This window comes from Rothia nasimurium (assembly GCF_928381705.1).
In the GTDB taxonomy this organism is placed as follows: domain Bacteria; phylum Actinomycetota; class Actinomycetes; order Actinomycetales; family Micrococcaceae; genus Rothia; species Rothia nasimurium_G.
The window spans coordinates 170,732-228,402 of the sequence record NZ_CAKMSR010000001.1; the positions used below are offsets into that span (position 1 = coordinate 170,732).

Below are 57,671 nucleotides of genomic sequence, written 5' to 3' on the forward strand. Positions count from 1 at the left end.
AGGGTTTCCTCAGCCTTCTGTACGCCCTCTTCATATGAGGTCACGATATTGTTAGCAGCCGATCGCGATTGAGCTGCGGTGAGGTTAGTGTTAGCTTCAATTTCACGAGCCAGAGCATCCTCGTCGATCTGCTCAGTGATTGATGCAATACGATCTTCAATGTTTGCACGAACATCCTCTGCAACAACAGAAGAATCTTCACCGTCTACAATGATTCGCTGAGCAGCTACCTGCAGGTCAGCAACGGTTTCATCAACTTGGGCCTGGAGATAGTCGGGGTGCAGCTGCTCAATGGAGCTATTAGCAAGCGCCTGACGCACATCAGCAGAGACACCCTCGGCATCAACATCAATTCGGTCGGTATTGATATTCGAAACAGCCTGAGCCGCCGCCGATGACGCACTTGAAACAGCACCGCCAGCCGCACCAAGCATGTTACCCAGCGCCCCAAATGCAGAAGATACTGCGCTCACAGCTAGAACCACAATGGCAATAACACCCAGTGCCCACGTAAGGAACCCGTGAATCAAGCCCGCCTTGTTAGCGGTCAAACCAGCAATAAAGCCCGCCACACCAAGAGAAACAGCCAAAGAAAAAATAGTCCAGATTATCAGACCAGTTCCGACACCTTCCGTTGGGTTTTCAGCAGTCAGGTCGGTACCTCCAAGCCCCACCGCAGTTCCCACAAGAGAGAAGAGTGCAGAGAGAGCGATGAAGGTAACTAGACCAGCAAAGATGCTTCGCCATGAGATGTTACTACCTGCCTCAAGACGGGCATCTTGGGCAATAATCTGGCGGAGAGAGCCGCGTGCGATACCCCGAGGCGCGTTAGCGCCTGACTCAACAACCCCTACATTTTCGGTCATAATTTTTCCTTTAGATACATGATCAACTAATCAAGAATTTTAAGTATGAGACACAATATCACTCTAGAAGATAGTGCATACCCTCTATTTATAGCACGTACACTTTCATTCATGAGCTACCGACAACCCCAATAATCAAGGTTTAGGTGACGCAGCATCACTACCGCCATGCTCAAAATCACGAAAATTTTTACTAGTCAAGTAGCGATTTCAACAGCATATCGATAAGTAAACTTTGCGTCACCACCATGAAAAATGGGATTCATTTCATAAGTAGGCTTGACTGCTAGGAGATATCTCTGAGGCACGAACAGTCAGAACCAGAATGCTAAAATATAGGGTTAGACCCGCATCGGCCAAGCGAAACTCTTTCACCATGCCTACGACCAGTTCTCAACCTTCACCTTCACGCACCTTCCCCAGTTGCGCCCAGATTCGCCGCTGGCGCCGCTACCTGGCTGAAGAAATCTCAGAAGCTCGTATCTATGCCGCCCTGGCAGAGCGTGCCGAAGGAAAAGAAGCAGAGATTCTCCGGGAGGTTGCTCAGGCTGAGGAGCGCCACCAAAATCACTGGCGGGAACTGTTAGGCGAGCACGCTTACCCCGAACCCAAGCCGTCTATCTCCGCCAGATTCCTGCAACTTCTTGCTAAGAACTTTGGGTCAGTTTTTGTGCTCGCCCTAGCCCAGCGTGCCGAGGGCCGCTCACCTTATGCGGAGGACCCCGACGCCACTGAAGCCATGGCCGCCGATGAAGCAATTCACGAAGAGATTATTCGAGCACTGTCTACCTCTGGCCGTGAAAAACTCTCGGGCAACTTCCGCGCCGCCGTCTTTGGCGCAAATGATGGTCTAGTATCGAATGCTGCTCTCATCATGGGCGTGGGGGCTTCTGGCGTCAGCAGCTCTATGGTGCTTCTTTCAGGCGTCGCAGGCCTACTGGCTGGCGCCCTCTCCATGGCCGCCGGCGAGTTCGTTTCTGTGCGCTCCCAGCGTGAACTCCTGGACGCTTCTCGCCCAACCCAGGTCACCCTCAACGTTGCCCACCAGCTCGATATTAACCAGAATGAACTAGAACTGATTTACAAGGCTCGAGGCATGAGCGAGGAAGCTGCCCGCCACCGTGCCATGGAGCGCTTCGGCTATTTCACCTGCGACTGCGATCCCTCACTCTCCTTCCGCAATGATATTGAGGGCGAAGAGGTTGAGGACGCCCACGGCGCACTCGGCAGCGATGTGGGGGCTGCGGCCTCCAGTTTCTGCTTCTTTGCATCCGGCGCATTGATCCCGATTCTTCCCTATATTTTTGGCATGTCGGGCGGTGCAGCCATGCTGGTTGCCATGCTGCTAGTGGGCTTTGCGCTGATGGTCACCGGTGGCGTGGTGGGTCTTCTTTCGGGAGCCTCCCCCTTCAAGCGCGGCCTGCGCCAGCTAGCGATCGGTTACGGGGCGGCCCTAGCTACTTATCTACTAGGGTTGGCATTCAATACAGTGGTTCTCTAGATAGACACACAACCATCTGCCCAGAAACACCTGTCAGGACATGGCAAGTTATTAAACCCTGCATGTCAGAAATACCTAGACTTGCAGGGTTTTACCGCGCATATTTCACAGAAGGTTTACCATGTCACATCATCAAAAAGTTCTCTAACCCAACCGCAGAACCTTGGTGAAGGGGGCAGCCTGGGCAGCGCCTGCCGTTATCTCCAGCGCCACTATCCCCGCTTATGCGGCCTCACACGGTGCATTACAACTACCCGATTTAGCGGTGGGGCCGAATACGACTGGGGGTACGCGGCAAGAAGGTGCCACAAGCACAACCCAGACCTTGACTCTGGGTGGCCAATTCTTCATCACGGATTTACCAGCCAATATCACCGTCACCAGTATTAAATACGAGGTCTGGACCTCTAACTGCATAGACCAGAAATCTTCTGGACCCGGTATTTTCTGGATTGGTAACACCTCCGCCCAGTACTCTTCTTGCGCAGTTAGAAACACATCAACGAGCCAAATCCCCTGGACCACCGACGTCACGAAAACCCATTTGGCACCTAGGACTAAACGAATGACCGTTGATGCCACCCCAGGGTTACCAACCCTTACGCACCCTTTGTACTTATAGTGCAAAGCACTCAAAACTTGGTGAACCATACTTACCCTTCGGGCGCAACTGAACAATCTTGGAACCTCATTATGACCTGGGACCCCAGCACGGGCGCTAATACTGATGGTCACTATTCAACTTCTTCTACATCCTCTGATTGCCGCAATTTCACCACAGGACCATCAGGGCGCTTCCCCATTGTGTACAGCGGTGCAGTTCCCCCAGCCAGCTCCAATAACGTGAATAGCACTTACAAAGGTGAAACCCTGATTACGATTACCCTCTCAAACGGCCAGACACTCACCCACCGTTCTATATCGGGATCATAGGCCTCCCTTGAACCCATATACAAAGGGCGCCCACCGCTATTTGGTGGGGCGCCCTTATTACACAGAGTCCAGCGATAACCTCTAGACGACACCCCCCCAAGAGGGGACGAAGGCGTTGTAATAAGCACTTACTGATATCCGGCACCCCAACACATGCTCCAGAGATGGTCACCCCCGCACACAGCCACACCCCAAAAAGCATTTTCTAGCACCTGACGCCTTAATCACATGGATTCCCCCAGTTAAACTGTCTCGGGAATCAGCACATTTCTGCTAATATGTTTTCAACCTAGGTTTTTAGGATATTTTAGTAGCCTTAGTGAACTCTTTGGCTTTTCCATATCTTCAAACCCTCTAACGGCTTTATCTCCCAGTGTGCATGCTGGAGTCACTCGCCAAAATGGTCTCGCATTGATCACTTAACCTCACCCTTTAGCAAAGGAAACCAATGAACAACGTTTCACGTCGCAACCTAGCCAAGGGTGTTGCCTGGGCAGCTCCCGTCGTTATCTCCACCGCTGCTATTCCTGCTTACGCAGCTAGCCCTTCCGATGTCTGTTCTAGCACCTCACCTGCTACCAGCATCACCTGGGCTAATTTCGTTCGACACACCCCCGTCTCAGCACAGGGCAGCACCAGGCACTCAGGTTCAGTTCCTACTAACGACAGCAAGGCGGTCCTCACCATTACCCATGTCTCATCGACTGGCCCGTCCCTTTCAAACTCTCAGAACCTCATCACCAAGAAAAACACAGCAAGCACCGTTACTTGGTCTAGCTATTCAGGCTTGTCAGATTATCTTTTCTTCCAGAGCCTCCAGAGTCGCACCAATGGGTACACTGGCGGTAACCAGCGCTCCACTATCACCATGAGTTTCTCAGCTCCCGTGAAAGGTTTCTCTTTCACCATTGGAGACGTGGATCAGGGCACCAGCGGGTCCGGTGGCCCCTGGCAAGATGTCTTTACTGTAAGTTCTTCTCTTAATGGTGTCGCGACCTCTGCTCCTATCGCCTCAGGCGGAGCCACCATCTCAGCTAACGCCACCACCACAACTTTCACAGCTAATCGAAACTCACTGGATCCCAGATCATCTGCTGGCAACGTGACTCTGAGCTTCCCCAAGCCCGTCGATACCATTACCCTTACCTGGGCTAACGGCAGCAATCGTACCGGCGCTCAGAACTTCGTTATCGGTGGCCCTACCACGCTGAACGTCTGCTAACCGGCACTTCATCTAACTAGTCTGTCTGCCCGGCAGAATAGGGGCCCTGACCAGCAAGCTGGTCAGGGCCCCTTCCTGCATATCTCTTGGCCGGTTCACCATCAGAAATACGAAGTCCGGGTGTGTGGCATTACCTCGCAGATAAACAAGGACGCCGGTGGTCACGCACCTGCGTGACCACCGGCGTCCTACCGGCTAGGGGAACTAGCTTACTTGTTAGCGAAAATCTCGCGCATCAGCTGGGCAGCCTCTGACGGAGTCTTACCAACCTTGACGCCAGCGGCTTCCAGGGCTTCCTTCTTGGCCTGGGCAGTGCCAGATGAACCGGATACAATCGCACCGGCATGGCCCATGGTCTTACCCTCGGGGGCGGTAAAGCCGGCAACGTAGCCAACAACGGGCTTGGTGACGTTAGCCTTGATAAACTCAGCAGCGCGCTCTTCAGCGTCACCACCAATCTCACCAATCATCACGATAGCCTCGGTCTCGGGATCAGCCTCGAAAGCTTCGAGAGCATCAATATGGGTGGTGCCGATGATGGGGTCACCGCCGATACCGATAGCGGTGGTGAAGCCGATATCGCGCAGCTCAAACATCATCTGGTAGGTCAGGGTACCTGACTTGGAGACCAAACCAATCTTGCCCTTACCGGTGATATTGGCGGGGGTAATACCGACCAGGGATTCGCCGGGGGTGATGATGCCGGGGCAGTTGGGGCCGATGATGCGGGTAATCTGCTTGCCGTCAGCGCCAACCTTGCTCTTAGCGTAGGCCCAGAACTCAGCGGTATCACCGACGGGCACGCCCTCGGTAATAACGACGACCAGGGGCACCTCAGCGTCGATTGCTTCGATAACAGCGTCCTTGGTGAAGGCCGGGGGGACGAAGACGATGGAGACATCTGCGCCGGTCTCCTTGACGGCTTCAGCAACGGAGCCGTAGACGTTCAGCTCAACGTCGTTACCAGCTGCGTCCTTGTGGGAAACGGTGGTGCCAGCCTTGCGGGCATTCACGCCGCCCACAATCTGGGTGCCAGCTGCGAGCATGCGGGCGGTATGCTTGGTACCTTCACCGCCGGTGATGCCCTGAACGATGACCTTGGAGTCCTTGTTCAAAAAGATAGACATTGTAAAAACCTTCTAGTAATAATCAGCGGTGATTTATGCGGTGTGGGCCAGCTCGGCTGCCTTGTCTGCGCCAGAGTCCATGGTCTCTGCCTGGTGGACCAGGGGATGGTTGGCTTCGGTGAGAATGCGGCGGCCCTCATCAACGTTGTTACCGTCCAGGCGGACGACCAGGGGCTTGGTTGCCTTATCACCCAGGATCTCCAGAGCCTTGACGATGCCGTTAGCCACAGCGTCGCAGGAGGTGATACCACCGAAGACGTTGACGAAAACAGACTTGACCTGCTTGTCGTTGAGGATGATATCCAGGCCAGCTGCCATCACCTCAGCGGACGCACCGCCACCAATATCGAGGAAGTTAGCGGGCTTGACATTACCGTGGTTTTCACCGGCGTAGGCAACGACGTCCAGGGTAGACATGACCAGACCCGCGCCGTTACCGATGATGCCAACCTCACCATCCAGCTTGACGTAGTTGAGGTCGTTTTCCTTAGCCTTAGCTTCGAGGGGGTTCTCGGCTGACTTATCAACCAGGGACTCGTACTCGGGCTGACGGAACTCAGCGTTATCGTCCAGGGAAACCTTGCCGTCCAGGGCCAAAATCTTACCGTCGCCGGTCTTGACCAGCGGGTTGACCTCAACCAGGGTGGCGTCTTCCTTCTTGTAGACCTCGCCCAGCTTGACCAGCACCGCAGCGACGTCCTCACGCACGTCCTCAGCGAAGCCAGCAGCCTCAACAATTTCGGTAGCCTTCTCGGCGGTGATACCGTCCATGGGGTTGACCTCAACCTTGGCCAGGGCCTCGGGGCGCTCGGCAGCCAGGGTCTCGATGTCCATGCCACCCTCAACGGAGCACATAGCCAGGTAGGAGCGGTTAGCGCGGTCAAGCAGCATGGAGAAGTAGTACTCTTCAGCGATGTCTGCGCCCTGGGCAATCATCACGCGGTGGACGGTGTGGCCCTTGATGTCCATGCCCAGAATCTGCTGGGCGTACTCGTAAGCCTCATCAGCGGTCTTGGCGACCTTCACGCCACCGGCCTTACCGCGTCCGCCCACCTTAACCTGGGCCTTGACTACGGTGACGCCACCGATCTTCTCAGCTGCTGCCTTTGCTTCTTCAGGGGTGGTAGCTACGATGCCCTGGAGCACGGGGACGCCGTGCTTCTCAAAGAGATCGCGTGCCTGGTATTCAAACAGGTCCACAGGGATTCCTTCTTCGTCGAAGTCATGCCAGAAAGCGGTGCTCCCGGCGTTTACATGTACGAAGTTCGGTGCCCGCCCCATTGCGAGAGCTGGAGCACACAAAGCTTCTCCACAAAGAAACTTTAGCGTACTTGCCTATAGGGGTGCGAACTTATTTCCCTCTGAATGAAACAAACCTGTCAGTTACGACCGGCGCTCCCCGACCGGGCCTATTTGGCCTTCTCGCAGGCATCCAAAATATTGACCAGGAAGGGGGCTGTATCGGAGGCACGAGGCACCATCAGGTACTCCAGCTCATCGATACGCCAGAGCATAATACGAGCCTCAGCCACGGTGCAGGACAGGGCCTTGCCCGGGGCGAAGAAGTCCGGCGGGAAGTCGAAGTGCACGACCTCGTCGATGACGTCCGCCGCGGCAACCCCGCTCAGGTTCAGCACGGTGCGATTGACCGATACATCGAGCACCAGCCCCTCATCGCGCCCCAGGGCCGCGGTGAGCGCGCGCCCCAGTTTTACGGCGTCCACCCTGGTCACCACCAGGTACACGCCCTCTTCAACGTAGAGGCAGGCCACGACCTGGCGGGTACCGTACAGCAGATGCAGGGCGGTCGCATCGCCCGTTACCTGACCGCGAGTAGTCGGTAAGGCAGCGCCCAGCACCTTCTCAATGCGGCGGGCAGCATCGGTCGAGGGGTCAATTTCAATACGAAAAAGGAAAAGATCAGAAATCTCCTGAAGCTGCACGCGGGTGTCGGTCACCTCATCCATTGCCTCCACAAATTCTTCGGCGATAGAGGGAAGGTTAGAGTCGTGATCCATGGTCATCCTTGAGTGAATCGGGCAGAAAAGAGCCCGGCACCACGGGCGGTACCGGGCTTCTTATATCTTAGTCGGTCTTTTTAGTCAGCGGCGCGTAGCGCAGCAGGAGTCGTTTCTCTTCTTTGGCAAAGCGCACCTTGGCGACGGTTTTATCGCCGGCCCCTTCAACCGCGGTCACGCGGCCCTCACCAAAGCTGGTGTGCTCAACGCGGTCGCCAACCGCGAGCGCCGGAATTTCCTTGTTCTGCTGCACGCGGGAGACCTGCCGGGCTGCTGCCTTGAGTCCGTAGGTGGAAGACCCGTTGACTTCGCTGGTGGACGGTTCGGTAGGACGCCGCCGCTCGGCCGGTTCGTCAAAGCGGCTGGAGTAGGTGGAGGACCCGTACGAAGAACCGTACCCGCTCACAGAGCTGCCGCCGCGGTTGCCTGCCCAGCCGCCGCGTCCGCCCGCGTAAACACCCCCGTAGCCGCTACCGGAATAGCCGCCAAAGGATGAACCGGTGCGCTTCCAGTCAATGAGTTCTTCGGGGATCTCTTCGAGGAAAGGCGACGGCGGGTTGAACTGGCTCTGGCCCCACATGGAGCGGTTCTCAGCGCGGGTGAGGTAGAGGCGTTCCATGGCGCGGGTCAGGCCCACGTAGGCCAGGCGGCGCTCTTCGCTCATCTCTGAATCGTCGGTGAGGGCCCGCTGGTGGGGGAAGAGGCCGTGCTCCATACCGGTCAAGAAGACCACGGGGAATTCTAGGCCCTTAGCGGTGTGCAGGGTCATGAGGGTAATGACGCCCTGGGATCGGGCTTCTGCCACCTCAGCGGCAATCTGGGCGGCGGACGGCCCGCCCTCCTGCTCGGCCTTGGGCTTGTTGGGGATCTGGTCGGCGTCAGCGACCAGGGCGACGTGTTCGAGGAAGTCCTCCAGGGTTGCGCCTGCGTTGTCGATTTCGAACTCGCGCACGGCGTCCACCAGCTCGGAGAGGTTCTCAACGCGGGATTCGTCCTGAATATCCTTGGACTCGCGCAGGGCCGCCAGGTAGCCGGTCTGCTCCAGCACGGCTTCGAGGCAGGTGGCTGCCGACTCCGTGGCAGCTAGCTGGGCGAGATCGTCGATCATCTGGGCAAAAGCGGCCATTTTCTTCACGGCGGCAGCTCCCAGGCCGGGCACTTCACTGCCCTGACGCAGGGCGGCCATGAAGGAGATACCGGTAGCGCGCGCGTGGTCGGCGACCACACTTTCAGACTTAGCCCCGATTCCGCGTTTGGGTTCGTTGAGCACGCGGCGCACGTTGATGTCGTCGTCGGGGTTGACCAGCACGCGCAGGTAGGCCAGGGCGTCCTTGATTTCCTTGCGCTCGTAGAAGCGGGTACCACCGACCACGCGGTAGGGCAGACCCACACGCATGAGCATTTCTTCAAGGGTGCGGGACTGGGCATTGGTGCGGTAGAAGATAGCCACATCGCCGGGGGCGGTACCGTGCTCATCGCGCAGACGGTCAATCTCCTGGGCAATGTAGCGGGCCTCAGCGTGCTCGGACTCTGCCACGTAGCCGGTGATTTTGGCGCCGTCGCCGCTGGCCGTCCAGAGCTTCTTGGGGCGGCGGCCCTTGTTGCGCTCAATCACAGCGTTGGCTGCCGAGAGAATGTTCTGGGTGGAGCGGTAGTTCTGTTCCAGCAGAATGGTGCGGGCAGCCGGGTAGTCTTCTTCAAAGTCGGTGATGTTGCGAATGTCAGCCCCGCGGAAGGCATAAATCGACTGGTCAGAGTCACCCACCACGGTCAGCTCAGCGGGCGGGTAGACGTCGGGGTAGGGGCCGTTATCTGCCGGGCCGGTCTCAGCGCGCAAGGACGCCGCACCCCCCACCAGCTGCCGCACCAGCTGGTACTGGGCGTGGTTGGTGTCCTGGTATTCGTCAACCAGGATATGGCGGAAGCGGCGGCGGTAGTACTCGGCTACCTGAGGGTGGTTCTTCAGAAGGTTGACGGTCTCGAAGATGAGGTCGTCGAAGTCCAGGGAGTTAGCGGCCCGTAGACGCTCGGTGTAGGCCGTATAGACCTTCGAAATCACGCCTTCCCAGGGGTCGGTGGGGCTGGTTTCAGCTGCGAACTGTTTGGCGCTGACCAGTTCGTTCTTGAGGTTAGAGATACGGTTGCCCACGACCTTGGCGGTGAACTTCTTGGTATCGAGATTCATCTGCTTGATAATCAGGGTCAGCAGGCGCTGGGAGTCAGCCGAATCGTAAATGGAGAAGGTTGACTTGAGGCCCAGTGCTTTCGCCTCGCGGCGCAACACCCGCACACAGAAGGAGTGGAAGGTTGAAATCCACATGCTCTGCGCCCGCGGCCCCACCAGGGCGGTGATGCGCTCCCGCATCTCGGCGGCAGCTTTATTGGTGAAGGTAATCGCCAGAATCTGCCCCTGGTGGGCGCGCCCCGTTGCCAGCAGGTAAGCGATACGGTGAGTCAGCACGCGGGTCTTACCCGACCCGGCACCCGCCACAATCAGCAGGGGGCTACCGGCATGCTTTACCGCCTCAGCCTGGTGTTCGTTCAGGCCCGCCACCAGCGTCTCAGGATTGACGCTGGGAGCGGGTCGGACGTCCTCAAACTCAGGCATAAACCCACCCACCTGATAGGCAGGCGGCACAAAATCATCAGCCGGAGGAGCCGCGTCGTAGAAAGGATCAAAGGGAGGTTCGTCAAAGAAGGAATCGCCCTCAGGTTCTGCTGACCGTTTAGGGGCAGGGGCGGGCATAAAATCGTCGTCATCAAACATAAGAGAACCTTCCAGAAATCAACCGTCAACTCCCCATTTTAGGCGAGCGGGCACCTGCCTACACCCGATTGAGCTGACAGATAAGATAGACAGCATGGGTCTTTCAAAAGGTCAGAAGAAACGCCTCTACGGCGAGAACACGCAAGCGCACTCCCCCGCACCGTCAGCAGCCAAGGCGGGGCGGACGTCCGCGCCCCCTCGCAGCCAAGGGGCAGGGCCGCGCGTAGTCACCGACTACAGCCGGGCAGAACTCGCCGCCGAGCCCGAAAAGGGCGGGGGTTCCTATATTTTCTTGGGTGTTGCCTTTGTCGTGACCGTCCTGTTCTTGCTCTACTACTACCTCATGCTGCTACCGGGGGTGTCGGCAGCTGCCGGTGCTACCGCCCCGGAACTCATGCTGCGTTTTGATGCCCAGCACCTGCAGACTGTAGCGGCGGGCCTGGGTGTAGAGGGCTTGCAGGCCTACCAGGTGCTCCACCGTTCTACGGGGCTCATTCTGCCCCTGATTTTTGCTTTCACCTGGTGGAATATGGTGCGAGCATCTAAGTTTGAACTGCTGGTGGGCCGGCTGATGCTGACCCTGCCGGTGGCCTACGCTTTTGTTTTTATTGCCGGTGGTTTTGCCGTTGATTCAGCCCTAGCTGACCCGCTGGGCGGCGCTACGGCGCTTGCTTCTCTTCTCATGACGGCCCGCTGGGCCCTGTTCGTGCTCTGCCTGGTGCAGCTGGGTTACCTGGCGTTGCACCTGGTTAGAAGCAAGATGGACGCCTTCGCCCGCGGCGAGCTGCCCGGGCAGTGATGTTGGGCTAGCGTCCCGCCCGCCCGCGTCCGTCCACCCGCGTCCGCCCCGAAAAGTGCAAGTGCCTGTGCAAAAGTGACAGGCACTTGCACTTTTTAAGCGGCATCTAGTCGCCGCACCCCGTGCCGTAGCAACAGACAAACCACGTGCTGCGGGCGGTGGGTGAGGTCTTCATAGGTGATTCGCAAAACCTTCCAGCCCTCGTTCTCTAACTCGCGCTGCCGGAAGAGATCTTGTTGCCGCTGTTCGTCAAAAGACCGATAAGCCCCGGTGTACTTGATACGGCCGTCGACCTCGAGGATAAGCCTGAGGCGCCGCCACATAAAATCAGGACGATAGCGGCGGCCACTGCTCGTAACCACCCACCGCTGCACAGCGGGCAGCTCAAGATTTTCAAGCACCATCAGAAAATACGCCTGAGATTCTAGCGGTGATTCAAGCTCGGTCGTCAGGCTCCGTGCCAGGATACGAGCTTGCTTCGCGCCGCGGTCGGAGACGGCTAGTAGCGCATCGTGCAGCAGGTACTGGTTGCAAAGGTTCTGGTGGAGAAAATAGTGTGCAACCGTCACCGTGGTGAGCGCCCGCTGGTGACCGATACAGCTCAGGACGGTGTCTATAGGTGAGAGAACCGTAAGGCCCTGGTGTTCCTGTGCCCTATTTATTGCTTCAGCAGGAGTGACGCAGCGGCGAATGCCCTGCTGTTTGCCGCGATCGCGCCAGGAACTCGCGAGGTAGATATGAGAGGGGAGTTCAAGGAGGGGCGCTCCCCAGGCAAGAGCAGCGGACGTGCGTGTAAGGACGGCGTGTGAGCGGGTTTTGCTCACCGCTATGTGGTGTATCAGGGCACGCTCGGTAGGGGTTGCCTGGGCGAGAGTCTGGGTTTTGATGTAGGCTCCCTGTCTGAGACGGACAAGCTCTTTGGACCGCACTGCGTCACTAATTTTGCGACTGGTCAGTCCCTGTAGTCGTAGGTCACCGGTAAGAAGTACTGAGTTATATAGGTGCTGGCTCATGGTGTACAGGGTGACTGAATCAGGGGCGTTGACGCTAGCCCTGTGGACGCAGGGGCCGGTTAGCGCGTCTTAACGCCGCAGGAAAAGTGCATATGCCGTCGACTTATCCACAGGCGTTTGCATTTTTCGGGTGGCGTACAGGTTTTCGTGTAAACTGGTGGAGTTGCGCCCTCGTAGCTCAGGGGATAGAGCACCGCTCTCCTAAAGCGGGTGTCGGACGTTCGAATCGTCTCGGGGGCACAAAAAGAGAGGGTATGCCATACTGCGCGAAGCGCTGGCATACCCTCTTTTTTGTGCCCGGCGTTAAAAATACGGCCCCCAGGCCGGATTTAGCCGGTTTTAGAGCTAGCTTTGCTGATGCCATACTGCGCGAAGCGCTGGCATGCCCTCTCTTTTTGTGCCCGGTTGGAGGCTAGTTGCGGGTTTTCTTTTTGTTGTAGGCTACTCGGGAGGTAATGAGGCCGAGGACGATGCCGATGCCGCCGGTGATGGAGACCCACATAGCGGCGTGCCCGACGAAGAGGGCGATGATGAGGCCGAGGACGATGCCGGGTACGGCGCCGGCTACCATTCCGATGGCCATGTAGGTGAATTCTTGGTCGGATGAACCGGCTGGGCTTTCGAATTGGGGGCTGTTTAACTTCTGCGACATAGTTCCAATCCTAGCTGTGCCTTCTACCGGAGTCGAAAAGAGGGTATAAAAAATGCGCCCCAGCTGGTCGTCTGGTGCGCATATGCAAACGTAATGTTTGCGGGGGATCCATACCGTGTGATGTGTGGTAGGAATTCTTGTGTTCGTTTTTCAGTAGGAAAGTGACCAGCTACTGAGTGAACGTCACCGGCTGGGGCAGTAGTGACTGCCCCATACTGTGTGAGAAGTCTTAGATGCCAGCGGTGTAGTAACCGTCGACGGGCATGAAGCCGCCACCGTCAACAGCGGTCAGCTGGGTGCCCTGTGAGGGGTTGAGAGCTGAAATCATCTGGCCGTTGCCGACGTAGATGCCTACGTGTGCGTAGCCGTTGGTGAAGACGATGTCACCGGGCTGGGGGTTTGAGGTGGGGGTCAGCTCGGTTGCCATGGTGTAGGTGTAGGCGGTCAGGTTGATGCCAGCCTGTGCGTAAACGTAGGAGACGAAGCCTGAGCAGTCCCAAGCCTTGTAGGACTTGCCGCCCCAAACGTAGGAGCCGCCGATGCCGTCGTAGGCAGCTGCCAGAACGGTTTCACGAGCGTTTGAGAGGTCAACGTTGCTGGAAGCTGCAGCGGTTGCGGTTGCCTGGGGAGCGACGGTTGAGGTGGTCTCAACGGTGGTGGTTGAGGTAGCTTCGTAGCCCCAGGTGTTGTAGTTGTAAGAGTGTGAAGCCAGTGAAGGTGCTGAGTGAGCGGGTGCTGATACTTCAGCTACTGCGAATGCGTTTGCGGGTGCAACAGTTGCGGCGAGCATGGCGCCTGATGCTGCAACGATACCTGCGGTACGTACGATGGTTGACTTAGCCATTTTGTTTTCCTCCATTGCCGAACGAGGTGAGCTGTCGGGTTCGAGCATGAAGTTCGCTCGGCCGCAGAGTCTGCGGCTTAACCCCTAGGGTTCTCGGTGGAGAGCCCGAAAGGTGGGTCCCCCGCTTCTGCCGTGATGTTATTTTGTTTGTTTTCCTGTGAACAGTGGCAGAACTAGGCGGTGCTGTTCGTAGGGTGCTGATCCGACCAGCGATGAGCACGAAATAGAACATTACACAGCCTGGGCTGGTTTGTCACGCTTTGGTCACGATTTTGTTGCAAGGCCCCCAGAATGCAAAGCAGGGTGATTGATTTTTTGGCTTTCAGGACGCGTCCAGCTGGGGCTTATGTGGCACATAGAGTTGGTTTTGACAAGGGGATATAAAGGGGTTCTGTCGCGTCTCAAAAACCCCAGCACAACTTCCCACTATCAGGGTTTTGCCAGCATTAATTTAACTGAGAACCCCACCACTTAAGGGTTGTTGGGGCAAAGTCGACCTCTGCAGAGCCTTAAATTCACCCATCAAGCCCTCTACGGCAGATCTAGCAGGCACCCTTCACCCACAAAAACATCACGATTTGATAACAAAAAAGAGCCCCACTGGCTAGTAGAGCTCTAATTTTGTTACCAAATTGTTATCTTTTAACGATAATCGCTTCTGCTACTTCGGCGCTGAGAGTGAGTGATTCGTCCTCGCCGTCCGCGTGAACCAGCACGGAGCCGTCCTTATTACCCAGAATCGACACCGTTGCACCATAGACGATGCCCGCATCACCCAGGCGCTTCAGCAGCTGCACGTCGGTCTGAATAAACTCGGGTAGGCGAGACACGGTAAAGCGGTCATCTTCAGATGAGTCGCGGCCCGCAATCGACATGGTGACGGTGCGTCCGTCGTTCTCCTCGCTCTCGGCACCCAGCTCTTCCAGACCGGGAATCGCGTTGCCGTAGGGGGAGAACTTAGGCTCGTTGAGCAGCTCTAGAAGACGGCGCTCCACGCGTTCACTCATGACGTGTTCCCAGCGGCAGGCCTCTTCGTGGATGTATTCCAGGTCAAGACCAATGACGTCGGCGAGCAGGCGCTCAGCCAGGCGATGCTTGCGCATCACCTCCACTGCCTTCTGGCGCCCCTCTTCGGTGAGCTGAAGGGAACGGTCGCTGGCAACGGTGAGCAGACCGTGGCGCTCCATGCGGGCGACGGTCTGAGAAACGGTGGGGCCGGAGTGCTCAAGGCGCTCTGCAATACGGGCGCGCATGGGAGTGATGCCCTCTTCCTCAAGCTCCAGCACGGTGCGCAGATACATTTCGGTGGTATCAATGAGGTCAGTCATGCCTTCTCGGATCTCCTTGGGCCAGCCCGCACGGTGCGCGGGTTGTTAGGTGCAGTGGTTTTGCCCTTAATTGTATGCGCTACCAGGTCGAGGAAGCGTTTACTCTCTTCAAGAGCTGAAATTGTTGCGCCCGCACCACGCATCTTCGGTTTGCGGCGCCGTCCGCCCCCAGCCCTGCCCCCATCACCCCCACCCGAAGCTATCTCACTATATAAATTTATTCCCCGCATTTTGGGCCGGTGCGGGGTGCTTGAGGGCCGCGGGGCCCGCGCAGGTTGCACAATAGAAACAGCAGGACGCCGGCGGCACCCCCTCCCTCACATCAACGCATAGCCGCCCCGGCACATGTGCTGCTCATGTCTAGGAGATATTCAGTGACCACTTTTCCCGTGATTCCCACCGAGATGCTACCTGCCGACGGCCGTTTCGGTGCTGGCCCCTCTAAGGTACGCCCGGAGCAGGTTGCCGCCGTATCAGCTGCCGCCACTACCCTGCTAGGTACCTCCCACCGCCAGGCCCCGGTCAAGAACCTGGTCGGTGAGATTCGCGAGGGCCTGTGCGCTTTCTACTCTGCCCCCGAGGGCTACGAGGTGATCCTGGGCAACGGCGGCGCCACCGCGTTCTGGGATGCCGCAACCTTCGGCCTGGTTGAGAACAAGGCTCAGCACCTGACCTTCGGTGAGTTTGGCTCTAAGTTTGCTTCAGCCACCAAGGCGGCCCCTTTCCTGGCTGACTCCACCGTTATTTCTTCTGAAGCCGGCACCCGCCCCGAGGCCCGTGCTGAAGAGGGCGTAGACGTTTATGCTTGGCCCCACAACGAAACCTCAACCGGTGTTTTTGCCCCGGTAGCCCGCCCTGCCGGTATCGCCGATGATGCCCTGGTGCTGATTGACGCTACCAGTGCCGCTGGCGGCCTGGATGTTAACGTGGCCGAGTCCGACGTCTACTACTTCTCACCCCAGAAGAACTTTGCCTCCGACGGCGGCCTGTGGCTGGGGCTCTGGTCACCGGCAGCGGTTGAGCGCGCTGAGCGTATCGCCGCTTCTGACCGCTGGATCCCCGATTCCCTGAACCTGGTTACTGCTATTAGCAACTCCCGTCTCAACCAGACCTACAACACCCCGGCTCTGGCCACCATGATTATGCTCAATGAGCAGATTAAGTGGATGAACGAGCAGGGCGGCCTGGCTTTTGCAGCAGCCCGTACCGCTGATTCTGCAGGCCGTGTCTACGCCTGGGCCGAGGCTAGCGAGTACGCCTCTCCCTTTGTGGCTAACCCGGCTGAGCGCTCCAACGTCATCGCTACCGTTGATTTCGATGAGAGCATCGATGCCGCTGCTATTGCTAAGGCCCTGCGCGCTAACGGCATCGTCGATACCGAGCCCTACCGCAAGCTGGGCCGCAACCAGCTGCGTATTGCCACCTTCACCGCTATTGACCCCGAGGATGTCTCGGCTCTGCTTGCCTGCATCGACTACGTGGTCGAAAAGCTCAAGTAGTTTTTAGCTAGGCAAAGATAAGGACGCCGCTCCCCGCTCACCTGCCGTGTGGCAGGAAGCGGGAGGCGGCGTCCTTCTTTTCTTAATCTTTAGCGGGGTTCTTGCAGGTCGATTGCTGCTGTGACCGGGGGCGGCTCCCGGTCAGGGCTCTCAGCGGTTTCAGGGCGCGGACGCAGCACCAGGCGGGTGCGGGCCTGCCTGTCGTAGTGCAAGTGCAGGTGCTTATATTTCATGATCCAGATCAGCCCAATCAGGGCCGCCAGAAAACCGGAGGCAGAGGCAACACCCAGGCCCCAGCGAGCGCCGAAGACGTCGTTGACCAGCCCGACCAGGGGTGAGCCGATAGGGGTACCGCCGATGAATACAGCCATGTACACGCTCATAACCCGCCCTCGCATGGCAGGCTCGGTTGTTACCTGCACGTAGGCGTTTGCTGAGGTGATGATGGTCAGTGCCATGAGCCCGAGCGGAATCAGGGCCAGGGCAAACAGCCAGAGGTTGGGGGCGAGTGCCGCCAGTAGGGTTGCCACGCCGAATCCCAGGCAGGAGGCAAACATGAACCGCATGCGTGGGGTATCCCGCCGGGCAGCTAGCAGGGTGCCTGTCACCGAGCCGATGGCAACAACGGAGTTCAGCAGCCCGAATTCACCCGCGCCCTGCCCGAATTCGGTGGTGGCCATAGCAGCAATATTGAGGGCTGTATTCAGGCCGAAAGTACCAATGAGGAAGGCTGCCACCATCACCACGATGATGTCGGGGCGATGTTTGAGGTAGGTAAGGCCGTCGCGCACCCGGTTGTGAGCGGCGGACGACCGTGGCAACTGCCGTAATTCATTCTCACGGATAGCGATGATTGCCAGAATCATAGCTATAAAGGTCACCGTGTTCAGCAGGAAGACCGGCCCGGTGCCCACCGCAACAACCAGTAGCCCGGCAACCGCCGGCCCGATCATGCGGGCGGCGTTGAAGGACATGGAGTTGAGCGCTACGGCATTAGGCAGGTCTGCGTCTGAGACAAGTTCTGAGACGAAGGTTGACCGTACCGGGGAGTCCAGAGCTGAGACGATGCCCAGGGCTAGCGCGAAGAGGTAGACGTGCCAGATAGCAACATGGCCCGATAGCACCAGGAGGCCCAGCCCGAGGGCCAGCAGGCCCATGATGCTTTGGGTCCACAGGAGAATTTTTCGCCGATCGCCCCTATCGGCAAGTGCCCCGGCATAGGGGGCTAGGAAGAGGGGCGGGGCGAACTGCAAAGCGATGACGATACCCATCTGGGTAGAGTCATGGCTTGAAAGGTCGTTGAAGACCAACCAGTCCTGGGCAGTGCGCTGCATCCAGGTGCCGATGTTAGAGACAAGGGCACCAATAAACCAGAGACGGTAGTTAAAAATCCACAGTGAGCGGAAGGTTTTATTCCTTCCGTTCATGGGCTGGGGTTCTCGTCTCTGAGTGGAGGTCATTCAGCGCTGGCACCGTCCTGGGTATCTTCAGCGGAGTTTTCTTCGGCAGCTTCAGTGCTGTCCTCCTTCTCTGAGGACACGTCACTATAATCTACGTCCTCGTGGTCGTAGTCTTGCTCTTCCTGGTCTTCGGGGAGTAGGCGGTCGGCCCAGGGTACCCAGGCCGGGGCAAGCAGGGCGTCATCGCCGGGCAGGAGGCCAATTTCGCAAACGGTTGCGACCTTCGAGCGGGGAGCGCGTGAGAGGGTGGCAAACCAGAACCAGCCTCGGTAGCCCGGTAGGGTGCATTCAAAGAGGTGGGTGGTCAGGCGCTCTTCTTCACCGCGCAGGTGGTGGACGGGGCCGATGGAGTTTTCGGGTGCGATATCGGCTAGGCCCGCGAGGGCAACATCTTTGGCAGCGGCAAGGACGGCGTCGACCTTGCTGGTACGGCGGCGGCGAGTGGGCTCGCCCAGGGTAGGTTCGGGGGCGGACGCCGGGGCCTGCTCGGCAGTCTCAAGGCCGGGCTGCTCGTAGCTTTCTGCGCTCGAAGCGCCGGGGGCCGTTAGCTCGTCTTTTACCTCTTCAGTCATACTCCTATTAAAGCAGGCCGGTGGGAGGTGTGGTCACCGCTCTTCCTCGCGGCGTAATACCGCTGCTTCTTTAGGTAGGTATAGCTGGCCTTGATAGCGTAGAGGTATGTCTTCTGAACGAACCGAAATTCCAGAGCTGCCCTACGGCGGAGCTATCCGAGCGCTGGGACTTGCCGCAGGCGTCCTCATGCTGATGGGAACCGTCTGCGGCGTCACCATGCTCCTGCTCAAGTGGACTACCGGGCAGGCACCCAATTTTTTGAGCCTAGCTCCCCTACTCACCCTACCCCTGGCTTTTCTAGCCCTCTTAGGTGCCCTCTTCCTTACCCTGCTCCGTCGCCGGGCTAGCTAAAAACCGGCCTTTAGCTGACGGCGTATTTACTGCCTTTTCCCAGCATGACTAAAGCAAACTCAGCAGAACATACAGCTGCACACAGCTAGTGCACAGGTAATAAGCGCACAATTAAAAGCGTGAATACCAAAGAACCTGAAGCAAAACTGCTGGTCGTCGACGACGAACCCAACATTCTAGAGCTCCTCGCAACCTCCCTGCGTTTTGCGGGCTTTGAGGTTGTCACCGCAGCCAACGGCCGTGAGGCTCTTGAGAAGGCTGAAACCGAGTCACCCGATTTGGCCGTACTCGATGTCATGCTGCCCGATATGGACGGCTTCACCGTCACCCGTAAGCTGCGCAGCTCCGGCCGCCTCTTCCCCGTCCTCTTCCTCACCGCTAAGGACGACACCGAAGACAAGGTCACCGGCCTCACCGTAGGCGGCGACGACTACGTCACCAAGCCCTTCAGCCTAGACGAGGTTGTGGCCCGCATCCGCGCCGTCCTGCGCCGTACCCAGCCCCACATCGAAGAAGATTCCCGCCTGCGCGTGGACGATTTGGTGCTGGACGACGATGCCCACGAGGTCTTCCGCGGCGATCGCGAAATCGATCTTTCTCCCACCGAGTTCAAGCTGCTGCGCTACCTGATGCTCAACCCCAACCGTGTACTCTCCAAGGCTCAGATCCTGGATCACGTATGGGAATACGACTTCAACGGCGATGCCTCTATTGTGGAGTCCTACATCTCCTACCTGCGCCGCAAGATTGATAACGACCAGAACCTACCCCCGCTGATTCATACCAAGCGCGGCGTCGGCTACCTGCTTCGTACCGCTAACAAAAACTAAGGGGTTACGAGTTTGCGCTCTCGTCTCTCTGTGCACCGGCTGGGTTCGCTCTCCTTGCGAACCCAGCTCGTGCTTTTAACATCTATGCTGCTGGCCCTGGCTATCTCTGTGATGTCTCTGGTCGCGATTTCAGCGATTCGAGCCAAGATGATGGACCAACTCGATGACGAGATTACTGCCAGCTACAGCTACCTGGTGACCGCGGTCTACGCCGACCAGCAGCTCTCACAGACCCAGGGGACTTTCATTCCCTATGAAGCATATTTGCTAGATAGCGACGGAAATATCGTGAGGCCGGTGGCAACGCTGGCCGACGAGTCGTCCTCCCCCGTCATTTCTGGCCTGACCGCTGATAACGTCAAGCGCTACAACAAGGCTGCGCTGACGGTACGGGCAGCCAGCGGCCACACCGAATGGCGACTAATCGCCTTCCCGGTTGAGGACACCAACCAGACCCTGGTCATCGCCGCCCCCCTGACCCAGATCAACCAGACAGTAGCTATCGTGGGCGGCCTCACCATGCTCTTTGGTGTAGCTACCCTTCTTGCCTCCATCGCGCTGACCTGGGTAATTGTAACCAGGGCCTTTGAGCCTCTCGCCCGCGTGGAGCAGACCGCAGCCCAGATTGCCGCAGGCGACCTCTCCCAGCGTATTGAGAACTACAGCCCCTACAACGAGATTGGCCACCTCACCACCTCTTTGAACACCATGCTCTCGCACATTGAAGAGGCCTTTGACGCCCAAAAGCGGTCAGAGGTGAAGATGAGGCGTTTCGTGGGCGATGCTTCGCACGAGCTTCGCACCCCGCTAGTATCGATTCGGGGTTATTCTGAGCTCTACCGTATGGGCGGCCTGCCCAACGATGAGGCCGTGGCAATGGCTATGGACCGCATCGAATCAGAGTCGAAGCGCATGGGCCAGCTAGTAGAAGACCTCTTAACCCTGGCTCGTCTCGACGAGCGCCGGGTTGCCGAGAACGCCCGGGTAGACCTGCTGAAGCTGGCTACGGACGCCGCTAATGACGCCTTCGCCTCGGCCCCCGACCGCACCATCGAGGTGGTGGGGCTAGAGGGTGCAGAAGCCCTCACATCCCTGGTCTGGGGCGATGAGCAAAGACTGCGCCAGGTCATCGCCAACCTGATGACCAATGCCCTGCGATACACCCCGGCGGGCTCCCCGATTGAAATTGCGGTCGGGTCGGTACCGGGCGTTGATGGCACGTGGACGTCCGTGCTCCAGGTCCGTGACCATGGCCCGGGTATTCACGGGGAGGACGCCGAGCGCGTCTTTGAGCGCTTCTACCGGGCTGATACTTCACGCACCCGTGAGACGGGTGGAACCGGCCTGGGGCTAGCAATCGTCGCTGCGATTGTAGGCCAGCATGACGGAACGGTGCGGGTTGAAGAGACAGAAGGCGGCGGAGCTACCTTCACTATTCGCATTCCCCAGTACAGTGACCACACCGGCCCTATTCCGCTTGCAGCGGGTGAGCAGGCCTAGACCAGGCCTTATTCTGACGCTCTAGAAGTTTGGTCAGGGCCTTCTTGCCCTCGGCAGCTTGCTGCGCCCCTGGTGCAGAGCCGCTGGTGCAGAGCCCCTGTGGATAGCTGCTAGAAGCCGTCATAGAGACGTCATCACTGCACCATATTTTTCTTCTAGAGGTGTGCAAAACCCCGCCCTGGCAGCTCAACTGCCGGGGCGGGGTTTTCCACAGGTGCTCTTTTTCTTCCGGCCAGAGCTAGCTCCCCCGTAGGCTCAAAGGTATCAGGCAGCCTACCCTATCGGCACCTGGTACCCCTCATATCCCCCTGTTCAAAGGAGAGCCCCATGGCCCAGTTCAATGTCGATGCAGACCTCATTGCCAGCAAATCAGCCCAGGCCCACGCCCAGGTAGAGACCATCGTTTCAGAGGTCAATGCCCTCACAGCCTCGCTCCAGGACCTTCAGGGGTCGTGGACGGGCTCGGCGTCCGCTAATTTCCAGGGCGTGCTCGCCCACTGGCGGGCTACCCAGCACCAGGTGGAAGAGTCGATTGCCCAGATTAACGAAGCGCTCTCACGAGCAGGCGTGAACTATTCAGAAACCGAAATGGCGAACGCTGCCATGTTTGTGGGCTAGTCTCTCGTCGCGGTGTCCTGGCGGTAGCGGAGCTTCCAGCTGCCGCCGGCGAGCACCCAGGTGCTTGAGCGGAGCAGGGTTCCTCGTGCCGTAGGTACCTTCGATACCAGCAGGGCAGCGTCCTGCCCCAGGGCAACCGAGGAAAGAATCTCAGGTGTTCCCGTTGCCGCGCAGGCCCGCTCCCGGTAGGCCAGGACGGTTGCCCGATCTGTTACCTGGCCGGTCGGGACGACCCAGGTAAGCTCAGGGTGCATCAGAGCCCCCACAAGCTTTTCTGACCCGTAGATAGAGGGCTTGAGCATCTGCTCTTCGTGAGCCAGGGCCTCGGCTACGGGGTCTAAATCGCTCTCGGAAGCCTGTGGCGCCAGACTCTGTTCCAAGTCCCTACTATACGGCTCAAGACTTGCACTGTTCGCGGAGCTAAGACCACGCTTAGATCCCAAGCCTGGCCCGGTCTCTACCGGAGTGCCGTCGCGGTAGGCTTGGGCTGCCCGGTTGGCCCGTTCATCAGCGGCCTCGTTCAGAGGGTGGCCGGTATGCCCTTTCACCCACTCAAAGGAATAGCTCCGCCCCTGAATAGCCCGGTCGAGGGCCTGCATCAAATCGACGTTGAGCACAGGCTTACCGTCGCTTTTCTTCCAGCCCTTTTTCTTCCACCCGGGCATCCATTTAGTGATGGAGTTGATGGTGTACTGGCTATCGCAGATAACGTGCAGGTGCTCATCTGCCCGGTCTGCGGTTGATTCAAAGAGGTCAAGCACCGCTTTGAGCTCACCCATATTATTGGTACCGTGCTCCCAGCCACCGGCAGCCCAGTTGTCCCTATCGATATACCAGGCCCAGCCAGCGGGCCCGGGGTTACCCAGGGCAGAGCCATCGGCGGCAGCGATGATTTTTTCGGTCATAGTCCTCGAACTTTCAGGTTGCAGGCGCCTTTTATTCTACGCTCCGCCTCACCTGGGGCGTCACCGCTAGAATGGTCATCATGGTTCACCCTTCAGCTTCCGCCGGGTCAGCGAGCGCCCAGCTCACCCTTTTTAGCATGCCCGCAGAGACCCTCCGCACGGGTCACGGGGTGAGTTGGCTGGCTTATGTCGGTATTGAGGAGCAGGTAAGAGCCTCTGAATTCAAGAACCCGGATGAAGCGCTTGCCTTTGCTGCCCAGCACACCCTCATGCGGTGTATGGCGGCCAGCCATTTAGGTGTTAAAGCTACTTCAGCTTCCGAGATACCCGTGGACCGCGCCTGCCTCTTATGCACTAGCGGCCAGCCACACGGTAAGCCCCGTATCGAGGGGGTCAACCTCAGTATGGCAAGAGCCCTAGGGCTGGCGGCAGGGGTAACCGGACCGGCAGGGCTCAGTATAGGGCTCGATCTCATTACTGTGCGCGGCAGCTATTACGATAGCTTCGACCGCATCGCCCTCGCCGACTACGAAAAGCGGGTGGTGGCGTCCTTACCTGCTCCTGAAGCGGCGCTAGCTAGGCACTTGCTCTGGAGCGCCAAAGAAGCGGTGCTCAAAGCCACCGGCTATGGCCTAGCCCTAGAACCCAAGAAAGTCATGCTGGCCCTGCCTCCCCTACCTGCTGCCTTAGAGCAAGCCCAAGGGCTAACGGCTAGGGCGTCAGTGCACCTGCCCGGAGAAACCGAGCCCCGCACCTACTGGATTACCTGGCAGGTACACGAGGGCACCTACCTCTTGGCAGTAGCCAGCAATTGCCCGCACACCTTAACCGTGCATGCGGTTACTACCCCTCTGATGGTGCGCCGAGTGCTAGACCAAGAGGCTAGCTAACGCTACAGGGAATTCAGTTCAAGCCCCAGGGCCCGGGCGAAGGTCCCCAGCTTGGTTGCGGTCTCAGCGTGCTCACCGGCCGGGGTGGAATCCTTCACGATTCCAGCACCCGCGAAAAGGGTGGCCTCTTGCGGGGCGACCTCGGCACAACGCAAGACCAGGTACCAGCTCCCCTGCCCGTGGGCGTCCATGTACCCCACCAGACCGCCGAAGAAGCCCCGGTCGAAAGGCTCTAGCTCTTCAATCAGCCCCCGAGCCACCTCTGTAGGTGTGCCGCAAATAGCCGGGGTAGGGTGGATGGCTCGGGCTGCCTGCAGCGACGAGACACCGGGCAGCAATTGGCCGGTGACCGGCGTACTGAGGTGCCAGAGCTGGGGTGTAGAAATAAGTGAAGGTACGGCGGGCACATCCATCTGCACGGTAAGGGCCTCTAGCCGCTGGCTGATGTCATTGACCACCGTTGCGTGTTCGGCTCTGTCCTTAGCGGACCGCATGAGAGCCTCACCGATTTGGGCATCGTCGGTGCTCCCCGGGGCAGCAGTTCGGGCAGCGGAGCCAGCCAGGGGGACAGTTCGAAACGTGCTCCCCTCCGTCTGAAACACCAGCTCGGGAGAAGCACCCATAAGGTAGTTACCGTTGGGCAGCTGAGCACTAAACACGGTAGCCCGCTGCTGCTGGGCACGCAGGGCATCAAAGAGATGGGGCAGGTTCAGTTCTTGCTCATACTGCACCCGTAGCAGGCGGGCCAGGACGACTTTATCGAGCTGGCCCCGGTTCATCAGCTCAACGGCGTGGGCAACGGCTGCCCGGTACACGTCGCTGTCGATTCCCTCAACCAGGGCAGGAGCCGGCTGGTCCACCGTATCGGCAGTGGGTAGGGGGATATTTTCTCGCACCCAGCGGTCAGGGACAGCAAGCTGGGCCGGAGCGTCCGGGTCAAAAGGTATCAGTCCCACCACCGCAGAGCCCCGGCGCTGGGCCAGGCTCAGGGCATCTGCCTCAGCCACCGGAGTTAGGGCGCCTTCGGCCCGCACCACGGTAGTGCCTTCAGCCAGCATAAAAGGCGAAGGCAAGGCAGGGAACTGAGGCATTTTACTTTCTTTCACACTTATTCGGGGAGCGGAGTTGGGCTTCTTTCACCCTAGTACACAGGCCTGATGAGAACCTAAAAACAGGGTAGGTTAGCGGCGGCGCTTAAGCAGCATAATCGTCTCGTAGTGGCTACTGTGCGGGAACATATCCATTACCTGCCCCTGCACGGGCTCCATCGACGGCATGCTTTTGAGATCTTTGACGAGAGAGCGCAGGTTGCAGCTCGAATAGATCACCTGGTCGATACCGCTGCCCTCGATCCAGTGAGAAAGCTGCGGCCCCAGCCCCCGGCGGGGCGGGTTCACAATCAGCATCTCGGGTACCTGGCCACTGCTGGTGGCGTAGTCGGGCGCATCCTGGGCAATGAAGTGTAAACCCGTTAGACCGCGTTCAGCGACGGTGCGCTGGGCAGAGGCAATAGCCTCGTTACTAATTTCAATACCGGTCACGGTAGCCCCCGTCGGCATGACCGCTGCAGCGTGCAGGGCGAAGCCTCCTACCCCACAGTAGAGGTCCCAGAGGCTGGCCGGTGCTGCTTCGCTAACCCAGGCCTGGGCCTGACGGTATAGGGCAGCTGCGATGGGGGTGTTGGTCTGGAAGAAGCTCTGGGGGCGCAGGTGCAGGGTCATATCGTTGACCTGCATGGGCAGGGTAGTGCGCTCGGTCAGAATAATTTCTTCGCTCCCCTCAACCAGGGCAACGTGTTCGCGCAGCAGGTTGACGCTCACTACCGCAAGCTGGGGTAGCTGTTCGTGAAGCCGGGGCAGTTCTCGTTTGAGCGCTACGATGAGTTTTTTGGAACGCAGAACGAAGCGGACCATCAGTTCGCCGCTATCGGAAGCGGTCACCAGAATGTTTTTCAGTTCCCCTTTGCGTTTCTGAACGTTGTAGGGGGTAAGGTCAGCCCGCTGGATTAGGTCAGCAAGGACGGGTATGGCCCGGCTAATTGCGGGCAGGTAAAGCTGGCAGTCGGTGAGGTCAATGCCCTGCCCCTGCCTGTTGAGAATACCGAGGGTGGGCTGCTGGGAAGTTCCACCGACGACCAGCTTAGCCTTGTTGCGGAAGGCTTGGTCTGCGCTTGCTACAGGTGGGAGCCAGCTGAGGCTCGCCCAGGGTTCGAGCAGGGTCTGGGCGTCATGCTGTTTACCCGCTAACTGATTGGTGTAGGGGGTTTCAAGTAGAGAGCATGAGCGGCAGAGGCCGGCATCGAAGTAGTGGCAACGCATAACTTCACTATTTTACAGCTCCCTGCCACCGGTCGTATAGGCGGAGCTTTGGGCATAGAGAAACCGGCGCCTCGTTGCCGAGACGCCGGTTCCAGGAAAACACAATCACTATTAACTCTTAGCCACCTGCACCAAATGCAAGATCGCGATGGAGAGCCTCAGCGCTCTTCTTCTCGAGCTTGGTCCAGCCGTCGGATGCGTAGGCAACAAGCAACATTGCCAAGAGCCCCACGATGATTGCGTAGAGAACAAGATCGACAATGGTAACCATATGCCTCACACCTTTCAGTTTCGCCTTTGATACTGATGAGTAAAAGTAAGAGAAGACCTCTTTAGTGATTTAAAGCATACCCATAGATAGATGTGAAGTGCAATACTATTATCTAAAATTTTTAGTCATATTTTCAGAGGGGTATAAAAAAGCTCCGCCGCTCCTTGCCAGGGGCAAGAAGCGGCGGAGCTTACAGCACGTGAGGAACCGGGAATGAACCGGTTTTCTCAGGCGGACGTGATTACATCATGCCGCCCATGCCACCCATGTCGGGGGCGGCAGCTGCTGCTGCGGGTTCGGGCTTGTCGGCAACGACGGCCTCGGTGGTCAGGAAGAGACCGGCGATGGAGGCAGCGTTCTGCAGGGCAGAGCGGGTTACCTTCACGGGGTCGTTGATGCCTGCTGCCATGAGGTCTTCGTACTCACCGGTTGCAGCGTTCAGGCCGGTACCTGCGGGCAGGTTGCGGACCTTGTCGACAACGACGCCGGGCTCCAGGCCTGCGTTGAAGGCGATCTGCTTGAGGGGAGCATCGATAGCGACGCGGACGATGTTGGCGCCGGTTGCTTCGTCGCCGGAAAGTTCCAGCTTCTCGAAGGCCTTAACGCCGGCCTGAATCAGGGCTACGCCGCCGCCGGGGACGATGCCCTCTTCAACGGCTGCCTTAGCGTTGCGGACAGCGTCCTCGATGCGGTGCTTGCGTTCCTTGAGTTCGACCTCGGTGGCGGCACCGGCCTTGAGAACTGCAACGCCGCCAGCCAGCTTGGCCAGGCGCTCCTGCAGCTTCTCGCGGTCGTAGTCGGAGTCGGAGTTAGCGATTTCGCCACGGATCTGGGCTACGCGACCCTCGATAGCGTCGGCATCGCCGGCGCCCTCAATGATGGTGGTCTCGTCCTTGGTAACAACAACCTTGCGGGCCTGGCCCAGCAGGTCGATGGTTGCGGTGTCGAGGGAGAGGCCGACCTCTTCGGTGATGACCTGGCCGCCGGTGAGAATAGCGATGTCAGCCAGCTGGGCCTTTCGGCGGTCGCCGAAGCCGGGAGCCTTAACAGCTACAGACTTGATGGAACCACGCATCTTGTTGAGTACCAGCAGAGCCAGGGCTTCGCCCTCGACGTCCTCAGCGACGATCAGCAGGGGCTTGCCGGACTGCATGACCTTTTCGAGGACGGGGACGAGGTCCTTGACGTTAGAAATCTTGGAGCTAACGATCAGGATGTAGGGGTCTTCAAGAACAGCTTCCTGGCGGTCTGCGTCGGTGACGAAGTAGCCGGAGAGGAAGCCCTTGTCGAAGCGCATACCCTCGGTCAGTTCCAGGGTCAGGCCGAAGGTGTTGGACTCTTCGACGGTGATGACGCCTTCCTTGCCGACCTTTTCCATGGCCTGGGCAATCAGCTTACCGATTTCGGGGTCGCCGGCTGAGATAGATGCGGTTGCAGCGATCTCTTCTTCGGTTTCAACTTCCTTCGCTGACTCCAGCAGTTCAGCGGTGACGGCTTCTACAGCCTTTTCGATGCCGCGCTTGAGGGAGAGGGGGTCGGCGCCAGCGGCGACGTTGCGCAGGCCTTCGCGGACGAGAGCCTGAGCCAGGACGGTTGCAGTGGTGGTACCGTCACCGGCGATGTCGTCGGTCTTCTTGGCGACTTCCTTGACCAGCTCTGCGCCGATCTTTTCGTAGGGGTCTTCGAGTTCGATTTCCTTGGCGATGGAAACACCGTCGTTGGTGATGGTGGGTGCGCCCCAGGCCTTCTCCAGTACAACGTTGCGACCGCGGGGGCCGAGGGTTACCTTCACTGCGTCTGCCAGGGTGTTCAGACCCTTTTCAAGACCGCGGCGTGCCTCTTCATCAAAAGCAATCAGCTTTGCCATATGGCTTTCGCTCCTTCTGGAACATTCGGGGTGAGCGCGATTCTTCGGTGCCCGCGACGGACGGCGCAGCCCGGCTTGTACTGCCATGGGGCAGGTGGGTGCGCCTCACCAGAGCATCGCTTCAGGTGTCTTACTCAAGAGCGGTTCGGCAGCTAAACCTAGCACATGATTTAGCAGTCGAAGCCTCTGAGTGCTAATACCAATCTTGGCACTTGAGCCCTAGGGGCGCAAACCTATTGCTCCCACAGCCGACCCTTAATCGCCCACAGCGCACAAGAGGTGCCGGGCAGGTCAGCGGTGGGCGGACGTCCGCTGAGCGTGAGCTAGCGGCCCTAGCCTAGCTGGTAGGTGCCGGTTGCCGAGTCGTAGATGTAGTTACCGGTGGGGTCTAGGTAGAAGGTAGCGGTGGCCGGGTCGTAGCTGTAGCGCTCTATCGAGGTAGGTGTGGGTGAGGTAGAGGGAGAATCGGCTACCCCGGTACCGCTGGTGGCAGAGTCCGTAGCTGATGAGGACGTCCCGGCTAGGCTGGTGGGGTCGAAGTCGGCTCCCAGAACCACGTAGACAAGGCCGGTCTCAGCCTGGTAGTCCTGGGCGATGGTGGGCAGGCCCAGGGTGTCAGCTATTTCGTTAGCTTCTGAGGAGGCCCCGGTGGCGAAGTAGACCATGGATTCAGCGGTGTAGGCTCCCGCCCAGTTAGCGGTAGAGGTAACGGTGTAGCCGATCGCTTCGAGGGCTGCGGTGGCCTGGGCGGCAGCACCGGCCGGGGCGCTGGAGTTGTAGACCTCAACGGTCACGCTGGAGGGGTTAGTGGTGGGCGTAGCTTCAGCGCTCGGGCTTGCCGAAGCGGTAGCGGTGGCGCTACTGGATCCGGACGCCTCGGGGGCAGCGGTACGCGGAGAAATCACGTACATGGTGCCACCCACAATAAGGGCCAGCACGCCGCTGATAATAATTGCCAGTAGACCTGCGCGGGAGGTGGCGTTATCAACAGGGGCACCGCGATAGGCACCTCGGCGGGAGGTGTTTTCGTCGATATCGTCGAACTCATCGCGGGGGTAGCTGTTCACGGGCGTCCTCATGATCGTGCGCGGGGCGGGCTTTTAGTTACTAGGGTACACGCTAGGTACCGGTGAAGCGGGCTCACGCTCCCTACCGACTAAGAGGCTTAGGTTAGGGCATCGCGCTTGAGGCGTAGGCGGCGGGTAAGAGCAGGTTCGGCGGCAATTGCTCTGGGATTGTCGATGAGGGCGTTGAGCTGCTGGTAGTAGGCCACCGGGGTGAGCCCCAGAGTGCGGGTAATAGCCTGTTCTTTGCTGCCCTGGTATTTGAAACGTTTTTTCTCAAGATTGAGAATTGCCGCTTCGTTCTCGGTGAGGCCCTCTTCGGGTTCGGTGGTCTCGCTACTCATCTCTTCACTTTCGGTGGTCTAGTCTTAGTAGGGAGAATACCGCACCGACGCCCAAGGAGTACCGTGCCTGCCCGCCCCCTGCATGAGATTATGGCCCCTGACTGGGCCCAAGCCCTCGCCCCGGTGGAACCCCAGATTCGAGCTATGGGTAACTTTCTGCGGGCAGAGCACGAGGCTGGGCGGGCAACCCTACCCCCGGGGGCCGATATTTTCCGCGCTTTCACCTACCCCATGAACGAGGTGAAGGTGCTGGTGATTGGGCAGGACCCCTACCCTACCCCCGGTCACGCGATGGGTCTGAGTTTTTCGGTGCGCCCCGAGGTGCGCCCGATTCCCCGGTCGCTACAGAACATTTATAAGGAACTCCAAGCCGACACCGGGCTGGTGCCCCCACCCCACGGGGATCTTACGGCGTGGAGCGCTCAGGGGGTTATGCTCATGAACCGGGTTCTTTCGGTAGGGGCAGGCCAGGCAGGCTCGCACCGCAATCTGGGCTGGGAGCAGGTCACGACCGCCGCCATCGAGGCGCTGGCACAGCGGAGCACGCCCCTGGTGGGGCTGCTCTGGGGTGCGGACGCCCGCAAATGCAGGCCCCTTCTCGGCAACTACCCCTGTGTTGAGTCGCCCCATCCGTCACCGCTGTCGGCCTCGCGGGGCTTCTTCGGCTCACGGCCCTTTAGCCGGGTTAATGAGCTCCTGGTGCAGCAGGGGGCGCAACCCGTGGACTGGGCACTCCCCCACTAAAACATAGCCATAGGGGCATATAGCTATGTCACACTAAGTTCCGCGAGCTCCTCGACCGTAAACGCCCTGTCATGTCATCCCACAGGTAAGTGCCGCACACAATCCCCGTGGCCATCAGCAGAACCGTCACCCCGGCGGCGGTGAGGCCCTGGCCCCCGGCAAAGACGTCCTCCCCTCCCAAAACCAGGTAGGAGGAGCGGAAAATAGTAAGACCCGGCAGCATAAACATCATGCCCGGCACATAGTAAATAGAGGCCGGGCTATGCAAAAGATAACCCAAGAAGGCCGAACTTAAGCCCACCAGGGTTGCCCCGGCAAGTATCTGCAGGCGTCCGCCTTCTAACCCCGTTATGGCACCCAACCCGTAGTAGCCTGCCTGCCCCAGCAAAGATACCAGCAGGGTCAGCCAGATAGTCTGGGCAGAGCCTTGCCAAGCAGCTGCCGACATGGCACTCCCCACCGCCATACCGGCTATAGAAACCCACAGGGGTGGCGGGCTAAAAACTGACTGCTGCACGTCCAGGCTGGTGGCATCAAAATAGTTCATGACCGTCACGGCCACCGCGATTCCCGCGATAATCCCGGTGAAATTAGCCCCTGTAATGACAAACTTACCGGCCGCAGTGAGGGGGAAGCCGTGTAGGGCGTCCTGAACCGCTGATACCAGGCGGAAGGTGGGGAGCAGCATCATCAGCCCTGCCGCCACGATATGCGGGGCAGATACGTAAAAGCCCCTGGCATAAAACCAACCCTCGGGGTCAGAAACCAAGAGGGCCAGCACCGTAATCGTTGCAGCGCCCAGGGCCATCATGAAGTAGCTGGGCAGCCTCAACCGCCCCGCCCACACCAGCACAAAGTTCACCACGGTAAACACCGCCAGAGAAGTCACAGCGGCCCGCCAGGAGCCTCCCACGCCCAGAGTAAAAGCCCCTGCCATCAACAGGTTCCATGCCAGCAAAACAGCCGGTGAATAGAGCTTCTTCTGCGCATTGACCTGAGCCAGACGGCGCTCGGCCCGGCCCCGGCTCACACTCCCCTGGGCAATATCGTGTACCAGGCGGTAGAGCTGGTGCAGGGCTAGGTAATTCTCAGAGGTTGACCGCACCACCCGCACCAGGGTCAGCCCCAGCTTCTCAACACCCAATCCACCGGCTTCGGGCAGCTGCCCGCGCTCCGCCGCCTCATCAAATTCAGAGACATAGTTAATCACGATGGACTGGTAGGTGATATCAACCTCTACATCGTGAATACCGTACATAGCGCATACGGTCACGACGGCGGTATCTACGTCCGCAGCGTCAGCCCCGTAATGGAACATGGTCTCGGCCAGACGTAGGGCGAAAGCCAGAATCTCGTGGGTTTCTTCCTTCTGCCGAATCCGCTGCCGGTAGCGGGCTAAGGCCACCTGCGCCACCTGGCGCTGGGCCACACGGGCAAGGCCGCGAATAGGGACGGTCAAGGCTTGCTGGGGCTGGGCAAAAGAACGAAAGCCCCCGTTAGCGGTCACGCTTTTCTTTCTGCTCGCCGCCCTCAAGGGCGGGGCTCAGATAGCGCTGAATGATGTACTGCATGAGGTAGCTCCCCAGCACCACTCCAGAGGCCATGGAAAGAATAATGGCGATAGCCGCTACCATGCCGGGCACACCGGCATCGGAGTTAGCTTCGACCGTAAACAGGTAGAGGCCGCGGAAGACCGAGAGACCGGGGAGCAGGAAGGTCAGGGCAGGAACGTAGAAGATAGAGGCCGGGGCATGCAGGCGATAGGCCAGGAAGGTGCTCATCAGGCCGATTACTAGAGCGGCAAAAGCTGTATTGGCCCTCCCAGCGCCGGCACCAAACATAAGGGTGTAGCCCTGGTAGACCCAGAAGCCGCAGGTTGAAATCAGCAAGATCCACAGCAGGGTTCGCCAGCGGGCGTGGGTGGTCACCGCAAAGGCTAAAGAGGCCAGCATGAAGAAGGTGTAGCTGACGCCCAGCCCCGCCCCCACAAATCGGGTTTCGGTGATATCGAGTTCACTCACGCCGAGTACCGACAGCACCGCTACCGCCGAGGCCAGCCCCACCACGATACCCAGGAAGGACATGCCCGTTGACACGAACTTACCCGCCGCCGTGAGCGGGAAGCCGTTGAGGGCGTCCTGCACCGTCGAGACCAGCCGGGCGGTGGGCAGGAGCATGATGAGCCCGGCCGCCACAATGTGGGGTGCTGAGACGTGAAAGCCCACTTGAGAGAAGATAGATGCCTCATCCGATATATAAATAGCGGCGAAGGTAACCACACCGGCACCCGCTGCCATGTTAAAGAAGCCGGGCATCTTGAGCTTAGAAATCAGGCTGTTAACGAAGTGAATCGCCAGGAATACGATACCGCCCACAGCTCCCGCCGCCAGAGACCCACCCAGGGCCAGGACCAGGGAGAAAGCCGCCACGATGTTGGCCAGCATAATGACCATGGGTGAGTAGGGCTTTTTAGCGGTATTGATTTTGTGTAGGCGACGTTCGGCCCGGTGGCGGGGTAGGCCGCCAGCGGTGATGTCGTTAATGAGCTTGTAGATGTCGTCCAGGGCAGCGTAGTTCTCTGACCAGGAGCGCACCACGCGCATAACCGTGTGGCTAAAGCGTTCTTTACCGGGTGCTGAGTTTTCGGGCTCGCTCAGGTTAATAGCCCGGGTGCGGTCATCGACCTCGTCAATATCGGAGACGTAGTTGATAATCACCGACTGGTTGGTGATATCAATTTCAACATCGTCCAGCCCGTAGGCTGCACACACGGCCACAATCGCCGAGTCCACATCGACGGTATCTGCCCCGTAGTGGAACATGGTCTCAGCCAGACGCAGGGAGAAGTTGAGGACCTCGCGGGCTTCTTCTTTCTCACGCACGTATTCGGCGCGGTGGGCGGCGGCGATATTGAAAGGACGCTGGGCCAGACGGGCAATGCCGCGCATGGGTTTGGTGAGCGACTGGTCGGTGCTCACAAAAGATTTTAGGGAGGAGCGCACCCGCGAGGGGCGTTTAGCAGCAGGACGACGGGGCGATGCGGGCAGGGCAACGGTGTGGGGCCCAGCCGCTGAAGGGTAGGAGGCCTGTTGCAGGCCGGTAGCTTCGTTTACGGTGAGGGTGCCCGCTGTCGCCGGGCTAGGGTCGTTGTCGCTATCGGCTCGACCAAGACTCAGATCGGTGGCCGGGCCGAAGGCAGAGGGCACCTTGTAGCTGGTGGGGGCCGCTAAATCAAAAGCGGACGCCCGCGATTCAGCTACCCCGGTAGCAGTAGGGTCTACGGTTTCAGCAGGAGTATCAAAAGCGCTGGCAGGCTCCCCCTGCCCCAGGTGGGCCAGGCGGTTACGCAGCTGGGGGTCGCGCACCTCATCAAGCGACACAACCGGCAGGGGCCCCCAGGCCTGTGCGGACGAGGGGGCGGGGGCGCCCTGCCCACCGGCGTCCGTACCCTGTAGCGGCTGCCCGGCACTCCCCTGCCCAACCGCCGGGCTGTCGCCCGGTACCGCCCGCGGCAGCAGAGCCGTCTGCCCAAAGGCCCCGGCCCCGGTGCCCTCCTCGCTAGGGGCCATATCAAACGCAGAGGCGGAAGGGTAAGCCTTTTGCTGCAAGGGAGTCTTGCTGGGGGTCAAAGGGATTACTCCTTCCGCCTCTTACGGTGAAAGTTGTTCAGGCACAGCACCCGCTGCGCCCAGTATGAACCGGGGTCGGTTTAGTAGAAGGGCTGGCCGGTCTTACGGACCCAGAGCTGGCGCATGACCTTCTCAACGGCCTGATTCCAGGCCTTGTACTTGACAGGTGAGAGCACCTGGTCCCAGACGCCAACGTAGTCGATGACGTCCTTGGTGAAGGAGGTCTTGAAGAGACCCAGGCCGTAGTGGTGGTGGTCCTTGTTCTTGAGCTCGCTCTTGGGCGGGGTGCCACAGAAGTCGTAGCTCTTGATGTCGAATTCCTTCATCAGGTCGGTCAGGGCAGTCCACTGCACCTGGTGGGAGTCGCCGTACTGCTTACGGCGGGGCTTGGAGCCGCCGTCCTTGTAGGTGCCCTTCTCGCCGTAGCGGATCACGTAGGCACCCACGGAGGGATCGCCGTCCTCGTAGGTGAAGTAGAGGCGGCCCTGGCCAGCCTTTTCAAAGGTGGTCCAAAAGTCGCGGTAGTAGTCGTAGGAGCGCAGGTGCACGTTGGCGTTGCCCTGACCCACGGTATCCATGAGGGCGTACATCTTCTTCATGTTCTCTTCGGTCAGCGGCACGCGCTCAACTTCGCAGCCCTCGCGCAGGGAGCGGCGCACGGCGTTGCGTCCGCGGGAGGAGAGAGACTTGAGGACGTCTTCTTCGCTCTTGTCGGTATCGAGAATTGCGGTGGAGTCGTTGGGCTGGATGTTCCAGCTCTTGACCAGACCGGTCTTAGCCATAAAGGCGTTGATGGAGTCGTCCGCGATGATATCGGGCTCAATCTTGACCGCGAAGACACCCAGCTTCTCACGCTTGATGAAGTCCTTGTTGGCATCGAGAATCGCGGGGATCTCTTCAACAGAGTTCACGCCGGGGCCCTTGATCATGTACCAGATTTTGCCCAGGGCAGGTACGGACTTTTCGAGTACCAGGTTGTAGCTGGCAAAAGGGGCCTCTTCACCGTTGAGGACGGTGGTGCCTTCGTAGACCAGGTAGAGGGGCTTCCAGCCGTGCTTGGCTTTGACGGAAGCGAAGGACGCTGACTGCAGCAGATTGCCACCACCGGGGCTGGCGATGACGTGCTCATCCCAGGAAGCGATTTCGGCGTCGGTAGCGAAGCGGGCTGTGAACTGTCGCAAGGTCCCTCTTTTTCTTTTCGGTGCGCGAGTGGGCGCGGGAAAGGTTTCAGCTTCCCAGTCTATCGAGACTGGGCGGGCTATGCACCCTGTGGGCGCCGTGAGTTTCGTCTGGTGTAGCTAGGTATCTGCCCTGTAGCCCCTTACCCGGGCACAGCAAAGCCCCCGCTTGCGTTAAGCGGGGGCTTCACATTCAAACCGTTAGGCTGAGATTGCTCGACTGAACCGTATTATTCGGCGTCGTGGTCGGTCTCGAGGATCTTGACCAGGGTGTCGAGTGCTTCTTCAGCGCCTTCGCCCTCTGCGCGCAGAACGACCTTGTCGCCGTGCTTAGCGCCGAGTGACATCAGGGAGAGGATGGAAGCTGCGTCCATTGCCTCGTCTGCGGGCTCGCCTTCAGCTGCGATGGTGACTTCAACGGGGAGGTCGCCTGCTGCTTCAGCGAAGATCGCTGCGGGGCGGGCGTGCAGGCCAACACGGCTTGCGATGGTGGCAATACGTTCTGCCATGGTGTTCTCCTTATAAAGGGGGTGCGGATTTGTTGTCCACTACTGAGTCTAAATCAGGTGCGTATGTTTCGCTCGCGTTAACCGCTTATTTTGGTGTGATTTATTCAGTAGTGGACGGTGGAGGTTAGAGACCGAGCTCGTCCAGGATCGGCAGGTGCTTGCGCGCTGCTTCCTTAGCTTCTGCTGAGGAGATCTGGTCGAGGGCGTCGTTGGCGATCTGCTGGGCCTTTTCGGGGGTGACCGACTTGAGCACGGCGGAGACAGCTGCCATGGCGCCAGCGTTCATGGAGAGGGTGTCAACGCCCAGGCCGACGAGAACGACGGCCAGTGCGGGGTCGGCTGCTGCTTCACCACAGACGGAGACGTACTTCTTGACACCGGCCTTGGCGGATGCTCGCTTGGCGCCTTCGACGGTCAGCTTGATCATCTTGAGGACGGCGGGCTGCCAGGGGTTATTGAGGTGGGCCAGGTCGCCGAGCAGGCGGTCTGCTGCCATGGTGTACTGTGTGAGGTCGTTGGTGCCGATGGAGACGAAGTCGACTTCACCGAGGATCGCTTCAGCGTTGACGGCTGCTGCGGGGGTTTCGACCATGACGCCGCGGGTTGCCAAGCCTACTTCATCAACCATTTCCTTGAAGCGGCGGGCTTCACTGGTGGTTGAGATCATGGGAGCCATGACCCAAATGTCGGCGTCGGAGCCGTCGGCTGCTGCCTTGATGGCTTCGAGCTGGCGTTCGAGGACGCCGGGCACGGTCCAGTCGGTGCGGTAGCCGCGGACGCCGAGGGCGGGGTTCTCTTCTTCCTTGACGTTGAGGAAGGGCAGGGGCTTGTCGGCGCCTGCGTCGAGGGTGCGAACGACGATGTGCTGGCCGGGGAAGGCGTCGAAGACGGCCTTGTAGCTGGCGGTCTGGGTTTCTACTGAGGGTTCAGCGTCGTGGCCCAGGAAGCCGAATTCGGTGCGGAGCAGGCCCACGCCTTCGGCCTTGAGCCCTGCTGCCTTTTCTGCGCTCTTGCCGTCGCCGACGTTGGCGTAGAGGGGTACGAGGGTGCCGTCTGCCATGGCGCCGGTGCCGTCGAAGTCGGGCAGTTCCTTGCGGTTGGCGTACTTTTCGGCCAGGTCGCGGTGCTCGTCGGTGACCTCGGTGTTGACGGTGCCTTCGTTAGAGTCAATGTAGACTTCGGTGCCGTTTTCGATGTCGGTGACGCCCTTGGCGGCAACGATAGCGGGCAGACCGAGACCGCGAGCAAGAATCGCGGTGTGGGCCTGGGGGCCGCCGTCGGAGGTGATAAGGGCGACGACCTGCTTGGGGTCAAGGGTGGCGGTGTCTGCCGGTGCCAGGTCGATAGCTGCCAGGATGAAGGGCTCAGCAGAGACGGGGATGCCGGGGGCCTGCTGGCCGGTCAGTTCGGCGACGATGCGGGCGCGGACGTCGTGAATGTCGGTGACACGCTCGGCCATGTAGCCACCCAGGGCTGCCATCTGGTCAGCGAAGGCTGATGCGGCTTCCCAGACTGCCAGCTCGGGGGCCTTGCCCTGCTTCTCGACAATCTTGATAGCGCTCTTGAGCAGGGCGCGGTCGGTTGCCATCTGGGAGGTGGACTTGAGCACGGCCTTGCCGTCACGGCTGGCGTGCTCGGCGCGTTCCAACAGGCCGTTCTTGACGGTCTCGGCAGCTGCCTTGATACGCTCGGCGGCCTGCTCGGGGGTTTCGTCGGCGGAGAGCTTCAGGGATGATGAGGGAGCCTTGATGGGCTCGGGCATCTGAAGGACTTTGCCGATAACGCGGCCGGCGTAGACGCCGACACCCTTGTAGATAGTCATAGTGTTTTCCTTCTAAGAGGTTGAAGTGATTTAGGCAGTTGCCTCGACCTTACGGCCTGCAAGTGACTTGAGAACAATATACATGAGTGCACCCACTACGGTACCTGCGATAGCGGCCACAAGGAACATGAGGGGGTTCTCAACCAGGGCGATGATCCAGACACCACCGTGGGGTGCGGGTGAGGCGACGCCTGCGCCCATGGAGATAGCACCGGCAACGGCTGCACCAACAACGGAGGACGGAATCACGCGCAGGGGGTCGGCGGTAGCGAAGGGGATGGCACCTTCGGAAATGAAGGAGGCACCCAGCAGCCAGGCTGCCTTGCCGTTTTCGCGTTCGGGAGCGCTAAAGAGCTTGGGGCGGACGGCGGTGGCCAGGGCCATAGCCAGCGGGGGTACCATACCGGAGATGATGACGGCCGCCATGACCTGCTGGGAAGCCAGGGTACCGGCGGAAAGACCGGCGGTGGCGAAGAGGTAGGCTGCCTTGTTGACGGGGCCGCCGAGGTCGAAGCCCATCATGGCACCCAGGATGATGCCCAGCAGAATGGCTGAGGCACCGGTCATGGAGTTGAGCCAGTTCTCAAGTGAGCTGGTGACCCAGGCCAGGGGGCCGCCGAGCAGGAAGAACATGAGGCCACCGGCGAAGAGGGTAGCAACCAGCGGGGTGATGACCACGGGCATCATGGATGCGAGCCAGCGGGGCAGCTTGAGCAGGGAGAGCCAGTAGGCGCAGAGACCTGCGAGCAGACCGGCGACGATACCGCCGAGGAAGCCACCGCCGACCATGACGGCAACAGAACCGGCGATGAAGCCGGGAGCGATGCCGGGGCGCTGGGCCAGGCCGTAGGCGATGTAGGCTGCCAGAATCGGAACCATGGCTCCCAGGCCGAAGGCACCGATGGTGTGCAAGGCAGCACCCAGGTAGAGGGAGAGGGGGGTGTCGCCCAGGTTGGTCAGGGAGGCACCGGAGAGGATGGCTTCGGTGTCAACGTCCCCCAGGTTGGGCATGGTGATGGCTTCGAGCATGAAGCCGATAGCCAGGATGATACCGCCCGCTGCCACGAAGGGAATCATGTAGGAGACGCCGGTCATCAGGGCCTTGTAGATGCGGGTGCCCCAGGAACCGCCCTCTTCTGCAGTTTCAGCGGAGTCAGCTGCACCTGCGGCAACGCGCTTGCCGTTGGGCTTCTCAGCTTCGGCAAGGGCTTCTTCAATCATGGCCTTGGGCTCGTCGATACCGCGCTTGACGGGGGCTTCAACGTAGGGCTTACCGGCGAAGCGTTCGCGGCCGCGCACCGGCAGGGCAACGGCGAAGACGACGGCGTCAGCTTCGTCGATTTCGGCCTGGGTGAGCTTGTCGCCACCGGATGAACCCTGGGGCTCAACCTTGAAGTCGTAGCCCAGCTCTTCGGCGGCGTACTTGAGACCGTCGGCTGCCATGTAGGTGTGGGCGATGCCGGTGGGGCAGTTGGTCACAGCCACGATCTTCTTGCGGCGGGCGGGGGCTTCTGCTTCAGCAGCAGCGGCTACGGAGCCGGACGCGGCGTCCGCAGCGGGTGCCTCAGCTGCCTTTTCGCGCAGCCCCAGGGCCTCTTCAACGAGGACGACGACCTCGTCGGCGGTCTTGGCTTCGCGCAGGGCTGCAGTGAAGGACTTCTTCATGAGGGAGCGGGCCATCTGAGAAAGAATCTTCAGGTGGGCTTCGTCGCCGTCTGCGGGAGCTGCGATGAAGAAGATGAGGTCGGCGGGGCCGTCCTTAGCGCCGAAGTCAACGGCGGGGTTGGGGCGAGCCATAGCCAGAGTGGGCTCGGTGACTGCTTCACTGCGGCAGTGGGGAATAGCGATACCACCGGGGATGCCGGTGTCGGTCTTTTCCTCGCGGGCACGCGCAGCAGCGTAGAGGGTCTCAAAGTCGGTGGCGCGGCCAGCACCTACGACGGCACCAGCTAGATGCTCGATGACATCGAAGCGGGTCTCGCCGAGGTTCTCATCGAGGCTGATGAGATCCGCAGTGATGAGAGCAGACATGTGCTCCTCCTCGGATTGTGTTTTAAGGGTTTGAGAATGTGGTTCGGTTGGGGTCTAGAGGGCCAGCTCGCGCAGGGTGACTGCTTCGGGCGTGGTTGATTCTAGGGTGGGCACCTGGGTGCCGGGGAGGGAGGCTGCAGCTGAGCCGTGGGCTACCGCCTGCACCAGGCATTCGGGCAGGGTTTTGCCCTGCTCGTGGGCAATCAGGAAGCCAGCCAGGGAGCAGTCGCCTGCGCCCACGGTGGAGCGCACCTTGATGGGGGCGTGGACGGCGTGCCAGGCGCCTTCTGCTGTCACCAGCACGGCTCCTCCCCCGCCGAGGGTAGCAAGGACCATTTCGACACCTCGGTCGACCAGTTCTTTGGCGGTAGCTGCGGTGAGTTCGGGGCTGGCTTCAAGCTCGTCCGCCATCTCGATTTTGCCGACCAGCTCAGCGAGTTCTTCGGAGTTGGGCTTGATGAGGTTGGGCATGCCGTCCAGGCCAACGAGGGCGTCGCGCAGGGCTGCACCGGAGGTATCAACGGCAACGCGGGGGGCTTTCTCGCCCAGGGACTCACGGATTGAGCGGCCCACAACGGCGTAGTAGTCGGAGGGGACGCCGGCGGGCAGGGACCCTGCCAGCACTAGCCAGGAGGCCTCGATGGTTTCCTTGATCATGAGGCGGGTCAGCTGCTGCTGGGCCACATCGTTCAGGGGCTCACCGGGGGCGTTGATCTTGGTGGTGGTGCCGTCGGGCTCAACGATGGTGATGTTGGAGCGGATCGGAGCGCCGATGGGCATGTTGACGAAGGGCACCTCGGCCTCTTTGAGGCTGGCCAGTACGGGGTCTTCGTTGTCGCCGGGCAGCACCGCTACGGTTTCGAAGCCGGAGATATTGAGGGCGCGGGCAATGTTCACGCCCTTGCCACCGGGGTCGGACACCGCCGCGACGGCGCGCTGAACGGCACCGCGCTTGATTTCGTGGTTCAGTTCCACGGTGCGGTCCATGCTGGGGTTAGCGGTTAGGGTAACGATCATGCGATAAGCACCTCTACGTTGGATTCTTCAAGCGCTGCGGCGAGTTCGCCTTCGGGCGCTTTATCGGTAATGAGAGTATCGATGTCTTCAAGCCCGGCAAAACGCACCAGGGACTCCTGGCCGAACTTGGCGGAGTCGCACAGGAGCACCACGCGGCGGGCTGACTTAACGATGGCGGTCTTGACGATGGCTTCGTTCAGACCGGGGGTGGAGAGCCCAAATTCGGCGTCCAGGCCGTTCACGCCGATAAAGGCGATGTCGGGGCGGATGGTTTCGAAGTGGGCAGCGGCGCGGGTACCCACAGCGGCCCAGGTCATCTTGCGCAGCTGGCCGCCCACCATATCGAGCACCACACCATCGGCTTCAGCCAGTTTCACGGCGATGTGAAGGGCGTGGGTGATGATGAGGCGGTCGGCGCCTGACTTGAGGGAGAAATCTGCGGCAGCAATGCGGTCGGCGAGGATTTCGATGGTGGTACCGGCGTCAAGAACTACCGCACCGGCGTCCGAGTCGCGCAGCAGCTCGTAGGCACGCAGGGCGATTTTCTGTTTTTCGGGGGTGTTCATGTTTTGACGTAGGGCGATAGACGACTCTACAGAGGTCGACTGCTCTACGGTTACGGCACCGCCGTGCACACGGCGCAGCTTACCGTCAGCTTCGAGGGCTGCTAGGTCACGGCGGACGGTTTCCATCGTGACTTCGTAGCGTCTAGCCAGGTCTGCGCCGTTGACACGGCGTGCAGAAGCTACAAGCTTCGCTATTTCGGCACGTCGTTCTTCAGCGAACATGTGTTTATCACCTTATACAACTGGAAGGTGGGTCGGGTGACCCTATCTACAGTTGATTTTATGTGGGTTTCTGTGGGCACGTCAATGTAAAACCCACGGTTACGGGTGTATTTCGGTGTTTTGGTTGGGTTTTTCGGTCACTTTCACTAGGGCCAGCGCCAAAACCCAACCGATAGCACACCCTAGGGTGTTGGCGAGGACGTCCAGGGGCGAGCTGGTACGCCCGGGCATGAAATGCTGGGTGGTTTCGATAGCCAGGGTACAGGCCAGACCGCCCAGGGGTACGAGCCAGGGGCGGGCCGGGCGCAGCAGCCAGGTGAAGAGAAAGCCGCCAGGTACAAACATGACCACGTTCGACAGCCATTCCACCTGCCCGTAGCCAAACCAACCGGGCAGCCAGCCGCGGGCGTGGCCGTCCGCAAGTATCCGGGCCAGGGTTTCACCCGACTCGCCGGAGTCAACGTGGGTGGGCCAGAGAACGATGAAGCCGACGGCAGCTACGTACAGGCAGGTGATGCCCCAGAGGAAGATACGTCCCACTAGGGCTTACCTACCAGCAGGGGCTCCTTGACCTCTAGCCAGTGGGCAAGACCCGGCAGGTCAACTTCGAAGGGTTCGGCGTTGGCGATAGTGCCGAATTCGCGGCCGTAGGTGGCAGAGAGGGCGCGGCGAATCAGGGAGCCGTGGGAGACGGCGATGACGCGCTGGCCCGGGTAGTCGCGGGCAATCTGGCGCAGCACCTTGATGCCGCGCAGGTAGACGGAGCGTTCGCTTTCAACGCCGCTGTAGTAGGCGTCGGGTTCCTTGCGGGCCTCGGCTGAAATGTCGAGCCCTTCGGCTTCGCCGTAGCCGCGTTCGACCAGGTCGTCGTAGGTGCGGTCGACGGTCAGACCGAAGGCTGCGCCGATAATTTCTGCGGTCTCGTGGGCGCGGGAGAGCGGGGACGACACCACCACATCGAACTCGAAACCCCGAGCCCTAAGAGAGGCAGCGGTCTCGTGGGCCTGGGCGCGGCCGGTGTCGTTGAGGGGAATATCGCTGGAGCCCTGCATGAGATGGGCCTTGTTCCAGTCGGTCTGGCCGTGGCGGATCAGCATGATAGAGGACGCCCGGCGGGCAGGTGCCAGGGGCACCACCTCACCGTTGTGGGGCACCAGCACTTTCTGGCCGGTGCGGGCGGTTTGCAGGCGGGAAATCAGCATGCCGTGCACCACGATAATCAGGTTCTGACCCGGGTAGTCGGCTTCAACCTGGTCAAGGGCGTCTTCAACGCGGGCTAGAAAGTCTGACAGGGGTTCGATGTCTGCGGTTTCGTTTTCGATTGTTTCCCAGAGGGCGGGGGTGTTAGTGACGCCTTCGAGCTCTTTGAAGGAGCGTTCTGCGAGGCCCGGGTAGGAGCCAAGGACGGGTAGGCCCAGCTCGTCAGCGATGATGCGGCCGGTTTCTGCGGCGCGGGAGAGGGGGGAGGTGACGACGCCGTGCCAGGTGAAGCCGGGGTGGGCGTCCGCTTGGGTCTTGGCGTATTCGAGCACGTTGTGGGCGGCGGCGAGCGCCTGGGCGCGGCCGGTGTCGTTGAGGGGTATGTCGCTGGAGCCCTGCAGGCGGTGTACGAGGTTCCAGTCGGTCTGTCCGTGTCGAATGAGTACGCTAGGCATGGGTTCTATTATCCCCTCCTAGCCCGCCGGGTTCGGGGTGGTGGGAGTGTTAGCTTGCTCCCGAGGCTCAGGGCTCAAGGCGCTCACAGAAAAGATGGTAAGTACCCGTGATACATCGTATGACCTCCCCCGCTCCGGTATGAGAGCATAGAACCATGTTTGAACTTCACTCAGCCCCCGCGAACTTTGCCCCCGCCTGCGCCGTCTTCGACTGCGACGGCGTCCTGCTCGACTCCGAAACCCTCTGGGGCGAAATCCAGGCCGAAATGTTCAAACACTACCGGGTAGAGCTCACCCCCGAACTCGAAGCCTCCCTCGTCGGCATCTCAGCCGGGGATCTTGCCGACCGTCTCTCAGCGCTCACCCCGCTGGCGTCCGAATTCGATGGCTCCCCCGAAGCCTTCCGCGACAGCGTCTACAGCACCATCACCACCACCGAATTCGACATCATCGACCGCGGCGTCACCGCCATCGACGGTGCTCTCAGAGCCATTCAGCTGCTCTCAGCCAAGATTCCCGTGGCGGTAGCGTCCAACTCCGGCGACAAGCTGCTGACCAAAAAACTCACCCACTTCGGCTACGCCCCCTACCTGGACACCTGGGTTTCCTTCCACGACGTCGAAGAAGGCAAGCCCGCCCCCGACATCTACCTCGAAGCAACCCGCCGCCTGGGCTTTGCCCCCGAGCAGGCCCTCACCGTGGAAGACTCCGTCACCGGCATGACTGCCGCAACCGCAGCTGGCACCAACTGCCTGATTTACCAGGTAGAGCCGGACGCCGCCACCCCCGCTCCCCTGCTGACGGCAGGTATCGGGCGGTTTAGCTCCTTCACCGACCCCGCCTTCCTCACCCAGCTTGAAACCTGGGTCGGGCACCTGCCCAACCGCCAGCGCTAGCTCACCCCAGGAGCCGCAGTGACACACACACCCAACTCCCCCGACCAGCAGCCCCAGCCCTCCCGCTACGGCCGCCGCCTCGAAGACCTCAGCGACGACGAACGCGCCTACTACCGCGAATTCCTACCGCCCCAGGCCCTGACCGGGCAGCAGGGGGCTGAAAAGCAGGTGCCGGGGCAGGCGTCCGCACCGCTCGGGTCAGGCACCACCGCCCACCCAGCGCGGACGAACCCCGACAGCCAGCGGGGTAAACGACCTCGCAGCCGCTGGTACTGGCTACCGCACTCCCTCACTATCGTGGCGGTGATTCTGGCGGTGGCATCTTTCTTGGTAGTGCCCGCTATCTACAGCGACGCGACCCCGGAACTACGCCGTAACTACGTGATTATGTGGGCAGAACTGGCCTTCTTCTTCCTACTCTTTGCTGCCCTGCTCTACGGAATCTTTGCCCTCTCCCGGTTCACTGACCACGACGATGAGGACGACGAGCGGCTCATGCGCCCCACCGATTTTGCTGAGCGCCTCTACGAGCAGGAGCTTGACCGCGGCACCGACCGAAGGGGCGGGGACGGGTCGGGTCTGGGCGGGCTCTATGACTCGTCCTGGATTAGCGGCAAGAAAAACGATTAGACGGCAAAAGGGCCGGCTCCCAGGGGAACCGGCCCTTAGCTACCCCGGTTTTTGTGCAAATACCCCCGTTTTTACCTGGGGTATCTGCACCGAAACTGGGGTATCTATCAGAAAGAGGGGCTGGCTGGCGGAAGAGGACGTGCGGACGCGCTTGGAGCCGGCTGGCTGGGGCTGGCATGAATTGCTCGTGAGCGCCAGCGAACCAGCAAGAAGGTTAGCCGGCAAAAGCGCATCCGCACGTCCTCCGAGCTACCTTATCGGCGCATGACCTTGCGGGCCAGCATGTTGCCCACCAGCTGGATGAGCTGCACCAGAATAATAATGACGGCGACAACCGACCAGGTGATGACCTCGTTGAAGCGCTGGTAGCCGTCCACCAGGGCGACCTTACCCAGGCCGCCACCGCCGATGTAGCCGGCCATAGCCGACATATCGACCACGCCGATGACCAGGAAGGTGTAGCCCAGGATTAGCGGGCCGAGGGCTTCGGGGATCATGACGGTGAAGAGAATACGCATCTTGGAGGCGCCCATGGCGCGGGCGGCCTCAATAACACCGGGGTCAATCGATACCATGTTCTGCTCGACGATGCGGGCGATGGCGAAGGTTGCGCCAAAGACCATGGCGAAGATGGCGGCGTTGACGCCCAGGCGGGTTCCGACCACCATCTGGGTCAGGGGTCCTAGGGCTGCGAGGAGGATGATGAAGGGGATGGGGCGTACCACGTTAACCACGACGTTCAGCAGGATATTGACGAAGCGGTTAGCCAGAATGTTGCCCTGGCGGGTGGTGTAGAGCAGCAGGCCGAAGATCATGCCCAGGGCACCGGCGACCAGCATGGTCAGTGAGACCATGTAGAGGGTGTCGCCGAGGGCGGGGATGAGTTTGTCGGTGACGAAGGTTGAGTCCACGGTTAGCGTACCTCCTGCACGCGGGTGACGGTCTTGAGTTCAGCGACCACAGCGTCGAGGCTGGTGACGTCGCCCAGCAGTTCGAGGGTGAGGTTGCCGTAGCTCTTACCTTGCAGGGTTTCGAGGCCGCCCTGCACGATGTTGAAGGAGACGTTGCGGGAGCCCAGGTAAGAGAGGACCTTGCCGATGCCGTTGTTGCCTTCGGTGATTTCGATGTTGATGAGGTAGCCCTTGTGGCGGGCTTTGAGGTCGGCAGCTTCGTCGCCTACGGGCAGGGACTTGACGGTGGTGCCCACGAAGCGGCGGGCAACTTCGGTTTGCGGGTTGGAGAAGACGTCGTAGACGTTGCCTGTTTCGACTACACGGCCGTTTTCCATGACGGCGACGCGGTCGGCGATGGTGGAGACGACGTCCATTTCGTGGGTAATGACGATGACGGTGATGCCCAGCTCGGCGTTGACCTTTTTGAGCAGGTCGAGCACTTCAGCGGTGGTTTCGGGGTCCAGGGCGCTGGTGGATTCGTCGGCGAGCAGCAGGGAGGGTGAGGTGGCGAGGGCGCGGGCGATACCGACGCGCTGCTTCTGGCCGCCTGAGAGCTGGTCGGGGTAGTTTTTGGCCTTGTCGGCGAGCCCTACGAAGTCGAGCAGTTCGGCGACGCGTTCGGCGCGCTTGGCCTTGTCCCAGCCCGCGATGATGAGCGGGAATTCGACGTTACCGGCGACGGTGCGGGAGTTCATGAGGTTGAACTGCTGGAAGATCATGCCGATGTTGGTGCGTACCTGGCGCAGTTGCGATTCGCGCTTGCCGGCGATTTCAAAACCGTCGACGGTGAGTGAGCCGGAGGTGATGGCTTCTAGGCCGTTGATCAGGCGTACCAGGGTTGATTTACCGGCACCGGAGTAGCCGATGATGGCGAAGATTTCACCCTTGTTGATGGTGAGGTCTACGCCGTTGACGGCGGTGACGGTTTTTTTGCCGACCTTGAACTCTTTGGTCACGTTGTTCAGCACGACCATGGGCTGGGGCCCGGTTGGCTGTAGTCGCTGTTCGGTCATGTCTTCTTCTTCGGTTGGGGGCTTGCTGTGGCTGCGGGCGGACGCACCTGCTGGGGTGGGTGCACAAAGCGGCAGCCGCTGCGGGGCTAGAGCTGGGCACCGGACGGGGCCGAAGTGTCTAGCCTACCGCAGGTTGGCTGCCGCTTATGGGGGTGCGTGAGCTAGCTCAAGGGTGAGCTTTCACCTAGTGTTTTAGCCGTTGCGCTTCTGCTCTTCGAGGGTTGCCAGGGTGGAGCGCAGTTCGGAGACGTCGGTGGTGACTTCAACTGCGGTGCCTTGGGTGTCTTCCTGTACCACTGCCTGGACTTCTTCGGTGTGGTAGAGCTCTACGATCTTCTTGTAGGTCTCGTTGTCGGCGTTATCGGCGGTGGAGACGAAGAGGTTGACGTAGGGGCGGGCTGACTCGTTAGCGGGGTCGTCCTGGGCCAGTGCGTCCTTGGGGTTCAGGCCGGCGTCCTTGAGGAAGTCGTTGTTGATGACGGAGCCGTCAACGGATTCGAGGGCGAGCACGGTCTGGGCTGCGTCGACGGGGGTGACGGTGACCTTGGAAGCAGCGGTGTCGACGTCGTCAACGGTGGGGCTGGTGGTTTCTGAGGTGAAGGAGACCAGGCCGTTAGCTTCGAGCAGCAGCAGGGCGCGTGCTTCGTTGACGGTGTCGTTGGGGATTGCGATTTCAGCGCCCTGGGGCAGCGCTGAGATGGAGTCGTGCTTGTTGGAGAACAGCGCCATGGGGTAGATAACGGTGGGGCCTACGATCTGCAGGTCGTCGTTAGCTTCTACGTTGTAGTTGGAGAGGTAGGCGATGTGCTGGAACCAGTTGAGGTCGATTTCGCCGGAGCTCAGGGCGGGGTTGGGCTGGGTGTAGTCGGAGAATTCAACGATTTCGATGTTGATTCCCTCTGCCTTTGCGACCTCGACGAGCTTGTCGTTGGAGGGGTCGGTGCCTACTACGCCGATTTTGACGACGTCGTCGCTGGAGGATGAGCCGCAAGCTGCAAGACCGAATGCGAGGGGTACGAGAGCCAGAGTGGCAACAAATTTCTTCACGGCTATGAATCTTTCTGTTGAGAAATAGTGGTGTGTGCGGCCACGGTTCAGCGGCACCGTCTCTAGCGCTGTGTGCTGATGTGGTTTCGGGCGGCCAGGCTAGACGCCTCTTCTATTAGAACACTGTGGCGCGACCGCTCCCCACTGCGGCTTCATTTTGGGTCATATGTCACGTGTGTGACCGCAACAAAAAGTTACGGCGTCATAAAACGTCATAAAAGGACGGCCGGGTTCAGCTTTCTTTTTCTGCAAGCCAGTTGGCCTGCCAGGAGGTGAGGCGGGCGCGAATACCCACAAAATGTTCGCTCATAAGCCGGGTGGCGGCGTCCGCGTCCTTATCTCGTATGGCCTCGTAGAGCTTGCGGTGGGCATCGAGCAGGGTGCAGGTTTGCCCCTCGTCGAGGGGGGCTACCGTATCGAGCACGCCAGAGATGTTGTTGTAGACCTGCCAGAAGACATCGAGCATGCGGGAGAGCAGCTCGTTGCCCAGAGGCTCGAAGATAGCGGCGTGGAAGCGCTGGTCGCATTCGGCCAGCCAGATGCCGTTGTGCACGCTGGCTTCCATATCGTCATAGGCGGCTTTGATTTTGGCCAGTTCGTCGGGGGTAATGACTGGGATGACCGCGCGTAATAAACCGACTTCGAGGGCTTCGCGCACTTCAACCAGCTCGAGGGCTTCTTGGCCGCCGTGGTAGAGGGCTAGTTGGCCCCGGAAACTCAGGGCTCGGGCCATGGATGTCAGGGCGTTGCCGCCCACGAAGGTGCCAAAGCCGTGGCGCACCTCGACAATACCAAGGGCCTCAAGCACTTTGAGGGCTTCCCGCACAGAATTTCGGCCCACCCCGAGCTCGTCAATGAGTTCTTGTTCGGTGGGCAAGGGGTCGCCCTGGCCCAGCTGGCGCCGGAAGATGAGGGCGATGATGTCGTTTTGCAGCTGCTGCTGGCGTTTTTGGGCCGCGCTCAGTGAGGACGCCGGGGGCGGGAAGGAGGGCAGGGCGGCTCCTGCCGGGGTGCTGGTGAATGAGTCGTGGTGGTTCATACTACTGATTCTTACATCTTCTGCTTGACCAAGTTAGACGTCCGTCACTACTATACAGGATATAGGTAGGACGTCCTACCTCCACTTTAGTTAGACAACCTCCCGCTCCTTCCCGGAGCGCAGCCCCTAAAGGAGTGAGACATCGATGTCACAGCTCACCCGAGTCAAGGAATTTGACACCTCACGTCGCGGCTTCTTCAAGATTGCCGGCGGTATCAGCGCAGCCACCGCCTTTGCCGCCTCCATCGCAGCCTGCGGTAACTCATCAACCACCACCGACTCGTCCGCTAGCGGCAACGCCGCAGGTGCCAACAACGACGGCACCATCACCGCCGCTATCGCCTACGACGTCTCCACCACCTTCGACCCCTCGCAGGCATCAGGCGCAGCCCCCTTCGCCGCCAACATGCACATCTTCGAGGGCCTCTACGGCCTCGACCCCGCTACCCGCGCGCGCTACAACGCCCTGGCAACCGGCGACCCCGAGGTCGTTGACGAGACCACCTACCGCGTCTCCCTGCGCGAAGGCGCTAAGTTCCACGACGGTGCAGCGGTCACTGCCGCAGACGTTGTCTCCACCTTCGAGCTCTACACCTCAGAAGAATCCCTCTTCAGCCAGTTCCTCTACTTCATCGACACCGTCACCGCCGTAGACGACGCCACCGTAGAGTTCAAGCTCAACCAGCCCTTCCCCCTCTTTGCCGACCGCATCGCCCTGGTCAACATCATGCCCGCTTCGGCAACTGACGACATCGAGGCCTTCGGCGCCCACCCCATCGGCTCCGGCCCCTACAAGTTCGTCTCTGCCACCAAGGGCGACCACATCGCCTTCGAGCGTTTCGATGACTACAACGGCCCCCGCCCCGCTCTCGCTAAGAACATGAAGTGGCTGATCCTGGTAGAGTCCTCAGCCCGTGTTACCGCTATGAGCTCCCAGCGCGTTCAGGCCATCGAGTCCGTGCCCTACGACAGCATCCCCGTACTGGAGAACACCAACGGCGTCACCGTTGAATCGGTGCAGTCTTTCGGCCTGCTCTTCATGATGTTCAACTGCGCCAAGGCCCCCTTCGACAAGAAGGAAGTACGTCAGGCCCTCTTCTACGCCATCGACATCGAGAAGGTCATCTCCACCGGTCTGCTGGGCAACGCCACCGCAGCCACCTCCTTCCTGCACAAGGAGCACCCCGACTACGCCGAGGCCTCCACCGTCTACACCTACGACAAGGCCAAGGCCCAGCAGCTGCTCAAGGACGCCGGGGTTGAGAACCTCTCCATCACCCTGCGCACCACCGACCACGACTGGGTCAAGCAGTGCTCCCAGCTGGTACAGGAATCCCTCAAGGACGCCGGCGTCGAGGTCAACCTGCAGGACTCCCAGAGCTCATCCCTCTACTCCGACTACGTTGACACCGGCGACTTCGACGTCGTCCTAGCTCCCGGCGACCCCTCCGTCTTCGGCAACGACCCCGACCTGCTGCTCTCCTGGTGGTACCGCGGTGCCACCTGGCCCGAGAAGCGTTTCCGCTGGTCAACCACCGAAGAATACGCCCAGCTGCAGGACGCCATGGCCAAGGCCGTCGCATCAGACAGCCCCGATTGGAAGGGCATCTTCGACATCGTGGCAGAGAACGTCCCCCTCTACCCCCTCTTCCACCGCAAGCTGCCCACCGCTTGGTCGGCTGATACCCTCACCGACTTCGCCCCCATTCCCACCACCGGCCTGTCCTTCCAGAACGTAGGCACCACTCAGGCCTAGGTGGTTCCACCGGCCCAGCCTCCCCCAGCTGGATCAGCCGGTAACCCGTGAAAAGGTAACCCCATTTCCACACATCACACCCCCTTTTCACACCCCGCTCGGCACCTGCCCGCCCTCTACTGGGCAGGTGCCGGGCCCCACACAAGACCTCTAACCCCACCGGGGCGCCCATCCACCCCCAAGCTGCCCCGGCCCCGTCCTAAAACTTCAGGGAGCCAGACCCGTGTCAAACTTTCTCAGACTGCTCGGCAGGCGCCTTATCGCCCTGCCCATCATGATTCTGGGCGTCACCATCTTGGTCTTCGTCATCCTGCAATTCACCCCCGGCGACCCAGCAACCATCGCCCTGGGTGAAGGCGCCTCAGAAGAAGCCAAAGAAGCCTACCGAGAATCACGGGGCCTCAACGACCCACTCATCGTTCAGTACTTTGCCTTCCTCTCCCGGCTCATCCGCTTTGACCTGGGCATGACCACCCCTCCTGCCCAGCCCGTTATCGACCAAATCAAGGTCGCCTTCCCCACCACCTTGCAGCTGACCTTCCTGGGCGTGCTGATTGCGGCGGTAGCCTCCCTGGTTCTGGGCGTCATTGCGGCCCTCTACCGTGACCGCTGGCCCGACCAGATTATCCGTGTGCTCTCCATGGCCTCCATCGCAACCCCCTCCTTCTGGCTGGGTATTCTGATGATTCAGTACTTCGCCCTGGGCCTGGGCTGGTTCCCCACCGGCGGCTCCGCCCCTCCCGGGAGCGGCTTTGGCACCTGGCTCTCCCACATGTTCCTGCCCGCGGTGGCCCTCGCTATCCCAGTTAGCGCATCACTGACCCGCACCGTCCGCACCTCCATGGTTGAAGAACTCGACAAGGACTACGTGCGCACCGCCATCGGCAACGGCGTTCCCCGCCGCGAGGTCATCACCAAGAACGTGCTGCGCAACGCCCTCATCACCCCGGTCACCGTGCTCGGCCTGCGCATCGGCTACCTACTCGGCGGCGCCGTGGTCATCGAAATGATCTTCTCCCTCAACGGCATGGGCAACCTCATCTTCATCGGCATCACCGGCAACGACATCAACCTGGTTCAGGGCGTCGTGCTCACCATCGCCGTCACCTTCGTGCTCGTCAACATCATCGTTGACCTGCTCTACCTACTCATCAACCCCCGTATCAGGAGCGTCTAACCATGCGTAGCGGACTAGCAGAACGCCTCTCAGCGCCAGGCATCCGATTCAGGGCGCTCCCCACAGGCTCCAAAATCGCCCTCAGCTTCCTCGCCATCATCGCCCTAATCGCGATTTTCGCCCCCTGGCTGGCCCCCCACGACCCGCTGGCCTCCACCGGTGCCCCCATCGGCGCACCCAACTCCGAGTACCTCTTCGGTACCGACCGCCAGGGCCGCGACATCCTCTCCCGTCTGATGTACGGTGCCCGTGCCTCCCTACAGGTCGGCCTGGGCGCTGTGGCCCTAGCTCTCATCATGGGCGGTATTCTTGGCGCCCTGGCAGCCACCAGCTCCAAGTTTGTCTCCGAACTGATTATGCGCGTCATGGACGTGCTCATGGCCTTCCCCGGTATCGCCCTGGCAGCCGTCCTGCTGGCTTCCCTGGGCAACTCGGTCGGCACCATCATCTTCACCATCGCCGTGGTCTACACCCCGCAGCTAGCCCGTGTGGTCCGTGCCCAGGTGCTAGCCGCCTGGGACGAGGACTACGTCCGTGCTGAGCGCGTCATGGGAGCACCTCGCTTCTACATCCTGCTCAAGCACGTTGTCCGCAACACCATCGCCCCCGTGCTGGTCTTCGCCACGGTCATGGTCGCCGACGCTATCATCCTCGAAGCCTCCCTCAGCTTCCTCTCCGCCGGTGTGCGCCCGCCTAACCCCTCCTGGGGTAACGTCATTGCCGACGGCCGTGCCCTGGTACTGGCAGGCGGCTGGTGGGCTACCACCTTCGCAGGTGCCGTCATTCTGCTGACCGTGCTGGCCCTCAACGTGCTCTCTGAGGGCATGACCGACGCCATGGTCAACCCCAAGCTGCGTCGCAAGGTCAAGATTGACGACTCCTCCGTTATTGCTGGCACCACCGCCGGTGCCCTGACCGCAGCGCCCTCCACCGCCGACGATAAGTCCATCGCAGCTGCCTCCCCCGAGGCCCAGGAGCAGGACGCAGCCCCCTGGGGCGAGCCCGTCAAGCACGCCGGCTCCCGCTCGGCAGCCGAAAGGGACGCCGTCGCCGCAGCCAACCTGGCAGGGGTGCTGGAGGAACTCAAGAGCGCAGAAACCCGCCGTACCGACCGCCTACAGGCGGACGCGTCCGCCCGCGTCATTCTGGAAGTCAAAGACCTCTCCATCTACTTCCCCGAACGCTTCGGCGACACCCCCGTGGTCGACCGTGTCTCCTTCACCGTCACCGAGGGTCAGACTATGGGCCTGGTGGGTGAATCAGGTTCCGGTAAGTCCATTACCTCCCTGGCAATTATCGGCCTGCTCGATAAGAAGGCCAAGATTACCGGCTCCGTGCTCTTTGAAGGCCAGGAACTGGTAGGGGCCTCAGAGGCCGAGTTCCAGAAGCTGCGCGGCTCGGTGATTTCCATGGTTTACCAGGACGCCCTGAGCTCACTGAACCCCTCCATGCTCATCAAGGATCAGATGAAGCAGCTCACCCGCCGCGGTGGCCGCAAGAGCCCCGAGGAGCTCCTGCGCCTGGTCAAGCTCGACCCCGAGCGCACCCTGGCCTCCTACCCCCACGAGCTCTCCGGCGGTCAGCGCCAGCGCGTCCTCATCGCTATGGCCCTCTCCCGCTCCCCCAAGCTGGTCATTGCCGACGAGCCCACCACGGCCCTCGACGTCACCGTCCAGGCCGAGGTCATTAAGCTCCTCAACGAGCTGCGGGAACAGCTGGGCTTCGCCATGATCTTCGTATCCCACGATCTAGCCCTGGTAGCCCAGGTCGCCCACCGCATCTCGGTCATGTACGCCGGCCAAATCGTAGAAGCAGGCGCTACCAGCCAGCTTCTGAGCAACCCCATGCACGAGTACACCCGGGGCCTGCTCGGCTCCGTGCTCTCCATCGAATCTGGCTCAGAGCGCCTCTACCAGATTCCCGGCACTGTGCCTTCCCCCTCCGACTTCGCCACCGGCGACCGCTTCGCCCCCCGCTCCCAGCGCCCCGATGCTGACCCCGAGCAGAAGCTGGTCTTCACCCCCGTCACCGGCGATACCGACCACCACTGGGCCTCCCACCTGGCCCCCGCCCCTACCTCACAGGAGACAGCATGAACACCCAACCTGTGACCCCCGCAGCAGAAAACCTGCTCAACACCACCGGCCGGGCCGCCGTCCGCCGCGTCAGCGAGCCCATCATCGAGCTCAAAGACGTGCAGGTCTACCACCGGGCCCGTACCGGCGGCATCTTCAAGCCCAATATCGTCAAGGCTGTAGACGGGGTGAACCTGGCCATCCGCCGCGGCGAAACCATCGGCCTGGTCGGCGAATCGGGCTGCGGCAAGTCCACCCTGGCCTCGGTTATCGTGGGCCTGCAAAAGCCCACCGGGGGCGACGTGCTCTTCAAGGGCAAGAGCGCTCTCAAGCGCAATGCGGCCCTGCGTAAGGAGTTCGGTTCGGACGTCTCCATCGTCTTCCAGGACCCCTCCACCGCCCTCAATCCCCGCATGACCGTGCAAGACATCCTCAAGGACCCCCTGGACGTCCACGGCATCGGTGATAAGGCCGGGCGCGACCGCCGCGTCCGTGAGCTCCTACACCTGGTGGGCCTGCCCGCCTCAGCAGCGGACGCCCTACCCTCCCAGATCTCTGGCGGCCAGCGCCAGCGCGTCGCCATCGCCCGCGCCCTGGCCCTGGAACCCAAGGTGATTGTGGCCGACGAACCCACCAGCGCCCTCGACGTCTCGGTGCGCGCCCAGGTGCTCAACCTGCTCTCAGACCTCAAGGAAGAGCTCTTCCTCGGCATGGTCTTCATTTCCCACGACATTCAGACCGTCCGCTACGTCTCTGACCGTATCTGCGTGATGAATAAGGGAAAGATCGTCGAAGAAGGCAGCGCCGAACAGGTCTTCGATACCCCCAGCCAGGACTACACCCGCACCCTGCTCGGGGCGGCCCCCACCCTGCTTCACGTCTAAACCACCCACCCGGGCGGCGCGGCCCCTCACAGTCGAGCCACCGCGCCGCCCCTACCCCACCAAGGAGAACACCCCATGACCGCACCCGCTTTCTCCGGCGTCATCCCGCCCCTGCTCACCCCCCGCACCGCTGACGGTGCCCTCGACATTCCCTCCCTGCGCCGCCTCATCGACCACCTCATCGACGGCGGAGTAGACGGCATCTTCGCCCTGGGTTCCTCATCCGAGGTCCTCTACCTGACCAATGAAGAACGTGAAACCGTACTCAAAACCTGCGTGGACGCCATCGCCGGCCGGGTCCCCCTCATCGTTGGCATCAACGATATGACCACCGCCCGCGTCATCGACGAAGCCAAGCGCCTACTGGCCATCGGCGGTGAGGCCATCGTCGTTACCAGCCAGTTCTACGCCATCGACAATGCCTTCGAAGAAGAACGCCACTTCCGCGCCATCGCCGATGCCGTCGACGTCCCCGTTTTCGCCTACGACGTACCGGTCCGCACCAAGCAGAAGCTCCCCCTGCCCCTGCTCACCAAGCTAGCCCGCGAGGGCGTCATTGCAGGCGTTAAAGACTCGTCCGGCGACGACGTCTCCTTCCGCCAACTCACCCTCGCTACCCGCGACCTCGACGGCTTCGCCGCTTTCACCGGCCACGAAGTTGTCTGCGACGGCGCCATGCTCTCAGGCGCCGCAGGACTGGTCCCCGGTCTCGGCAACGTTGATCCCGCAGGCTACAAGCGCCTCTACGAGGCAGCCCGCGCAGGCGACTGGGAAACCGCCCGCACTGAACAGGACCGCCTGGCTAAGCTCTTCGACATCGTCTTTGTCGAAACCCCCAGCGTCTCCGGCGGTGCAGCAGGCCTTGGCGCCTTCAAAACCGCCCTGCAGGTCATGGGAGTTCTTGACTCCAACACCATGTCCCAGCCCATGGAAACCCTCGGCGACACCGAAACCCAGCGCATCCGCGCTATCGTCGAATCAGTAGGGCTCATCTAGCCCCCTCCACCTGAGAAAGGGACGCTTTCATGACCAGCCAGCCCGTAGCACTCACCGCAGATCTCGGCGGCACCAAAACCGCCCTCGGCATCGTCTCCCCCACCGGCGACGTCCTGCACCGCGACAAAATCCCCACCCAGGCCCAAGCCGGAGGGACCAAACTCGCCGAGCACACCGCGTCCGCCCTCGCCGACCTCGCCGACCTGGCCCGCAGCCGCGGCTACCAGCCCGTCGGCATCGGTATCGGATCCGCAGGCGTCATCGGTGAAGAAGGGCAGGTCATTACCGCGGCCAACCTCATCCACGATTGGAGTGGCACCCCGCTGGCAGCCATCGTCACCGACCGCACCGGCCTGCCGGCCTACGCCGTCAATGACGTCCACGCCCACGCCCTGGGTGAAGCCTGGCAGGGTGCCACCTCCACCGCCGAAACCAGCCTCATGGTAGCCTTCGGTACCGGCGTTGGCGGCTCCTACATCAGCGGTGGTACCCAGATGAGAGGAGCCCATTCCCTAGCAGGGCACGTGGGCCACTTCTCCTCCCCCTGGGCAGTCGGCATCACCTGCACCTGCGGCGGAACAGGCCATGTAGAAGCCGTTGCCTCCGGCACCGGCATCGTCTCCAGCTACCACCGCCTCGGCGGCGAAAGCCCCGCCGCCAACCTCTTCGACCTTGAACACCTGGCCGATGCAGGTGACCCTATCGCCTGTGACGCCATCGCCCTTGGAGCCCGCGCCGCCGGTATCGCCCTCGGGGACCTAGCCACCATCCTCGACCCCCACCTCATCGTCGTCTCCGGGGGTGTAGTTAACCTCGGCAAACGCTGGTGGAACGACATGGCTGCCGCCTACCTCGGCGCCGCCCTGGGGCAGGCTGCCGAAACCACCATCGTCCGCGCCACCCTCGGCTCCGACGCACCCCTGCTCGGGGCTGCCACCCTCATCCCCGACTTCGTCACCCGCTAGGAGAAACATCGTGTTCACTCTCGACCAGCTCACCGACCTCCTCGCAGGCCAGCTCATCGTCTCCGCCCAGGCCTACCCCGGCGAGCCCATGCGCGACCCCCGCACCACCGGCCAGGTCGCTGCCTCAGCCGTCCTCGGCGGGGCCGCCGCCGTACGCGTGCAGGGCCTGGCAGATATCCAGTTCACCCGCACCGCCGTTGAGGTCCCCGTCATCGGGCTCTGGAAGGACGGCCACGACGGCATCTTCATCACCCCCACCCTGCACCACGCCCTAGCCGTCGCCCAGGCAGGAGCCCACATCGTCGCCCTCGACGGGACCCTACGGGACCGCCCCGATGGGCTCACCCTCACCCAGGTCATCACCGAAGTACATGCCTCAAGCAACGCCCTGGTTATGGCCGACTGCGATTCCCTCGACTCAGCCCTCGCAGCCGCCGAGGCCGGAGCCGACTTCATCGGCACCACCCTGGCCGGCTACACCGGCGCCCGCCCCAAAACCAACGGCCCCGACCTCGAGCTCCTTGAAGCCATCGCCGCCCGTAACCTGGGCCGCCCCCTCATCGCAGAAGGACGCGTGCACACCCCGGCCCAGGCTAAAGCAGCCCTCGACGCCGGAGCCCACGCCGTCGTCGTCGGCACCGCCATCACCCACCCGATTTCTATTACGGGTTGGTTTAAAGAGGCAATGACTCAATAAATAAAAAAAGGCCGGGGCAACATTTACACCCCGGCCCTTTTTATATATTTTTATGCCCCGATATTTTCTGGCTTTTGGAAAAAGGGAATATTGTTTTGGGCAAAACGGTAATATTCTGCATTTTTAAGCTGGGAGGCCGCTGCCTCGTCGATAACCACGGTAACGTCGGGGTGCAGCTGCAAAATCGAACCGGGGCAAGAGGCAGTCACCGGGCCCTCGGCCATACCAGCAATAGCGGCCGCCTTGTTCTCGCCGTCAGCAACCAGCACAATTTTGCGGGCTTCCATGATGGTACCGATTCCCTGAGTCAGGCAGTGAACCGGAACCTTTGAGGTATCACCGTCAAAGAAACGGGCATTGTCTGCCACCGTCTTGGGGGCCAAAGTCTTGATGCGGGTACGCGAAGCCAGGGAGGATCCAGGCTCGTTAAAGCCTATATGCCCGTTGGCGCCTATACCGAGAATCTGCACGTCAACACCACCTTCAGCCTTGATAGCTGCCTCGTAGGCGGCGCACTCGGCAGGAATATCTTCAGCCATGCCATTGAGCACGTGCACCCGCTCAGCACTCAGGCCCACCTTCTGCACCACCTGGTCATCGATGACACTGC

General features: G+C 60.6%; 52 protein-coding genes, 1 tRNA gene and 1 riboswitch (2 of these 54 running past the window's edge). Of the genes, 20 read left to right on the forward strand and 33 right to left on the reverse strand.

What is annotated here, in order from left to right:
• Positions 1-866: the 5' portion of a YrzE family protein gene (locus tag L6762_RS00805; protein WP_237185115.1), read on the reverse strand. The gene continues 184 nt to the left of window position 1, outside the view; only the first 866 of its 1,050 coding nucleotides appear in the window; it begins with the start codon at positions 864-866; the stop codon falls past the left edge of the window.
• A 376-nt stretch (positions 867-1,242) separates the two neighbouring features.
• Here L6762_RS00805 and L6762_RS00810 point away from each other — a divergent pair, with 376 nt between their 5' ends.
• Together L6762_RS00810 and L6762_RS00815 are read left to right on the forward strand one after the other, a co-directional pair.
• A complete protein-coding gene (locus L6762_RS00810; protein ID WP_237185116.1) occupies positions 1,243-2,367 on the forward strand; it encodes a VIT1/CCC1 transporter family protein in 1,125 nt (374 codons plus the stop codon).
• Between the two features lie 1,381 nt (positions 2,368-3,748).
• Entirely contained in the window at positions 3,749-4,522 is a 774-nt protein-coding gene (locus L6762_RS00815; RefSeq protein WP_237185117.1) for a hypothetical protein, read from the forward strand.
• A gap of 209 nt (positions 4,523-4,731) precedes the next feature.
• Here L6762_RS00815 and sucD read toward each other — a convergent pair whose 3' ends face one another.
• From sucD to pcrA, 4 genes are all read right to left on the reverse strand, one after another.
• Positions 4,732-5,649: a succinate--CoA ligase subunit alpha gene (sucD, locus tag L6762_RS00820; RefSeq protein ID WP_237185118.1), complete on the reverse strand. Its 918-nt coding sequence runs from the start codon at positions 5,647-5,649 to the stop codon at positions 4,732-4,734.
• 33 nt (positions 5,650-5,682) lie between these two features.
• Complete coding sequence (gene sucC / locus L6762_RS00825; RefSeq protein WP_237185119.1) at positions 5,683-6,849, reverse strand: ADP-forming succinate--CoA ligase subunit beta; 1,167 nt, start codon at positions 6,847-6,849, stop codon at positions 5,683-5,685.
• A gap of 209 nt (positions 6,850-7,058) precedes the next feature.
• Positions 7,059-7,667, reverse strand: a complete 609-nt coding sequence (locus L6762_RS00830) for a sarcosine oxidase subunit gamma family protein (protein WP_237185120.1) — start codon at positions 7,665-7,667, stop codon at positions 7,059-7,061.
• Between the two features lie 67 nt (positions 7,668-7,734).
• The gene (gene pcrA / locus L6762_RS00835; protein ID WP_423817068.1) at positions 7,735-10,434 is read right to left on the reverse strand and encodes a DNA helicase PcrA; all 2,700 of its coding nucleotides are present in this window, start codon (positions 10,432-10,434) and stop codon (positions 7,735-7,737) included.
• A 94-nt stretch (positions 10,435-10,528) separates the two neighbouring features.
• Between pcrA and L6762_RS00840 the strand changes: the two genes are divergently transcribed.
• Positions 10,529-11,233, forward strand: a complete 705-nt coding sequence (locus tag L6762_RS00840; protein WP_237185121.1) for a hypothetical protein — start codon at positions 10,529-10,531, stop codon at positions 11,231-11,233.
• Positions 11,234-11,328: 95 nt separating this feature from the next.
• On the opposite strand, the gene L6762_RS00845 is transcribed toward L6762_RS00840, so the two are convergent.
• A complete protein-coding gene (locus L6762_RS00845; protein WP_237185122.1) occupies positions 11,329-12,162 on the reverse strand; it encodes an endonuclease domain-containing protein in 834 nt (277 codons plus the stop codon).
• Positions 12,163-12,413: 251 nt separating this feature from the next.
• Here L6762_RS00845 and L6762_RS00850 point away from each other — a divergent pair.
• A tRNA-Arg gene (locus L6762_RS00850) sits at positions 12,414-12,486 on the forward strand.
• A gap of 172 nt (positions 12,487-12,658) precedes the next feature.
• On the opposite strand, the gene L6762_RS00855 is transcribed toward L6762_RS00850, so the two are convergent.
• The 3 genes from L6762_RS00855 to L6762_RS00865 all read right to left on the reverse strand — a co-directional run bounded on the left by L6762_RS00855 (position 12,659) and on the right by L6762_RS00865 (position 15,070).
• Complete coding sequence (locus tag L6762_RS00855) at positions 12,659-12,898, reverse strand: hypothetical protein (protein ID WP_237185123.1); 240 nt, start codon at positions 12,896-12,898, stop codon at positions 12,659-12,661.
• Between the two features lie 229 nt (positions 12,899-13,127).
• A complete protein-coding gene (locus L6762_RS00860; RefSeq protein WP_185174106.1) occupies positions 13,128-13,742 on the reverse strand; it encodes a C40 family peptidase in 615 nt (204 codons plus the stop codon).
• A gap of 4 nt (positions 13,743-13,746) precedes the next feature.
• Positions 13,747-13,891, reverse strand: a riboswitch (cyclic di-AMP (ydaO/yuaA leader).
• 486 nt (positions 13,892-14,377) lie between these two features.
• Positions 14,378-15,070, reverse strand: coding sequence for a metal-dependent transcriptional regulator (locus tag L6762_RS00865; protein ID WP_237185124.1), 693 nt, complete (start codon positions 15,068-15,070; stop codon positions 14,378-14,380).
• A 356-nt stretch (positions 15,071-15,426) separates the two neighbouring features.
• Here L6762_RS00865 and serC point away from each other — a divergent pair, with 356 nt between their 5' ends.
• A complete protein-coding gene (gene serC / locus L6762_RS00870) occupies positions 15,427-16,569 on the forward strand; it encodes a phosphoserine transaminase (RefSeq protein WP_237185125.1) in 1,143 nt (380 codons plus the stop codon).
• A gap of 89 nt (positions 16,570-16,658) precedes the next feature.
• On the opposite strand, the gene L6762_RS00875 is transcribed toward serC, so the two are convergent.
• A complete protein-coding gene (locus L6762_RS00875) occupies positions 16,659-17,996 on the reverse strand; it encodes an MFS transporter (protein ID WP_237185126.1) in 1,338 nt (445 codons plus the stop codon).
• Between the two features lie 29 nt (positions 17,997-18,025).
• Entirely contained in the window at positions 18,026-18,601 is a 576-nt protein-coding gene (locus L6762_RS00880) for a DUF3027 domain-containing protein (protein ID WP_237185127.1), read from the reverse strand.
• A gap of 106 nt (positions 18,602-18,707) precedes the next feature.
• Between L6762_RS00880 and L6762_RS00885 the strand changes: the two genes are divergently transcribed.
• From L6762_RS00885 to L6762_RS00900, 4 genes are all read left to right on the forward strand, one after another.
• On the forward strand, positions 18,708-18,953 hold the full coding sequence (locus tag L6762_RS00885) for a hypothetical protein (RefSeq protein ID WP_237185128.1): 246 nt from the start codon (positions 18,708-18,710) through the stop codon (positions 18,951-18,953).
• Between the two features lie 119 nt (positions 18,954-19,072).
• The gene (locus L6762_RS00890) at positions 19,073-19,783 is read left to right on the forward strand and encodes a response regulator transcription factor (RefSeq protein WP_185174100.1); all 711 of its coding nucleotides are present in this window, start codon (positions 19,073-19,075) and stop codon (positions 19,781-19,783) included.
• Between the two features lie 84 nt (positions 19,784-19,867).
• Entirely contained in the window at positions 19,868-21,283 is a 1,416-nt protein-coding gene (locus L6762_RS00895; RefSeq protein WP_237185277.1) for a sensor histidine kinase, read from the forward strand.
• Positions 21,284-21,610: 327 nt separating this feature from the next.
• Complete coding sequence (locus tag L6762_RS00900) at positions 21,611-21,901, forward strand: WXG100 family type VII secretion target (protein ID WP_237185129.1); 291 nt, start codon at positions 21,611-21,613, stop codon at positions 21,899-21,901.
• On the opposite strand, the gene L6762_RS00905 is transcribed toward L6762_RS00900, so the two are convergent.
• Positions 21,898-22,806 carry a ribonuclease HI family protein gene (locus tag L6762_RS00905; RefSeq protein WP_237185130.1) on the reverse strand — a complete coding sequence of 303 codons (909 nt, stop codon included), beginning with the start codon at positions 22,804-22,806 and terminating at the stop codon, positions 21,898-21,900. The genes L6762_RS00900 and L6762_RS00905 overlap by 4 nt on opposite strands.
• An 80-nt stretch (positions 22,807-22,886) precedes the next feature.
• Here L6762_RS00905 and L6762_RS00910 point away from each other — a divergent pair, with 80 nt between their 5' ends.
• Entirely contained in the window at positions 22,887-23,696 is an 810-nt protein-coding gene (locus tag L6762_RS00910) for a 4'-phosphopantetheinyl transferase family protein (protein WP_237185131.1), read from the forward strand.
• Positions 23,697-23,698: 2 nt separating this feature from the next.
• On the opposite strand, the gene L6762_RS00915 is transcribed toward L6762_RS00910, so the two are convergent.
• From L6762_RS00915 to L6762_RS00940, 6 genes are all read right to left on the reverse strand, one after another.
• A complete protein-coding gene (locus tag L6762_RS00915) occupies positions 23,699-24,787 on the reverse strand; it encodes an isochorismate synthase (RefSeq protein WP_237185132.1) in 1,089 nt (362 codons plus the stop codon).
• Between the two features lie 90 nt (positions 24,788-24,877).
• The gene (rlmC, locus tag L6762_RS00920; RefSeq protein WP_237185133.1) at positions 24,878-26,014 is read right to left on the reverse strand and encodes a 23S rRNA (uracil(747)-C(5))-methyltransferase RlmC; all 1,137 of its coding nucleotides are present in this window, start codon (positions 26,012-26,014) and stop codon (positions 24,878-24,880) included.
• A gap of 118 nt (positions 26,015-26,132) precedes the next feature.
• A complete protein-coding gene (locus L6762_RS00925) occupies positions 26,133-26,294 on the reverse strand; it encodes a hypothetical protein (RefSeq protein ID WP_237185134.1) in 162 nt (53 codons plus the stop codon).
• A gap of 232 nt (positions 26,295-26,526) precedes the next feature.
• Positions 26,527-28,152, reverse strand: a complete 1,626-nt coding sequence (groL, locus tag L6762_RS00930; protein WP_135013265.1) for a chaperonin GroEL — start codon at positions 28,150-28,152, stop codon at positions 26,527-26,529.
• A gap of 332 nt (positions 28,153-28,484) precedes the next feature.
• Positions 28,485-29,219 (reverse strand): LytR C-terminal domain-containing protein, encoded by a 735-nt coding sequence (locus L6762_RS00935; protein ID WP_237185135.1) that lies wholly within the window; start codon positions 29,217-29,219, stop codon positions 28,485-28,487.
• A 98-nt stretch (positions 29,220-29,317) separates the two neighbouring features.
• Entirely contained in the window at positions 29,318-29,560 is a 243-nt protein-coding gene (locus L6762_RS00940; RefSeq protein WP_237185136.1) for a DUF3263 domain-containing protein, read from the reverse strand.
• Between the two features lie 63 nt (positions 29,561-29,623).
• Here L6762_RS00940 and L6762_RS00945 point away from each other — a divergent pair, with 63 nt between their 5' ends.
• The gene (locus L6762_RS00945) at positions 29,624-30,304 is read left to right on the forward strand and encodes a uracil-DNA glycosylase (RefSeq protein ID WP_272878671.1); all 681 of its coding nucleotides are present in this window, start codon (positions 29,624-29,626) and stop codon (positions 30,302-30,304) included.
• Positions 30,305-30,332: 28 nt separating this feature from the next.
• On the opposite strand, the gene L6762_RS00950 is transcribed toward L6762_RS00945, so the two are convergent.
• From L6762_RS00950 to L6762_RS00995, 10 genes are all read right to left on the reverse strand, one after another.
• Positions 30,333-31,811, reverse strand: coding sequence for a threonine/serine ThrE exporter family protein (locus tag L6762_RS00950; protein WP_237185137.1), 1,479 nt, complete (start codon positions 31,809-31,811; stop codon positions 30,333-30,335).
• A complete protein-coding gene (locus L6762_RS00955) occupies positions 31,801-33,873 on the reverse strand; it encodes a threonine/serine ThrE exporter family protein (RefSeq protein ID WP_237185138.1) in 2,073 nt (690 codons plus the stop codon). Before L6762_RS00955 ends, L6762_RS00950 begins: the two co-directional genes overlap by 11 nt.
• Before the next feature lie 140 nt (positions 33,874-34,013).
• Positions 34,014-35,114, reverse strand: coding sequence for a lipid II:glycine glycyltransferase FemX (locus L6762_RS00960; RefSeq protein WP_237185139.1), 1,101 nt, complete (start codon positions 35,112-35,114; stop codon positions 34,014-34,016).
• Positions 35,115-35,341: 227 nt separating this feature from the next.
• Positions 35,342-35,620, reverse strand: a complete 279-nt coding sequence (locus L6762_RS00965; protein WP_135013272.1) for an HPr family phosphocarrier protein — start codon at positions 35,618-35,620, stop codon at positions 35,342-35,344.
• 124 nt (positions 35,621-35,744) lie between these two features.
• Positions 35,745-37,442 (reverse strand): phosphoenolpyruvate--protein phosphotransferase, encoded by a 1,698-nt coding sequence (gene ptsP / locus L6762_RS00970; protein ID WP_237185140.1) that lies wholly within the window; start codon positions 37,440-37,442, stop codon positions 35,745-35,747.
• A gap of 30 nt (positions 37,443-37,472) precedes the next feature.
• Entirely contained in the window at positions 37,473-39,473 is a 2,001-nt protein-coding gene (locus tag L6762_RS00975) for a PTS fructose transporter subunit IIABC (RefSeq protein ID WP_237185141.1), read from the reverse strand.
• 54 nt (positions 39,474-39,527) lie between these two features.
• Positions 39,528-40,490: a 1-phosphofructokinase family hexose kinase gene (locus L6762_RS00980; RefSeq protein WP_237185142.1), complete on the reverse strand. Its 963-nt coding sequence runs from the start codon at positions 40,488-40,490 to the stop codon at positions 39,528-39,530.
• Positions 40,487-41,278: a DeoR/GlpR family DNA-binding transcription regulator gene (locus L6762_RS00985; RefSeq protein WP_185174084.1), complete on the reverse strand. Its 792-nt coding sequence runs from the start codon at positions 41,276-41,278 to the stop codon at positions 40,487-40,489. The genes L6762_RS00980 and L6762_RS00985 overlap by 4 nt, the downstream gene beginning before the upstream one ends.
• A 99-nt stretch (positions 41,279-41,377) precedes the next feature.
• A complete protein-coding gene (locus tag L6762_RS00990) occupies positions 41,378-41,818 on the reverse strand; it encodes a VanZ family protein (protein ID WP_237185143.1) in 441 nt (146 codons plus the stop codon).
• Positions 41,818-42,933 (reverse strand): histidine phosphatase family protein, encoded by a 1,116-nt coding sequence (locus L6762_RS00995; RefSeq protein ID WP_237185144.1) that lies wholly within the window; start codon positions 42,931-42,933, stop codon positions 41,818-41,820. The genes L6762_RS00990 and L6762_RS00995 overlap by 1 nt, the downstream gene beginning before the upstream one ends.
• A 155-nt stretch (positions 42,934-43,088) precedes the next feature.
• On the opposite strand from L6762_RS00995, the gene L6762_RS01000 reads away from it, so the two are divergent.
• Both L6762_RS01000 and L6762_RS01005 read left to right on the forward strand, forming a co-directional pair.
• Positions 43,089-43,829 carry an HAD family hydrolase gene (locus L6762_RS01000; RefSeq protein WP_237185145.1) on the forward strand — a complete coding sequence of 247 codons (741 nt, stop codon included), beginning with the start codon at positions 43,089-43,091 and terminating at the stop codon, positions 43,827-43,829.
• An 18-nt stretch (positions 43,830-43,847) separates the two neighbouring features.
• Complete coding sequence (locus L6762_RS01005) at positions 43,848-44,459, forward strand: hypothetical protein (RefSeq protein WP_237185146.1); 612 nt, start codon at positions 43,848-43,850, stop codon at positions 44,457-44,459.
• Positions 44,460-44,713: 254 nt separating this feature from the next.
• Here the strand turns inward: L6762_RS01005 and L6762_RS01010 are convergent, their stop codons facing one another.
• The 4 genes from L6762_RS01010 to L6762_RS01025 form a co-directional block, all read right to left on the reverse strand.
• Positions 44,714-45,313 carry a methionine ABC transporter permease gene (locus L6762_RS01010; protein ID WP_185174719.1) on the reverse strand — a complete coding sequence of 200 codons (600 nt, stop codon included), beginning with the start codon at positions 45,311-45,313 and terminating at the stop codon, positions 44,714-44,716.
• 59 nt (positions 45,314-45,372) lie between these two features.
• A complete protein-coding gene (locus tag L6762_RS01015; protein WP_237185147.1) occupies positions 45,373-46,425 on the reverse strand; it encodes a methionine ABC transporter ATP-binding protein in 1,053 nt (350 codons plus the stop codon).
• A gap of 192 nt (positions 46,426-46,617) precedes the next feature.
• Positions 46,618-47,472: a MetQ/NlpA family ABC transporter substrate-binding protein gene (locus tag L6762_RS01020; RefSeq protein ID WP_237185148.1), complete on the reverse strand. Its 855-nt coding sequence runs from the start codon at positions 47,470-47,472 to the stop codon at positions 46,618-46,620.
• 232 nt (positions 47,473-47,704) lie between these two features.
• Positions 47,705-48,511 carry a FadR/GntR family transcriptional regulator gene (locus tag L6762_RS01025; RefSeq protein WP_237185149.1) on the reverse strand — a complete coding sequence of 269 codons (807 nt, stop codon included), beginning with the start codon at positions 48,509-48,511 and terminating at the stop codon, positions 47,705-47,707.
• Positions 48,512-48,656: 145 nt separating this feature from the next.
• Here L6762_RS01025 and L6762_RS01030 point away from each other — a divergent pair, with 145 nt between their 5' ends.
• From L6762_RS01030 to L6762_RS01060, 7 genes are all read left to right on the forward strand, one after another.
• Positions 48,657-50,267 carry an ABC transporter substrate-binding protein gene (locus tag L6762_RS01030; RefSeq protein ID WP_237185150.1) on the forward strand — a complete coding sequence of 537 codons (1,611 nt, stop codon included), beginning with the start codon at positions 48,657-48,659 and terminating at the stop codon, positions 50,265-50,267.
• 223 nt (positions 50,268-50,490) lie between these two features.
• Positions 50,491-51,444 (forward strand): ABC transporter permease, encoded by a 954-nt coding sequence (locus L6762_RS01035; protein WP_135013284.1) that lies wholly within the window; start codon positions 50,491-50,493, stop codon positions 51,442-51,444.
• 2 nt (positions 51,445-51,446) lie between these two features.
• Positions 51,447-53,540, forward strand: coding sequence for a dipeptide/oligopeptide/nickel ABC transporter permease/ATP-binding protein (locus tag L6762_RS01040; RefSeq protein WP_237185151.1), 2,094 nt, complete (start codon positions 51,447-51,449; stop codon positions 53,538-53,540).
• Entirely contained in the window at positions 53,537-54,403 is an 867-nt protein-coding gene (locus L6762_RS01045) for an ATP-binding cassette domain-containing protein (RefSeq protein WP_237185152.1), read from the forward strand. Before L6762_RS01040 ends, L6762_RS01045 begins: the two co-directional genes overlap by 4 nt.
• A gap of 75 nt (positions 54,404-54,478) precedes the next feature.
• Entirely contained in the window at positions 54,479-55,399 is a 921-nt protein-coding gene (locus tag L6762_RS01050) for a dihydrodipicolinate synthase family protein (protein WP_237185153.1), read from the forward strand.
• Between the two features lie 29 nt (positions 55,400-55,428).
• A complete protein-coding gene (locus L6762_RS01055) occupies positions 55,429-56,364 on the forward strand; it encodes an ROK family protein (RefSeq protein ID WP_237185154.1) in 936 nt (311 codons plus the stop codon).
• Between the two features lie 7 nt (positions 56,365-56,371).
• Positions 56,372-57,061, forward strand: coding sequence for an N-acetylmannosamine-6-phosphate 2-epimerase (locus L6762_RS01060; protein ID WP_237185279.1), 690 nt, complete (start codon positions 56,372-56,374; stop codon positions 57,059-57,061).
• Between the two features lie 50 nt (positions 57,062-57,111).
• Here the strand turns inward: L6762_RS01060 and nagB are convergent, their stop codons facing one another.
• Positions 57,112-57,671, reverse strand: the 3' portion of a protein-coding gene (nagB, locus tag L6762_RS01065; RefSeq protein WP_237185155.1) for a glucosamine-6-phosphate deaminase. Its footprint extends 250 nt past the window's final position; 560 of the gene's 810 nt are visible here — the last part of the coding sequence; the start codon falls outside the window, past its right edge — the gene reads right to left on this strand; the stop codon is at positions 57,112-57,114.

Bases quoted from the DNA above. Each gene is read 5' to 3' on its own strand.
- L6762_RS00910 (WP_237185131.1), top strand. From the start codon at position 22,887: ATGGTTCACCCTTCAGCTTCCGCCGGGTCAGCGAGCGCCCAGCTCACC.
- rlmC (WP_237185133.1), bottom strand. From the start codon at position 26,014: ATGCGTTGCCACTACTTCGATGCCGGCCTCTGCCGCTCATGCTCTCTA.
- L6762_RS01015 (WP_237185147.1), bottom strand. From the start codon at position 46,425: ATGACCGAACAGCGACTACAGCCAACCGGGCCCCAGCCCATGGTCGTG.
- L6762_RS00875 (WP_237185126.1), bottom strand. From the start codon at position 17,996: ATGAACGGAAGGAATAAAACCTTCCGCTCACTGTGGATTTTTAACTAC.
- L6762_RS00895 (WP_237185277.1), top strand. From the start codon at position 19,868: ATGCTGCTGGCCCTGGCTATCTCTGTGATGTCTCTGGTCGCGATTTCA.
- L6762_RS01025 (WP_237185149.1), bottom strand. From the start codon at position 48,511: ATGAACCACCACGACTCATTCACCAGCACCCCGGCAGGAGCCGCCCTG.
- L6762_RS00995 (WP_237185144.1), bottom strand. From the start codon at position 42,933: ATGCCTAGCGTACTCATTCGACACGGACAGACCGACTGGAACCTCGTA.
- pcrA (WP_423817068.1), bottom strand. From the start codon at position 10,434: ATGTTTGATGACGACGATTTTATGCCCGCCCCTGCCCCTAAACGGTCA.
- L6762_RS01000 (WP_237185145.1), top strand. From the start codon at position 43,089: ATGTTTGAACTTCACTCAGCCCCCGCGAACTTTGCCCCCGCCTGCGCC.
- L6762_RS00985 (WP_185174084.1), bottom strand. From the start codon at position 41,278: ATGTTCGCTGAAGAACGACGTGCCGAAATAGCGAAGCTTGTAGCTTCT.
- L6762_RS01040 (WP_237185151.1), top strand. From the start codon at position 51,447: ATGCGTAGCGGACTAGCAGAACGCCTCTCAGCGCCAGGCATCCGATTC.
- L6762_RS00900 (WP_237185129.1), top strand. From the start codon at position 21,611: ATGGCCCAGTTCAATGTCGATGCAGACCTCATTGCCAGCAAATCAGCC.
- L6762_RS00885 (WP_237185128.1), top strand. From the start codon at position 18,708: ATGTCTTCTGAACGAACCGAAATTCCAGAGCTGCCCTACGGCGGAGCT.
- L6762_RS00880 (WP_237185127.1), bottom strand. From the start codon at position 18,601: ATGACTGAAGAGGTAAAAGACGAGCTAACGGCCCCCGGCGCTTCGAGC.
- L6762_RS00975 (WP_237185141.1), bottom strand. From the start codon at position 39,473: ATGTCTGCTCTCATCACTGCGGATCTCATCAGCCTCGATGAGAACCTC.
- L6762_RS00815 (WP_237185117.1), top strand. From the start codon at position 3,749: ATGAACAACGTTTCACGTCGCAACCTAGCCAAGGGTGTTGCCTGGGCA.
- L6762_RS00965 (WP_135013272.1), bottom strand. From the start codon at position 35,620: ATGGCAGAACGTATTGCCACCATCGCAAGCCGTGTTGGCCTGCACGCC.
- L6762_RS00830 (WP_237185120.1), bottom strand. From the start codon at position 7,667: ATGGATCACGACTCTAACCTTCCCTCTATCGCCGAAGAATTTGTGGAG.
- L6762_RS01055 (WP_237185154.1), top strand. From the start codon at position 55,429: ATGACCAGCCAGCCCGTAGCACTCACCGCAGATCTCGGCGGCACCAAA.
- L6762_RS01050 (WP_237185153.1), top strand. From the start codon at position 54,479: ATGACCGCACCCGCTTTCTCCGGCGTCATCCCGCCCCTGCTCACCCCC.
- L6762_RS00810 (WP_237185116.1), top strand. From the start codon at position 1,243: ATGCCTACGACCAGTTCTCAACCTTCACCTTCACGCACCTTCCCCAGT.
- L6762_RS00905 (WP_237185130.1), bottom strand. From the start codon at position 22,806: ATGACCGAAAAAATCATCGCTGCCGCCGATGGCTCTGCCCTGGGTAAC.
- L6762_RS00955 (WP_237185138.1), bottom strand. From the start codon at position 33,873: ATGGCCCCTAGCGAGGAGGGCACCGGGGCCGGGGCCTTTGGGCAGACG.
- ptsP (WP_237185140.1), bottom strand. From the start codon at position 37,442: ATGACTATCTACAAGGGTGTCGGCGTCTACGCCGGCCGCGTTATCGGC.
- serC (WP_237185125.1), top strand. From the start codon at position 15,427: ATGTCTAGGAGATATTCAGTGACCACTTTTCCCGTGATTCCCACCGAG.
- L6762_RS01045 (WP_237185152.1), top strand. From the start codon at position 53,537: ATGAACACCCAACCTGTGACCCCCGCAGCAGAAAACCTGCTCAACACC.
- sucD (WP_237185118.1), bottom strand. From the start codon at position 5,649: ATGTCTATCTTTTTGAACAAGGACTCCAAGGTCATCGTTCAGGGCATC.
- L6762_RS01010 (WP_185174719.1), bottom strand. From the start codon at position 45,313: ATGGTCTCACTGACCATGCTGGTCGCCGGTGCCCTGGGCATGATCTTC.
- L6762_RS00940 (WP_237185136.1), bottom strand. From the start codon at position 29,560: ATGAGTAGCGAGACCACCGAACCCGAAGAGGGCCTCACCGAGAACGAA.
- L6762_RS01030 (WP_237185150.1), top strand. From the start codon at position 48,657: ATGTCACAGCTCACCCGAGTCAAGGAATTTGACACCTCACGTCGCGGC.
- L6762_RS00855 (WP_237185123.1), bottom strand. From the start codon at position 12,898: ATGTCGCAGAAGTTAAACAGCCCCCAATTCGAAAGCCCAGCCGGTTCA.
- L6762_RS00865 (WP_237185124.1), bottom strand. From the start codon at position 15,070: ATGACTGACCTCATTGATACCACCGAAATGTATCTGCGCACCGTGCTG.
- L6762_RS00915 (WP_237185132.1), bottom strand. From the start codon at position 24,787: ATGCCTCAGTTCCCTGCCTTGCCTTCGCCTTTTATGCTGGCTGAAGGC.
- L6762_RS00860 (WP_185174106.1), bottom strand. From the start codon at position 13,742: ATGGCTAAGTCAACCATCGTACGTACCGCAGGTATCGTTGCAGCATCA.
- L6762_RS00980 (WP_237185142.1), bottom strand. From the start codon at position 40,490: ATGATCGTTACCCTAACCGCTAACCCCAGCATGGACCGCACCGTGGAA.
- L6762_RS00840 (WP_237185121.1), top strand. From the start codon at position 10,529: ATGGGTCTTTCAAAAGGTCAGAAGAAACGCCTCTACGGCGAGAACACG.
- groL (WP_135013265.1), bottom strand. From the start codon at position 28,152: ATGGCAAAGCTGATTGCTTTTGATGAAGAGGCACGCCGCGGTCTTGAA.